At 55.6% G+C, this 57671-nt stretch carries 50 protein-coding genes and 1 rRNA gene (1 of these 51 running past the window's edge); 38 read left to right on the top strand and 13 right to left on the bottom strand.

Annotated elements, in window-relative coordinates; all coding sequences use genetic code 11:
- Positions 1-253 precede the first annotated feature (253 nt).
- The 5 genes from rrf (at position 254) to aceK (ending at position 6528) form a co-directional block, all read left to right on the top strand.
- Positions 254-369: ribosomal RNA gene (rrf, locus tag ACOTWU_RS21890) — 5S ribosomal RNA — on the top strand.
- A gap of 218 nt (positions 370-587) precedes the next feature.
- Positions 588-1517 (top strand): homoserine O-acetyltransferase MetA, encoded by a 930-nt coding sequence (metA, locus tag ACOTWU_RS21895; protein ID WP_017382604.1) that lies wholly within the window; start codon positions 588-590, stop codon positions 1515-1517.
- 270 nt (positions 1518-1787) lie between these two features.
- Positions 1788-3389 (top strand): malate synthase A, encoded by a 1602-nt coding sequence (gene aceB / locus ACOTWU_RS21900; protein WP_032646862.1) that lies wholly within the window; start codon positions 1788-1790, stop codon positions 3387-3389.
- 31 nt (positions 3390-3420) lie between these two features.
- Positions 3421-4725, top strand: a complete 1305-nt coding sequence (aceA, locus tag ACOTWU_RS21905; RefSeq protein ID WP_126499212.1) for an isocitrate lyase — start codon at positions 3421-3423, stop codon at positions 4723-4725.
- Positions 4726-4776: 51 nt separating this feature from the next.
- Complete coding sequence (aceK, locus tag ACOTWU_RS21910; RefSeq protein ID WP_090281153.1) at positions 4777-6528, top strand: bifunctional isocitrate dehydrogenase kinase/phosphatase; 1752 nt, start codon at positions 4777-4779, stop codon at positions 6526-6528.
- A 23-nt stretch (positions 6529-6551) separates the two neighbouring features.
- On the opposite strand, the gene iclR is transcribed toward aceK, so the two are convergent.
- Positions 6552-7379: a glyoxylate bypass operon transcriptional repressor IclR gene (iclR, locus tag ACOTWU_RS21915; protein WP_003860353.1), complete on the bottom strand. Its 828-nt coding sequence runs from the start codon at positions 7377-7379 to the stop codon at positions 6552-6554.
- 193 nt (positions 7380-7572) lie between these two features.
- Here iclR and metH point away from each other — a divergent pair, with 193 nt between their 5' ends.
- The 5 genes from metH (at position 7573) to rluF (ending at position 14637) form a co-directional block, all read left to right on the top strand.
- A complete protein-coding gene (metH, locus tag ACOTWU_RS21920) occupies positions 7573-11256 on the top strand; it encodes a methionine synthase (RefSeq protein ID WP_045327724.1) in 3684 nt (1227 codons plus the stop codon).
- Between the two features lie 116 nt (positions 11257-11372).
- Positions 11373-13004: a Na/Pi cotransporter family protein gene (locus tag ACOTWU_RS21925; protein ID WP_003860350.1), complete on the top strand. Its 1632-nt coding sequence runs from the start codon at positions 11373-11375 to the stop codon at positions 13002-13004.
- A gap of 95 nt (positions 13005-13099) precedes the next feature.
- Positions 13100-13393, top strand: coding sequence for a type II toxin-antitoxin system CcdA family antitoxin (locus ACOTWU_RS21930; RefSeq protein ID WP_017382609.1), 294 nt, complete (start codon positions 13100-13102; stop codon positions 13391-13393).
- Positions 13393-13710: a CcdB family protein gene (locus tag ACOTWU_RS21935; RefSeq protein WP_017382610.1), complete on the top strand. Its 318-nt coding sequence runs from the start codon at positions 13393-13395 to the stop codon at positions 13708-13710. Before ACOTWU_RS21930 ends, ACOTWU_RS21935 begins: the two co-directional genes overlap by 1 nt.
- Positions 13711-13764: 54 nt before the next feature.
- Entirely contained in the window at positions 13765-14637 is an 873-nt protein-coding gene (gene rluF, locus ACOTWU_RS21940) for a 23S rRNA pseudouridine(2604) synthase RluF (RefSeq protein WP_003860347.1), read from the top strand.
- Here rluF and ACOTWU_RS21945 read toward each other — a convergent pair whose 3' ends face one another.
- The 3 genes from ACOTWU_RS21945 to lysC form a co-directional block, all read right to left on the bottom strand.
- Positions 14638-14910, bottom strand: a complete 273-nt coding sequence (locus tag ACOTWU_RS21945) for a DUF3811 domain-containing protein (protein ID WP_017382612.1) — start codon at positions 14908-14910, stop codon at positions 14638-14640.
- 50 nt (positions 14911-14960) lie between these two features.
- Complete coding sequence (gene panS / locus ACOTWU_RS21950; RefSeq protein ID WP_015570166.1) at positions 14961-15905, bottom strand: ketopantoate/pantoate/pantothenate transporter PanS; 945 nt, start codon at positions 15903-15905, stop codon at positions 14961-14963.
- A 93-nt stretch (positions 15906-15998) separates the two neighbouring features.
- The gene (gene lysC / locus ACOTWU_RS21955) at positions 15999-17348 is read right to left on the bottom strand and encodes a lysine-sensitive aspartokinase 3 (RefSeq protein WP_006810501.1); all 1350 of its coding nucleotides are present in this window, start codon (positions 17346-17348) and stop codon (positions 15999-16001) included.
- 374 nt (positions 17349-17722) lie between these two features.
- On the opposite strand from lysC, the gene pgi reads away from it, so the two are divergent.
- From pgi to psiE, 6 genes are all read left to right on the top strand, one after another.
- Positions 17723-19372: a glucose-6-phosphate isomerase gene (gene pgi, locus ACOTWU_RS21960; protein WP_003860343.1), complete on the top strand. Its 1650-nt coding sequence runs from the start codon at positions 17723-17725 to the stop codon at positions 19370-19372.
- 366 nt (positions 19373-19738) lie between these two features.
- Positions 19739-19981: an exopolysaccharide production protein YjbE gene (yjbE, locus tag ACOTWU_RS21965; RefSeq protein WP_032620653.1), complete on the top strand. Its 243-nt coding sequence runs from the start codon at positions 19739-19741 to the stop codon at positions 19979-19981.
- A 63-nt stretch (positions 19982-20044) separates the two neighbouring features.
- Complete coding sequence (locus tag ACOTWU_RS21970; RefSeq protein ID WP_017382614.1) at positions 20045-20683, top strand: YjbF family lipoprotein; 639 nt, start codon at positions 20045-20047, stop codon at positions 20681-20683.
- Positions 20680-21417 carry a capsule biosynthesis GfcC D2 domain-containing protein gene (locus ACOTWU_RS21975; RefSeq protein ID WP_015570167.1) on the top strand — a complete coding sequence of 246 codons (738 nt, stop codon included), beginning with the start codon at positions 20680-20682 and terminating at the stop codon, positions 21415-21417. The genes ACOTWU_RS21970 and ACOTWU_RS21975 overlap by 4 nt, the downstream gene beginning before the upstream one ends.
- Positions 21417-23513 carry a YjbH domain-containing protein gene (locus ACOTWU_RS21980; RefSeq protein ID WP_126499213.1) on the top strand — a complete coding sequence of 699 codons (2097 nt, stop codon included), beginning with the start codon at positions 21417-21419 and terminating at the stop codon, positions 23511-23513. The genes ACOTWU_RS21975 and ACOTWU_RS21980 overlap by 1 nt, the downstream gene beginning before the upstream one ends.
- 178 nt (positions 23514-23691) lie before the next feature.
- Positions 23692-24102, top strand: coding sequence for a phosphate-starvation-inducible protein PsiE (gene psiE, locus ACOTWU_RS21985; protein WP_000202963.1), 411 nt, complete (start codon positions 23692-23694; stop codon positions 24100-24102).
- A gap of 98 nt (positions 24103-24200) precedes the next feature.
- Here the strand turns inward: psiE and malG are convergent, their stop codons facing one another.
- The 3 genes from malG to malE form a co-directional block, all read right to left on the bottom strand.
- A complete protein-coding gene (gene malG, locus ACOTWU_RS21990) occupies positions 24201-25091 on the bottom strand; it encodes a maltose ABC transporter permease MalG (RefSeq protein ID WP_003860332.1) in 891 nt (296 codons plus the stop codon).
- Between the two features lie 14 nt (positions 25092-25105).
- The gene (gene malF / locus ACOTWU_RS21995) at positions 25106-26650 is read right to left on the bottom strand and encodes a maltose ABC transporter permease MalF (protein WP_017694723.1); all 1545 of its coding nucleotides are present in this window, start codon (positions 26648-26650) and stop codon (positions 25106-25108) included.
- 121 nt (positions 26651-26771) lie between these two features.
- Positions 26772-27962, bottom strand: coding sequence for a maltose/maltodextrin ABC transporter substrate-binding protein MalE (gene malE / locus ACOTWU_RS22000; RefSeq protein WP_126499214.1), 1191 nt, complete (start codon positions 27960-27962; stop codon positions 26772-26774).
- Between the two features lie 371 nt (positions 27963-28333).
- Here malE and malK point away from each other — a divergent pair, with 371 nt between their 5' ends.
- The 5 genes from malK (at position 28334) to ubiA (ending at position 33395) form a co-directional block, all read left to right on the top strand.
- Positions 28334-29443 (top strand): maltose/maltodextrin ABC transporter ATP-binding protein MalK, encoded by a 1110-nt coding sequence (malK, locus tag ACOTWU_RS22005; RefSeq protein ID WP_003860329.1) that lies wholly within the window; start codon positions 28334-28336, stop codon positions 29441-29443.
- Between the two features lie 42 nt (positions 29444-29485).
- Positions 29486-30793, top strand: coding sequence for a maltoporin (locus tag ACOTWU_RS22010; protein WP_040118263.1), 1308 nt, complete (start codon positions 29486-29488; stop codon positions 30791-30793).
- Positions 30794-30907: 114 nt separating this feature from the next.
- Positions 30908-31846 carry a maltose operon protein MalM gene (malM, locus tag ACOTWU_RS22015; protein ID WP_015570172.1) on the top strand — a complete coding sequence of 313 codons (939 nt, stop codon included), beginning with the start codon at positions 30908-30910 and terminating at the stop codon, positions 31844-31846.
- Positions 31847-32018: 172 nt separating this feature from the next.
- Positions 32019-32516 (top strand): chorismate lyase, encoded by a 498-nt coding sequence (ubiC, locus tag ACOTWU_RS22020; RefSeq protein ID WP_015570175.1) that lies wholly within the window; start codon positions 32019-32021, stop codon positions 32514-32516.
- A gap of 12 nt (positions 32517-32528) precedes the next feature.
- Positions 32529-33395, top strand: coding sequence for a 4-hydroxybenzoate octaprenyltransferase (gene ubiA / locus ACOTWU_RS22025; RefSeq protein WP_015570176.1), 867 nt, complete (start codon positions 32529-32531; stop codon positions 33393-33395).
- Between the two features lie 92 nt (positions 33396-33487).
- Here the strand turns inward: ubiA and plsB are convergent, their stop codons facing one another.
- Complete coding sequence (gene plsB, locus ACOTWU_RS22030; RefSeq protein ID WP_003860322.1) at positions 33488-35908, bottom strand: glycerol-3-phosphate 1-O-acyltransferase PlsB; 2421 nt, start codon at positions 35906-35908, stop codon at positions 33488-33490.
- 154 nt (positions 35909-36062) lie between these two features.
- Here plsB and ACOTWU_RS22035 point away from each other — a divergent pair, with 154 nt between their 5' ends.
- The 4 genes from ACOTWU_RS22035 (at position 36063) to ACOTWU_RS22050 (ending at position 38878) form a co-directional block, all read left to right on the top strand.
- Complete coding sequence (locus ACOTWU_RS22035) at positions 36063-36431, top strand: diacylglycerol kinase (protein ID WP_017382619.1); 369 nt, start codon at positions 36063-36065, stop codon at positions 36429-36431.
- A gap of 108 nt (positions 36432-36539) precedes the next feature.
- Positions 36540-37148 (top strand): transcriptional repressor LexA, encoded by a 609-nt coding sequence (gene lexA, locus ACOTWU_RS22040; protein ID WP_003860318.1) that lies wholly within the window; start codon positions 36540-36542, stop codon positions 37146-37148.
- Between the two features lie 63 nt (positions 37149-37211).
- On the top strand, positions 37212-38549 hold the full coding sequence (gene dinF / locus ACOTWU_RS22045) for an MATE family efflux transporter DinF (RefSeq protein ID WP_023302925.1): 1338 nt from the start codon (positions 37212-37214) through the stop codon (positions 38547-38549).
- A 119-nt stretch (positions 38550-38668) separates the two neighbouring features.
- Entirely contained in the window at positions 38669-38878 is a 210-nt protein-coding gene (locus ACOTWU_RS22050) for a CsbD family protein (protein WP_003860314.1), read from the top strand.
- 47 nt (positions 38879-38925) lie between these two features.
- On the opposite strand, the gene zur is transcribed toward ACOTWU_RS22050, so the two are convergent.
- Positions 38926-39438: a zinc uptake transcriptional repressor Zur gene (gene zur, locus ACOTWU_RS22055; protein ID WP_006810484.1), complete on the bottom strand. Its 513-nt coding sequence runs from the start codon at positions 39436-39438 to the stop codon at positions 38926-38928.
- A 117-nt stretch (positions 39439-39555) separates the two neighbouring features.
- On the opposite strand from zur, the gene ACOTWU_RS22060 reads away from it, so the two are divergent.
- The 4 genes from ACOTWU_RS22060 (at position 39556) to pspG (ending at position 42980) form a co-directional block, all read left to right on the top strand.
- Positions 39556-40044, top strand: a complete 489-nt coding sequence (locus ACOTWU_RS22060) for a cupin domain-containing protein (RefSeq protein WP_017382621.1) — start codon at positions 39556-39558, stop codon at positions 40042-40044.
- Positions 40045-40236: 192 nt separating this feature from the next.
- Entirely contained in the window at positions 40237-41523 is a 1287-nt protein-coding gene (gene traF, locus ACOTWU_RS22065; RefSeq protein ID WP_176601513.1) for a conjugal transfer protein TraF, read from the top strand.
- An 82-nt stretch (positions 41524-41605) separates the two neighbouring features.
- The gene (dusA, locus tag ACOTWU_RS22070) at positions 41606-42601 is read left to right on the top strand and encodes a tRNA dihydrouridine(20/20a) synthase DusA (protein ID WP_126499216.1); all 996 of its coding nucleotides are present in this window, start codon (positions 41606-41608) and stop codon (positions 42599-42601) included.
- Between the two features lie 136 nt (positions 42602-42737).
- Positions 42738-42980 (top strand): envelope stress response protein PspG, encoded by a 243-nt coding sequence (gene pspG / locus ACOTWU_RS22075; RefSeq protein WP_017382623.1) that lies wholly within the window; start codon positions 42738-42740, stop codon positions 42978-42980.
- A gap of 184 nt (positions 42981-43164) precedes the next feature.
- Here the strand turns inward: pspG and ACOTWU_RS22080 are convergent, their stop codons facing one another.
- Complete coding sequence (locus ACOTWU_RS22080) at positions 43165-44148, bottom strand: quinone oxidoreductase (RefSeq protein ID WP_003860300.1); 984 nt, start codon at positions 44146-44148, stop codon at positions 43165-43167.
- Between the two features lie 60 nt (positions 44149-44208).
- On the opposite strand from ACOTWU_RS22080, the gene dnaB reads away from it, so the two are divergent.
- The 6 genes from dnaB (at position 44209) to ACOTWU_RS22110 (ending at position 49887) form a co-directional block, all read left to right on the top strand.
- Positions 44209-45621: a replicative DNA helicase gene (dnaB, locus tag ACOTWU_RS22085; protein WP_003860298.1), complete on the top strand. Its 1413-nt coding sequence runs from the start codon at positions 44209-44211 to the stop codon at positions 45619-45621.
- A gap of 16 nt (positions 45622-45637) precedes the next feature.
- Complete coding sequence (gene alr, locus ACOTWU_RS22090; RefSeq protein WP_040117089.1) at positions 45638-46717, top strand: alanine racemase; 1080 nt, start codon at positions 45638-45640, stop codon at positions 46715-46717.
- 109 nt (positions 46718-46826) lie between these two features.
- The gene (tyrB, locus tag ACOTWU_RS22095; protein WP_023295764.1) at positions 46827-48020 is read left to right on the top strand and encodes an aromatic amino acid transaminase; all 1194 of its coding nucleotides are present in this window, start codon (positions 46827-46829) and stop codon (positions 48018-48020) included.
- 268 nt (positions 48021-48288) lie between these two features.
- Complete coding sequence (gene aphA, locus ACOTWU_RS22100) at positions 48289-49002, top strand: acid phosphatase AphA (protein WP_017382626.1); 714 nt, start codon at positions 48289-48291, stop codon at positions 49000-49002.
- 112 nt (positions 49003-49114) lie between these two features.
- The gene (locus ACOTWU_RS22105; RefSeq protein WP_047718423.1) at positions 49115-49531 is read left to right on the top strand and encodes a secondary thiamine-phosphate synthase enzyme YjbQ; all 417 of its coding nucleotides are present in this window, start codon (positions 49115-49117) and stop codon (positions 49529-49531) included.
- Positions 49532-49533: 2 nt separating this feature from the next.
- Positions 49534-49887: an MmcQ/YjbR family DNA-binding protein gene (locus ACOTWU_RS22110; RefSeq protein ID WP_017382628.1), complete on the top strand. Its 354-nt coding sequence runs from the start codon at positions 49534-49536 to the stop codon at positions 49885-49887.
- A 3-nt stretch (positions 49888-49890) separates the two neighbouring features.
- Here ACOTWU_RS22110 and uvrA read toward each other — a convergent pair whose 3' ends face one another.
- A complete protein-coding gene (gene uvrA, locus ACOTWU_RS22115) occupies positions 49891-52713 on the bottom strand; it encodes an excinuclease ABC subunit UvrA (RefSeq protein ID WP_003860287.1) in 2823 nt (940 codons plus the stop codon).
- Between the two features lie 251 nt (positions 52714-52964).
- Here uvrA and ssb1 point away from each other — a divergent pair, with 251 nt between their 5' ends.
- Positions 52965-53495, top strand: a complete 531-nt coding sequence (ssb1, locus tag ACOTWU_RS22120; protein ID WP_006177466.1) for a single-stranded DNA-binding protein SSB1 — start codon at positions 52965-52967, stop codon at positions 53493-53495.
- A gap of 61 nt (positions 53496-53556) precedes the next feature.
- Here the strand turns inward: ssb1 and ACOTWU_RS22125 are convergent, their stop codons facing one another.
- Positions 53557-53838, bottom strand: a complete 282-nt coding sequence (locus ACOTWU_RS22125; protein WP_003860282.1) for a YjcB family protein — start codon at positions 53836-53838, stop codon at positions 53557-53559.
- 443 nt (positions 53839-54281) lie between these two features.
- Between ACOTWU_RS22125 and ACOTWU_RS22130 the strand changes: the two genes are divergently transcribed.
- Both ACOTWU_RS22130 and ACOTWU_RS22135 read left to right on the top strand, forming a co-directional pair.
- Positions 54282-55682: a sensor domain-containing diguanylate cyclase gene (locus ACOTWU_RS22130; RefSeq protein ID WP_032672109.1), complete on the top strand. Its 1401-nt coding sequence runs from the start codon at positions 54282-54284 to the stop codon at positions 55680-55682.
- A 264-nt stretch (positions 55683-55946) separates the two neighbouring features.
- Positions 55947-57512, top strand: coding sequence for an EAL domain-containing protein (locus ACOTWU_RS22135; protein ID WP_126499217.1), 1566 nt, complete (start codon positions 55947-55949; stop codon positions 57510-57512).
- A gap of 6 nt (positions 57513-57518) precedes the next feature.
- On the opposite strand, the gene soxS is transcribed toward ACOTWU_RS22135, so the two are convergent.
- Positions 57519-57671, bottom strand: partial view of a superoxide response transcriptional regulator SoxS gene (soxS, locus tag ACOTWU_RS22140; protein ID WP_003860277.1) — the 3' end only. 174 nt of this gene lie beyond the right edge of the window; only the last 153 of its 327 coding nucleotides appear in the window; its start codon lies beyond the right edge, outside the window; the stop codon is at positions 57519-57521.

A 57671-nucleotide genomic window follows, 5' to 3' on the forward strand; every position in this document is an offset into this window, starting at 1 on the left:
TCGGGTGTGTAAGCGCAGCGATGCGTTGAGCTAACCGATACTAATGAACCGTGAGGCTTAACCTTACAACGCCGAAGGTGTTTTGGCGAAGAGACGAAATTTTCAGCTTAGATTCAGAGTCCGAAGGATTTTGCGCTGAGACAAGGCGGCAAACGAAGGAAAGGAAGGAGCATACTGAGGTATGTGACTGACTTTACGAGAGCAGCCAACGCAGTATCAGTGCGAAAGACACTGGACAGAGCACAAGAATTTGCCTGGCGGCTTTAGCGCGGTGGTCCCACCTGACCCCATGCCGAACTCAGAAGTGAAACGCCGTAGCGCCGATGGTAGTGTGGGGTCTCCCCATGTGAGAGTAGGGAACTGCCAGGCATCAATTAAGAAGAACCCCGTACCGTAAGGTGCGGGGTTTTTTGCTTTGTACGTTCTGAAAAGTCGGGTGGTGGCCCAGCTTTACCCGCCCTACATGCTCTCCCTCCTTGAAACTTTCTCACCTTTCGCTTGCAGACTCGACATTAACCCCGTTTCTGGGTATCGTTAGCTGTCTGGATGTCTAAACGTTTATACGTATGCTGTGAGGATTTAAGGTTATGCCGATTCGGGTGCAGGACGAGCTACCAGCCGTCAATTTCTTGCGTGAAGAGAATGTCTTCGTAATGACAACTTCGCGTGCTTCTGGTCAGGAAATTCGCCCGCTGAAGGTGCTGATCCTTAATCTGATGCCAAAGAAGATCGAAACGGAGAACCAGTTCCTGCGTTTGCTCTCCAACTCTCCGCTTCAGGTTGATATCCAGCTGCTGCGCATTGACGCGCGTGAGTCACGCAACACGCCTGCTGAGCATCTGAATAACTTCTACTGTAATTTTGAAGATATTCGCGATGAGAATTTCGATGGACTGATCGTCACCGGCGCACCGCTGGGTCTGGTGGAATTTAATGACGTTGCCTACTGGCCACAGATCAGGCAGGTGCTGGAGTGGGCAAAAGATCACGTCACGTCCACCTTGTTTGTCTGTTGGGCGGTACAGGCCGCACTGAATATCCTCTATGGCATTCCCAAGCAAACCCGCAGCGACAAACTTTCTGGCGTATACGAACACCACATTCTTCACCCGCATGCGCTGCTGACGCGTGGTTTCGATGACACTTTCCTGGCCCCGCATTCTCGCTACGCCGATTTTCCGGCACAGCTGATCCGCGATTACACCGACCTGGAAATCCTGGCCGAAACGGAAGACGGCGATGCCTACCTGTTCGCCAGTAAAGACAAACGCATCGCGTTCGTTACCGGCCATCCTGAGTACGATCCGCATACCCTCGCCTCAGAGTATTTTCGTGACGTTGAAGCGGGTCTGAATCCGGATGTCCCGTACAACTATTTCCCGAAAAATGATCCGCAAAACACGCCTCGGGCAACCTGGCGTAGCCACGGAAATTTGCTGTTTACCAACTGGCTCAACTATTACGTCTACCAGATTACGCCGTACGATCTGCGCCACATGAATCCGACGCTGGAGTAATCGTCTGCATTAAACGATCCTAAAGCGTTTCAGCTATTCAGATCAGGCACCTTCGGGTGCCTTTTTTATTTCCGAAATCCAACTCAACATCGAAGAAAACTTTAATTCCATATTAATCATGCAGTTGTGATTATATATAAATTAAAATGGAAATTGTTTTTGATTTTGGAAAAATTATAGATAGTCTTAATTCTGCTGAGCGAAAACTACACAACGATCTTTCGCTCGCGTCGGGGGCGTGATTTTGGATCTTTGATGAGGAGCAGAACGATGACTCAACAGGCAACAACGGTCGATGAACTGACCTTTACCCAGCCGAATGGTGAACAAGAACAGCAAGTTTTGACGGCAGAAGCGGTAGAGTTTCTGACTGAACTGGTGACTCGCTTTACGCCACAGCGTAATAAACTGCTGGCGGCGCGCATTCATCAACAGCAGGAGATCGATAACGGCAAGTTGCCAGGGTTTATTTCGGAAACCGCTTCCATTCGTCATGGTGAATGGAAAATTCGCGGAATCCCTGAAGATTTACAGGATCGTCGCGTAGAGATCACCGGTCCGGTAGAGCGCAAAATGGTGATCAACGCCATGAATGCCAACGTCAAAGTATTTATGGCGGACTTCGAAGATTCCCTCGCGCCGGACTGGCAGAAAGTTATCGACGGGCAGATCAACCTGCGCGACGCCGTCAACGGCACCATCAGCTATACCAACGAAGCCGGTAAAATTTACCAGCTCAAACCGAATCCGGCGGTGCTGATCTGCCGCGTACGCGGTCTGCATTTGCCAGAAAAACACGTCACCTGGCGCGGAGAAGCGATTCCGGGCAGCCTGTTCGACTTTGCGCTGTACTTCTTTCACAACTATAAAAACCTGCTGGCGAAAGGCAGCGGCCCCTATTTCTATCTGCCGAAAACCCAGTCCTGGCAGGAAGCGGCGTGGTGGAGTGAAGTCTTCAGCTACGCAGAAGACCGCTTTGGCCTGCCGCGCGGCACCATTAAGGCCACGCTGCTGATTGAAACCCTGCCTGCCGTATTCCAGATGCATGAGATCCTCCATGCGCTGCGTGACCATATTGTGGGCCTGAACTGCGGCCGTTGGGATTACATCTTCAGCTACATCAAAACCCTGAAAAACCATACCGACCGGGTATTGCCGGATCGTCAGGTTGTCACCATGGATAAACCGTTCCTCAGCGCCTACTCGCGCCTGCTGATTAAGACCTGCCACAAACGCGGCGCCTTTGCGATGGGCGGCATGGCGGCGTTTATCCCGAGTAAAGACGCAGAGCGTAACAATCAGGTGCTCAACAAGGTGAAAGCCGATAAAGAGCTGGAAGCCCGTAATGGCCACGACGGGACGTGGATTGCCCATCCTGGTCTGGCCGATACGGCGATGGAAGTCTTTAACCGCGTACTCGGCGACAACAAAAACCAGCTGTTTGTCACCCGTGAAGACGATGCGCCAATCGCAGAAGAACAGTTGCTGGCGCCGTGTGCGGGCGAACGCACGGAAGAGGGAATGCGCGCCAACATTCGCGTCGCCGTGCAGTACATCGAGGCATGGATCTCAGGCAACGGCTGCGTGCCGATCTACGGCCTGATGGAAGATGCCGCCACGGCGGAAATTTCACGTACCTCCATCTGGCAGTGGATCCATCATCAAAAAACGCTCAGCAACGGCAAACCGGTAACCAAAGCCCTGTTCCGTCAGATGCTGGCCGAAGAGATGCGGGTCATCCAGGACGAACTGGGCGAGCACCGCTTCAGCAGTGGGCGTTTTGACGATGCCGCACGTCTGATGGAGCAAATCACCACCTCTGATGACTTAATCGACTTCCTGACCCTGCCGGGCTACCGCTTCCTGGCGTAATTCACCACATAACAATATGGAGCATCTGCACATGAAAACTCGTACCCAACAGATCGAAGAGTTACAAAAAGAGTGGACCCAACCGCGCTGGGAAGGCATCCGCCGTCCGTACAGCGCAGAGGAAGTGGTGAAGTTACGCGGCTCGGTTAACCCGGAATGTACGCTGGCGCAGAACGGCGCGGCGAAAATGTGGGATCTGCTGCATGGGGGGTCTAAAAAAGGCTATATCAACAGCCTCGGCGCGCTGACCGGCGGTCAGGCATTGCAGCAGGCGAAGGCCGGCATTGAAGCTATCTATCTTTCCGGCTGGCAGGTCGCGGCGGATGCTAACCTGGCCGCCAGCATGTATCCGGATCAATCTCTTTATCCGGCGAACTCGGTGCCGTCAGTGGTGGATCGGATCAACAATACCTTCCGCCGTGCGGATCAGATCCAGTGGGCCGCGGGTATCGAACCCCACGATCCGCGTTTTATCGACTATTTCCTGCCGATCGTCGCTGATGCGGAAGCCGGTTTCGGCGGCGTGCTGAACGCCTTTGAGCTGATGAAATCCATGATTGAGGCCGGTGCAGCGGCCGTTCACTTTGAAGATCAGCTGGCGTCGGTGAAGAAGTGCGGGCATATGGGCGGGAAAGTGCTGGTGCCAACCCAGGAAGCGATCCAGAAGCTGGTTGCCGCGCGTCTGGCTGCTGACGTGCTCGGCGTGCCGATGCTGGTGATTGCCCGTACCGATGCTGACGCGGCGGACCTGATCACCTCTGACTGCGACCCGTATGACAGCGAATTCATTACCGGCGAACGTACCAGCGAAGGGTTCTATCGCACACATGCCGGTATTGAACAGGCGATCAGCCGCGGCCTGGCGTATGCCCCTTACGCCGACCTGGTCTGGTGTGAAACCTCCACGCCGGATCTGGCGCTGGCGAAGCGCTTTGCCGATGCGATTCATGCGAAGTATCCGGGCAAGCTGCTGGCCTATAACTGTTCGCCGTCCTTCAACTGGCAAAAGAATCTGGACGATACGACCATCGCCAGCTTCCAGCAGCAATTGTCAGATATGGGCTACAAGTACCAGTTCATCACCCTGGCGGGTATCCACAGCATGTGGTTCAACATGTTCGACCTGGCGCACGCCTACGCGCAGGGCGAAGGCATGAAACACTATGTTGAGAAGGTGCAGCAGCCAGAATTTGCGGCGGGCAAAGAAGGATATACCTTCGTTTCGCACCAGCAGGAAGTGGGAACCGGCTACTTCGATAATGTGACCACGATTATTCAGGGCGGGGCCTCCTCCGTCACGGCATTAACGGGCTCGACGGAAGAAGCACAGTTCTAATCTTTTCCCCCTCTCCCCCCTCGGGGAGAGGGTTGGGGTGAGGGGGAATATATGTCGCGTGGTCTGGAATTACTGATTGCCCAAACTATTTTGCAGGGCTTTGATGCCCAGTATGGCCGCTTTCTGGAAGTCACCTCTGGCGCGCAACAGCGTTTTGAGCACGCCGACTGGCATGCGGTTCAGCAGGCCATGAAGCAGCGTATCCATCTTTATGATCACCACGTAGGTCTGGTGGTGGAGCAACTGCGCTGTATCACCGACGGTAAAAGCCCGGATGCGGAATTTTTACTGCGCGTGAAAGAGCACTACACCCATCTGTTACCCGACTACCCGCGCTTCGAGATTGCGGAGAGCTTTTTCAACTCCGTCTATTGCCGGTTATTTGACCACCGCTCATTATCTCCTGAGCGGTTATTTATCTTCAGCTCCCAGCCGGAGCGCCGCTTTCGTACCATTCCGCGTCCGCTGGCGAAAGATTTCTTTCCCGATCGCGGTTGGGAAAAGCTCCTGCACCGCGTCTTAACGGATTTGCCGCTGCGCCTGCCTTGGGAGAATAAACCCCGGGATATCGGCTATATCCACGCATATCTCAGTGAAACCTTCGGTGAGGCGGTGCTCAGCCGCAGCCATTTGCAGGTTGCCAACGAGCTTTTCTACCGGAATAAGGCCGCCTGGCTGGTGGGCAAACTGGTTACGCCGACAGCTATCGTGCCGTTTCTGCTACCCATTCACCGTACCGACGACGGCGAACTGTTTGTCGATACCTGCCTGACTACCAGCGCTGAGGCCAGTATCGTATTTGGCTTCGCCCGCTCCTATTTCATGGTCTATGCCCCACTGCCTGCCGCCCTGGTGGAGTGGCTGCGCGAGATCCTGCCGGGCAAAACCACCGCCGAGCTGTATATGGCGATTGGCTGTCAGAAGCATGCCAAAACGGAAAGCTATCGGGAATATCTGCGTTATGTCACCACGGCTGATGAGCAGTTTATCGAAGCGCCAGGCATTCGCGGCATGGTGATGCTGGTTTTCACACTGCCGGGCTTCGACCGGGTGTTTAAGGTGATTAAGGATAAATTCGCCCCGCAGAAGGAGATGAGCGCCGCGCACGTTCGTGCCTGCTATCAACTGGTTAAAGAACACGACCGCGTCGGGCGCATGGCGGATACCCAGGAGTTTGAAAACTTTGTGCTGGATAAGCAGCAGATCGATCCGGCGCTGATGTCGCTGCTAATGCAGGAAGCGCCGACGAAAATTACCGATCTTGGCGATAAGATTGCGATTAGCCATCTCTATATCGAGCGCCGGATGGTGCCGCTAAATATCTGGCTGGAGCAATCCGAAGGCCAGGCTTTACGAGACGCCATTGAAGAGTACGGCAATGCGATTCGCCAGCTCGCCGCCGCCAATATTTTTCCCGGCGACATGCTGTTTAAAAACTTCGGCGTCACCCGTCACGGGCGGGTGGTGTTCTACGATTACGATGAAATTTGCTACATGACCGAGGTGAACTTCCGCGATATCCCGCCGCCGCGCTACCCGGAAGATGAACTGTCCAGCGAGCCGTGGTACAGCGTATCGCCGGGCGATGTGTTTCCGGAGGAGTTTCGCCACTGGCTTTGTGCCGACCCGCGCATCGGGCCGCTATTCGAAGAGATGCATGCCGATCTGTTCCGCGCCAGCTACTGGCGCGGGCTGCAAACGCGGATAAAAAATGGGCACGTGGAAGATGTCTACGCTTACCGCCGCAAGCAGCGGTTTTGCATCCGCTTTTCTCCCTCTCCCTGTGGGAGAGGGCCGGGGTGAGGGCATCAGGCGGCAATGCACGTTTAACGAATCCCACCATACGCCAGCGTCACCTCTTTCGCGGCCTTAATCACCATCGCGCCCAGCTCGGTGACGCGGTCGTCGGTCATACGTGAAATCGGCCCGGAGATGGAGATAGCGGCAAACGGCTCGCGGTGCTCGTCAAAAATGCAGGACGCGAGGCAGCGCAGCCCGAGGGCATGTTCTTCGTCATCAAACGAATAGCCGCGCTTGCGGGTCAGAGCCAGATCTTCTTTCAGATGCACCGGCGACACCAGCGTGGCGTGGGTATAGGCGTGCAGTCCTTTACGGTGCAGCAGCCCCGTTACCTGCTCTTCGCTCAGCTGCGAGAGAAACGCTTTCCCTGCGCCAGAGGCGTGCATCGGCAGCTTGCCGCCAATCGGCGCGGACATGCGCATCAGCTGTGTACACTGCACCTGGTCGATGATAATCGCCTGGTGATCGCTCTGATCCAGCACGGCCAGGTTTACCGTCTCGCCGGACTCCTCCATCAGCTTGCGCAGAATCGGGTGGACAATCGCCAGCAGGTTGCGGCTTTGCAGGAAGCTGCTGCCGACAATAAATGCATGCGCCCCCACCGCCCAGTGTCCCAGCTCGCCCACCTGACGCACGAAGCCCAGCTGCTGCATGGTGGTCAGCAGACGGTGCGTGGTGGAGTTCGGCAGGCCAGCCTGCTGCGCCAGCTCTGTCAGGGCCACGCTACCATGCGATTCGGCTATCCATTCCAGCAGCTTCAGGCCGCGCGTCAGGGATTGAACCTGTCCGCCAGGTTGTGCAGCGGTGGTTGCAGCAGGTTTTCTGCCGCGTTTAGCGGGAACGGTCGTAACCATGACGAACTCCTTTTTCTGTATCGTGGAAATCATTTTCGTTTTATTTGGTGGTTTTGCAACCGCTTTCCTGACTGATCGGAGGAGTGATAGTGAACATGTCTCATGTTACCGCTGTGTGACTTTTCGACCCTGCGAGATTATGCCAGTATGGAACGCAGCCTTTTGGCCATGTTGAGCGTTGTCGGGAGCAAGTGTGAGCAGCAAAGTAGAGCAACTGCGTGCGCAGTTAAATGAACGAATTCTGGTGCTGGACGGCGGCATGGGCACCATGATCCAGGGCTATCGTCTGAGTGAAGACGATTTCCGCGGCGAGCGCTTTGCCGACTGGCCTTGTGACCTGAAAGGGAACAATGACCTGCTGGTGTTAAGCAAACCGTCTGTCATCAGGGATATCCACAACGCTTACTTCGAAGCGGGTGCGGATATTGTTGAAACCAACACCTTCAACTCGACAACCATCGCCATGGCGGATTACCAGATGGAATCCCTGTCGGCGGAGATCAACTTTGAAGCGGCGAAGCTGGCGCGCGCCTGCGCCGACGAATGGACGGCCCGTACGCCGGACAAGCCGCGCTACGTAGCCGGGGTGCTGGGCCCAACCAACCGCACCGCGTCGATTTCTCCGGACGTCAACGACCCGGCGTTTCGGAACATCACCTTTGACCAGCTGGTTACCGCCTACCGCGAGTCGACCAAAGCGCTGGTGGAAGGCGGTTCCGATCTGATCCTGATTGAAACCGTATTCGACACCCTCAACGCTAAAGCCGCGATTTACGCGGTGAAAGAGGAGTTCGAGGCGCTGGGCGTCGACCTGCCGATCATGATTTCCGGCACCATCACCGACGCCTCGGGGCGCACGCTTTCCGGCCAGACAACCGAAGCGTTTTATAACTCCCTGCGCCACGCCGAAGCGCTCTCCTTCGGCCTGAACTGCGCGCTGGGGCCGGACGAGCTGCGCCAGTACGTGCAGGAGCTTTCGCGCATCGCAGAGTGCTACGTCACCGCCCACCCGAACGCCGGTCTGCCGAACGCGTTTGGTGAGTACGATCTTGATGCCGACACCATGGCGGCGCAAATCCGCGAATGGGCCGAATCTGGTTTCCTCAACATCGTCGGCGGCTGCTGCGGCACCACGCCTGAGCATATCGCCGCCATGAGCCGCGCCGTCGCCGGGCTTCCACCGCGCAAGCTACCCGAGCTTCCGGTAGCCTGTCGTCTGTCCGGCCTGGAGCCGTTGACCATCGGCGACGACAGCCTGTTTGTGAACGTGGGTGAACGTACTAACGTTACCGGTTCTGCGAAGTTCAAGCGCCTGATCAAAGAAGAGAAGTACAGCGAAGCGCTGGACGTTGCCCGCCAGCAGGTAGAAAGCGGCGCGCAGATCATCGATATCAACATGGACGAGGGGATGCTTGATGCCGAAGCGGCAATGGTGCGTTTCCTCAACCTGATTGCCGGTGAGCCGGATATCGCCCGCGTGCCGATCATGATTGACTCTTCCAAATGGGAAGTCATCGAAAAAGGGCTGAAGTGCATTCAGGGCAAAGGCATCGTTAACTCCATCTCGATGAAAGAGGGCGTCGATACCTTTATCCACCACGCGAAGCTGGTCCGTCGCTACGGAGCCGCCGTGGTGGTGATGGCCTTCGATGAAGTGGGCCAGGCCGATACCCGCGAGCGCAAGATTGAGATTTGCCGCCGCGCGTACAAAATTTTGACCGAAGAGGTGGGCTTCCCGCCTGAAGACATCATCTTCGACCCGAACATCTTCGCCGTCGCGACCGGCATCGAAGAGCACAACAACTACGCCCAGGACTTTATCGGCGCGTGTGAAGACATTAAACGCGAGCTACCGCATGCGCTGATCTCCGGTGGCGTGTCAAACGTGTCGTTCTCGTTCCGCGGCAACGACCCGGTGCGTGAGGCGATCCACGCCGTGTTCCTTTACTACGCCATCCGCAACGGGATGGACATGGGGATCGTCAACGCTGGCCAGCTGGCAATTTACGACGATCTGCCAGCCGAGCTGCGCGACGCCGTAGAAGACGTGATCCTCAATCGTCGTGACGACGCCACCGAACGCATGCTGGATCTGGCGGAAAAATACCGCGGCAGTAAATCTGACGAATCAGCCAACGTTCAACAGGCCGAATGGCGCTCCTGGGATGTGAATAAGCGTCTGGAATACTCGCTGGTAAAAGGCATTACCGAGTTTATCGAGCAGGATACCGAGGAAGCGCGTCAGCAGGCCGCCCGTCCGATTGAAGTGATCGAAGGGCCGCTGATGGACGGTATGAACGTGGTCGGCGATCTGTTCGGCGAGGGCAAAATGTTCCTGCCGCAGGTGGTGAAATCCGCCCGCGTCATGAAGCAGGCGGTGGCGTATCTGGAACCCTTTATCGAAGCCAGCAAAGAGAAGGGCTCCAGTAACGGTAAAATGGTCATCGCCACCGTGAAGGGCGACGTACACGACATCGGCAAAAACATCGTTGGCGTGGTGTTGCAGTGTAATAACTACGAAATTATCGATCTTGGCGTGATGGTCCCGGCGGATAAAATCCTCAGGACCGCGCGCGAAGTGAATGCGGATCTGATTGGTCTTTCCGGGCTGATTACGCCTTCGCTTGACGAAATGGTCAACGTGGCAAAAGAGATGGAGCGCCAGGGCTTTACCATTCCGCTGCTGATTGGCGGGGCAACCACCTCGAAAGCCCACACGGCGGTGAAAATCGAGCAGAACTACAGTGGGCCGACGGTGTATGTTCAAAACGCCTCGCGCACCGTGGGCGTGGTCTCCGCGCTGCTGTCCGACACCCAGCGCGATGACTTTGTCGCCCGCACCCGCAAAGAGTATGAAACCGTCCGCATTCAGCATGGACGTAAGAAACCGCGCACGCCGCCGGTTTCGCTTCAGGCGGCGCGCGATAACGATCTGGCGTTCGACTGGTCCAGCTATACGCCGCCGGTCGCACACCGTCTGGGCGTGCAGGACGTGACGGCCAGCATCGAAACGCTGCGTAACTACATCGACTGGACGCCGTTCTTCATGACCTGGTCGCTGGCGGGCAAATATCCGCGCATTCTTGAAGATGAGGTGGTGGGCGAAGAGGCGAAGCGCCTGTTTAAAGATGCTAACGACATGCTCGACAGGCTGAGCGCAGAGAAAGCCCTCAACCCGCGCGGCGTGGTGGGGCTGTTCCCGGCGAACCGCGTGGGCGACGATGTGGAAATCTACCGCGATGAAACCCGCACCCACGTGCTGGCCGTGAGCCACCACCTGCGCCAGCAAACCGAGAAAGTAGGCTTTGCCAACTACTGCCTGGCGGATTTCGTCGCACCGAAACTCTCCGGTAAAGCCGACTATATCGGCGCCTTTGCCGTAACCGGTGGTCTGGAAGAAGACGCGCTGGCGGATGCGTACGACGCGCAGCACGATGATTACAACAAAATCATGGTGAAAGCGATCGCCGACCGTCTGGCGGAAGCCTTCGCTGAATATCTGCATGAACGCGTACGTAAGGTGCACTGGGGCTACGCGGCGAATGAGAATCTCAGCAACGAGGAGCTGATCCGCGAAAATTACCAGGGCATTCGTCCGGCGCCGGGGTATCCGGCCTGCCCGGAACACACCGAGAAGGGCACTATCTGGAAGTTGCTGGACGTCGAAGCGCATACCGGCATGAAGCTCACCGAGTCGTTCGCCATGTGGCCGGGCGCGTCCGTTTCCGGCTGGTACTTCAGCCATCCGGACAGCAAGTACTTCGCCGTGGCACAGCTTCAGCGCGATCAGATTGAGGATTACGCCCTGCGTAAAGGCATGAGCGTGTCAGAGGTGGAACGCTGGCTGGCGCCGAATTTGGGCTACGACGCAGACTAACGTCACTTTTCCTTACAACAAACAGGGCACCGCTATGGTGCCTTGTCTCTTTCTTACGTTTAAACCCTTATACTGAACCTCAGGAAAACGAATAACGATAAGGAGGAATACCTACCGTGTTGACGTTGTTACACCTGCTCTCCGCAGTCGCACTGCTGGTATGGGGCACCCATATCGTTCGTACCGGCGTGATGCGCGTGTTTGGCGCACGTTTACGTACCGTTCTCAGCGGCAGCGTTGAGAAGAAGCCGCTCGCCTTCTGCGCGGGTATTGGCGTCACGGCGCTGGTGCAAAGCAGCAACGCCACCACCATGCTCGTCACCTCGTTCGTGGCGCAGGATCTGGTGGCGCTCGCCCCGGCGCTGGTGATTGTCCTTGGCGCCGACGTCGGTACCGCGCTGATGGCGCGTATCCTGACGTTCGATCTCTCCTGGCTGTCGCCACTGCTGATTTTTATCGGCGTCATTTTTTTCCTCGGCCGTAAGCAAAGCCGTGCCGGGCAGCTTGGCCGCGTCGGTATTGGCCTCGGGCTGATCCTGCTGGCACTGGAGCTGATTGTGCAGGCTGTCACGCCGATCACCCAGGCCAACGGTGTGCAGGTCATCTTCGCCTCGTTAACCGGCGATATTATGCTGGATGCGCTGATCGGCGCGGTATTCGCCATCGTCAGCTACTCCAGCCTGGCAGCGGTCCTGCTGACGGCGACCTTAACCGCCGCAGGGGTAATTTCCTTCCCGGTGGCGCTGTGCCTGGTGATCGGTGCCAACCTCGGCTCTGGCCTGCTGGCGATGCTCAACAACAGCGCCGCCAACGCTGCCGCCCGCCGGGTGGCGCTGGGGAGTTTACTGTTTAAGCTGGTGGGTAGCCTGATCATTCTGCCGTTTGTGCACCCGCTGGCGAACCTGATGGATAATCTCTCTCTGCCGAAAGCGGAGCTGGTGATCTACTTCCACGTCTTCTACAACCTGGTGCGCTGTCTGGCGATGGTGCCGTTTGCCGCGCCGATGGCCCGCTTCTGCGAGCGGCTTATTCGTGATGAACCGGAGCTGGACGCGCGCCTTAAACCGAAGCATCTGGACACCTCGGTGCTGGATACTCCTGCGCTGGCAATCGCCAATGCCGCCCGCGAAACGCTGCGCATGGGCGACGCGATGGAAACCATGCTGGAAGGGCTGCAAAAGGTGATGCACGGCGAGCCGCGCGAAGAAAAAGAGCTGCGCAGGCTGGCGGACGATATCAACGTGCTGTATACCGCCATCAAGCTCTATCTGGCGCGGATCCCCCAGGACGAGCTGGCGGAAGAGGAGTCGCGCCGCTGGGCGGAAATCATCGAGATGTCGCTTAACCTGGAGCAGGCTTCGGATATTGTCGAGCGTATGGGCAGTGAAATCGCAGACAAATCCCTGGCCGCACGCCGGGCGTTTTCTGTTGAAGGGCTGAAAGAGCTGGAAGCGCTGCACGAACAGCTGGTCAGCAACCTGAAGCTGGCGATGTCGGTCTTCTTCTCCAGCGACGTGCCAAGCGCGCGCCGCCTGCGCCGCAATAAGCATCGTTTCCGCATCCTTAATCGCCGCTACTCACACGCCCACGTTGAGCGTCTGCACCAGCAGAACGTGCAGAGTATCGAGACCAGCTCACTCCACCTGGGGCTGCTGGGGGATATGAAGCGTCTCAACTCGTTGTTCTGTGCGGTGGCCTATAGCGTGATGGAGCAGCCGGATGAAGACGATGAGCGGGATGAGTATTAATCTCTGAAAGCGCCTCGCAAAACCCTTTTGTGAGGCGTGACACCTTCTAAAGAGCAATTCATTCTTAAGGCCTTACATTTTTAAGGGAATAGAAAATGCTCGTTTATTACGCTACACTTCGCCAATTCATGCGCATTCCAATGGGGGTTATCATGCGCACTACTAATGGCATTAAAAAATCAGTCAATGTTTCGTTAGCACCAGAAATTCTTGAAGAAGCGCGACGTCTTAAGCTCAATCTCTCTGCTGTACTCACGGCCGCTCTACAGGAGCAGTTTCGTGCGCATCAGCGCGCAGAGTGGTTAGCAGAAAATAAAGCGTCTATAGAGGCCATTAACCAGTGGGTTGATGAAAACGGCTCCTTTAGTGACTTTCAGAGGTCATTCTGATGGAGCAATATTTTGCTTATGCGAATGAAGGTAATGGGAAAAAAGCATATCCATGGCTTATTAACATGCAGCATCCTGTTGCTAATGTGATGAAACATGTACTGGTTGCTCCCGCCGTTGAATTAAGCCAGTTGGGCGGCATTCGTCCGCCTGCGAAAGTGTGCCCTGTCGTTGAAATCGCGGGTAAGTCCTGCGTTGTCATGATGCATATGCTGTCAGGCATCTCTTCAAAAGAGTTAGGTGAACGCGTTGCCGATCTTACTAACAGCAGTGCTTCATTGCGGGATGCACTCGATTTTCTGATCAGCGGTTACTAGGACTTTTTTGTCAGGCGCAAGGTAAGGTATATTTCGCCCTTCACAGGAGAAACTATGCTGCCAACTCAATCAACCCGATTAAACAAATACATTAGCGAGAGCGGGATCTGCTCACGTCGCGAGGCTGACCGTTACATTGAACAGGGTAACGTGTTTCTTAACGGCAAACGCGCCACCATTGGCGATCAGGTAGTGCCTGGCGATGTGGTGAAAGTGAATGGTCAGGTCATCGAACCGCGTGATGCCGAAGACCTGGTGTTTATCGCGTTGAACAAGCCGGTTGGGATTGTCAGCACTACGGAAGATGGCGAGCGGGACAACATCGTTGATTTCGTGAACCACAGCAGCCGTATTTTCCCGATTGGCCGTCTGGATAAAGACTCTCAGGGGCTGATTTTCCTTACCAACCACGGTGACCTGGTCAACAAAATTCTGCGTGCCGGTAACGACCACGAGAAAGAGTACATTGTTACGGTGAACAAGCCGGTCACGGACGAGTTCATCCGGGGAATGGGCGCAGGCGTGCCGATTCTGGGCACCGTGACGAAGAAGTGTAAAGTCAGAAAAGAGGCGCCGTTTGCGTTTCGTATCACGCTGGTGCAGGGCCTGAACCGCCAGATCCGCCGCATGTGCGAGTACTTCGGTTATGAAGTGACGAAGCTGGAACGCACGCGCATCATGAACGTCAGCCTGTCCGGGATCCCGCTGGGCGAGTGGCGTGACTTAACGGATGACGAGCTGATCGAGCTGTTCAAACTTATCGAGAACTCCTCGTCCGAAGCGAAGCCGAAAGCTAAAGCCAAACCGAAAACGCAGGCGATTAAGCGTCCGGTGGTGAAGGCACCGCAGGCGGAAGAGAAAGGGCGGGGCAAGCCGGGCAACGGAAAACGCTTTACCCAGCCGGGGCGCAAAAAGAAAGGGCGCTGATTAGCGCCTTCCACGGGTTGATGTGCTGGCGGACCAGGAAAAAGTCGCCTCTGCATCGGGTTTATAAGCCTGCTCTTTTTTCAGCTTGCGGGCTTTTTTCGCCGCGGCATCACGTTGCGCCATCAGTTTATCGATGTACTCTTTTTTAACCTGATTGGTTTCGGCGTTCGTCAGCGTGCGGCCATGCGCGATGCGGGCGCGGTCGAGAAGCGTTTTCAGTTCGCGCTGCTCGGCTTCGGTCATGTCTTTCTGGGTCAAACGTGGTGTAGCCATTGCTGAAGCCTCCTGATGGGGAGGCTTCAGTGTAAAGCAAGCCGGGTCAATTAACCCTGTTTCACCGCATCTTTTTTCGGTTGGTCATCAATCGGCTTACCGGACCAGTATCCTGCTAACAGCGAACCGGACAGGTTGTGCCAGACGGAGAACAGCGCCCCCGGTAGCGCTGCCAGCGGTGAGAAGTAAATTTTACCCAGCGCCGCCGCCAGGCCGGAGTTCTGCATCCCCACTTCGATCGCCAGCGTGCGGCAGGTGGATTCGTCAAAGCCAAACAGCTTTCCGCCCCAGTAACCGCCCAGCAGACCAATAGTGTTATGCAGCACAACCGCGACGATCACCACAAAGCCCACCGAAGCAATGTGCGATGCGGAACCGGCTACCACGGCGCTGATAATGGCCAGTATGCAGACCATCGAAAACGCGGGCAGATACGGCTCAACCGCTTTCACTACCCGCGGGAAGAGATGGTGGATCACCAGCCCCAGCGCAATCGGGATCACCACGATTTGCAGGATGCTGAGCAGCATGCCCATCACGTCCACCTGGATATGCGCGTCCACATACAGGCGGGTTAACAGCGGCGTGGCAATCACGCCCACCAGCGTGGAAACCGACGAGATGGTGACGGAGAGCGCCACGTCGCCTTTCGCCAGATAGATCATGACGTTAGATGCCGTGCCGCTGGCGACGCTCCCCACCAGCACCATCCCTGCGGAAAGGTCGGGCGGCATCTTAAAGGCCATCGCCAGCAGCCAGGCCGCGAGCGGCATCACCAGGTAGTGCAGGAAAATCCCTGCGGCAACCGGCGCCGGGCGAGACAGCACGCGTTTGAAATCGTCAATTTTCAGATGCACGCCCATGCCGAACATAATCAGCATCAGCAGCGTGGTGACCCACGGACCAATGCCCGTGAACGTGGCAGGAGTGTAATACGCGAGTACAGAGAGCAGCAGCGCCCATAACGGGAACAGCCGGGTGATAGCGGAGAGCATAGTGAATTCCTTGCAGTATTGTCGTGTTGTTTTGTTATAAAACAGCCGGGTCTGTGCCCGGCTTATTGATATTGTTTATCGTGCTAACGAATTTTATTCAAACAAATTCTGATGAAGTTTCTGCACGACCTGCTCGGCCTGATCGGCAGGGACCAGGAAGCAGAGGTTGTAGCTGGACGCGCCGTAGCAAATCATGCGGATATTGAACGGGTCGAGCACGCCGAACACCTCTTTGCCCACGCCACAGGCGCGCGACAGCTTATTACCGATGATGGCCACCAGCGCCAGATCTTCTTCCACCTCCACGCGGCACAACTCGGAAAGCTCAATCAGCAGCGACTGCGTCAGCAGGGTGTCGCCGGTAGAGGTGGAGCCGGTGGTGTCGAGCGTCAGCGCGATGCTGACTTCTGACGTGGTGATCAGGTCCACGGAGATATTGTGGCGCGCCAGGATGCCAAACACTTCCGCCAGAAATCCACGGGAGTGCAGCATATTATGGCTGTGCAGGGTAACCAGCGTCTGCTTACGACGCAGGGCCAGCGCGCGGAACAGCGGCGGGTTCTCGGTTTTCTTGCAGACCAGCGTCCCGCCCGCCTTTGGATCTTTACTGGAGCCAACGAAGACCGGAATGTCGCTGCGCACGGCGGGCAGCAGCGTGGCCGGGTGCAGCACTTTCGCGCCGAAAGTCGCCATTTCAGCCGCTTCTTCAAAGGCGATCACGTCAATACGTTTTGCCGCAGAGACCACGCGCGGGTCGGTGGTGTAGATACCCGGCACGTCCGTCCAGATATCCACGCGGGTGGCGTGCAGGGCTTCACCCAGCAGGGCGGCGGTGTAGTCGCTACCGCCACGGCCCAGCGTGGTTGTGCGCCCTTTGGCTTCGCTGCCGATAAAGCCCTGGGTGATCACTATGCCTTCATCCAGGCGCGGGGCAAGCTGCTGGTTAGTCAGCTCAGCCAGGGCTTCCACGTCCGGCTCGGCGCGGCCAAAGCGGTCGCTGGTGCGCATCACTTTACGCACGTCGAACCACTGCGCCTGAATATTGCGCTCGCGCATGATCTCAACGAACAGCAGTGTGGACATCAGTTCGCCGTGGCTGACCAGTTCATCGGTCAGTGCGCTGGAGGTGGCCAGCGACGCGGCTTCTGCCAGGGTGGTGATATTTTCCAGCAGGCGTTCCACTTCCTCACGAATGACGTTCGGGTTTTGCAGACGCTCGAGAATGTCGAACTGAATTTTGCGCAGTGCATCCAGCTTCACGAAACGCTCGGTCGCTTCCAGTCCTTCAGACAGGGAAACCAGCAGGTTCGTCACGCCGGCTGAGGCGGAAAGCACCACCAGGCGGGTATTCGGATCGGCCAGCACCACATCGGCGCTGCGGTTCATGGCATCGTAGTCTGCCACACTGGTGCCGCCAAACTTGGCGACCACAAAACTCGTCATAACAACCTCGTGTCAGGGAATGAATAGAGCGACCTTGGCACAAGAATGAAGCGAGAACAGGTGCAGGCGCAAAATACGGCCCTATAAATAAAATGCGGGGGAGGTCCTGTCAATGCTGGGATTATGCGGATTTTTCATGGGGGGGTACCCCTCAGAAACAGGACTTATAACAGGCCCATATTTTATGCTCCTTTTTCCCCCTTTTTGACCAACATTTCGCCACGCCGGAAGGGCGCGACAGCAGCTATACTTTTCGGGTCTTTTCACCTGCGTTTGATGCAGACCAGGGCAATGGCATAAAAACCATCACAATTTTTATTTGCAGGCGCTACAATCGACCGCAGTCACAATTCTCAAATCAGAAGAGTATTGCTATGAAAAACATCAACCCAACGCAGACCGCTGCATGGCAGGCACTACAGAAACATTTTGATGAAATGAAAGACGTCACTATCGCGGATCTGTTCGCGAAAGATGCCGATCGTTTCAGCAAGTTTTCCGCCACCTTCGATGACCTGATGCTGGTGGATTTCTCCAAGAACCGTATCACCGAAGAGACGCTGGCGAAGCTGCAAGATCTGGCGAAAGAGACTGAGCTGGCAGATGCCATCAAATCCATGTTCTCCGGTGAGAAAATCAACCGCACCGAAGACCGTGCCGTCCTGCACGTGGCCCTGCGTAACCGTAGCAATACGCCAATTATCGTAGACGGCAAAGATGTGATGCCGGAAGTGAACGCGGTGCTGGAAAAGATGAAAACCTTCTCTGAAGCGATCATCTCAGGTAGCTGGAAAGGCTACACCGGCAAAGCGATCACCGACGTCGTAAACATCGGTATCGGCGGCTCTGACCTCGGCCCGTTCATGGTGACCGAGGCGCTGCGCCCGTACAAAAACCACCTCAACATGCACTTCGTGTCCAACGTCGATGGGACTCACATCGCTGAAGTGCTGAAAAAGGTGAACCCGGAAACCACGCTGTTCCTGGTGGCGTCTAAAACCTTCACCACTCAGGAAACCATGACCAACGCCCACAGCGCGCGCGACTGGTTCCTGAAAACCGCGGGCGACGAAAAGCACGTGGCGAAACACTTTGCGGCGCTGTCCACCAACGGTAAAGCGGTGGGTGAGTTCGGTATTGATACCGCGAACATGTTTGAGTTCTGGGACTGGGTGGGCGGCCGCTACTCACTGTGGTCTGCGATCGGTCTGTCCATCATCCTGTCCGTGGGCTTCGACAACTTCGTTGAACTGCTCTCCGGCGCGCACGCGATGGACAAACACTTCTCCACCACCGCGCCTGAGAAAAACCTGCCGGTGCTGCTGGCGCTGATCGGGATCTGGTACAACAACTTCTTCGGCGCTGAAACCGAAGCGATTCTGCCGTACGACCAGTACATGCACCGCTTTGCGGCCTACTTCCAGCAGGGCAACATGGAATCCAACGGCAAGTACGTTGACCGTAACGGCAACGCGGTGGATTACCAGACTGGCCCAATCATCTGGGGCGAGCCGGGCACCAACGGCCAGCACGCGTTCTACCAGCTGATCCACCAGGGTACCAAAATGGTACCGTGCGATTTCATCGCCCCGGCGATTACGCACAACCCACTGTCCGACCACCATCCGAAGCTGCTGTCTAACTTCTTCGCCCAGACCGAAGCGCTGGCGTTCGGTAAATCCCGCGAGGTGGTTGAGCAGGAATACCGTGACCAGGGTAAAGATCCGGCTACGCTGGAGCACGTTGTGCCGTTTAAAGTATTCGAAGGCAACCGTCCAACTAACTCCATTCTGCTGCGCGAAATCACGCCGTTCAGCCTGGGTGCGCTGATTGCCCTCTACGAGCACAAAATCTTCACTCAGGGCGCTATTCTGAACATCTTCACCTTTGACCAGTGGGGCGTTGAGCTGGGCAAACAGCTGGCAAACCGCATTCTGCCAGAGCTGGGTGACGATAAAGCGATCGACAGCCACGACAGCTCCACTAATGGTCTGATTAACCGTTATAAAGCCTGGCGTGCGTAATAAATATGTCATGAACAATGCCGGCGATATGCCGGCATTTTTTTATCGGATAATTCCTGATGTCTGTTAGTTATCTCAAATTCTGAATCTGAGTTTAATCCGAAAAAGACGGTAACCCCGTTAATTGCTGAGGTTTATTTTAAGAAAATACGGAGTGATGCTTTAATGTTCTTATATTATAAATGTTTGATTTATAGTGATTATATATTTCCTTGATTCTATTTTCCTTCCATTTTTAACCATTAGTCTGAAAACCTCATCCCTATTTACCCCCACGGTAAACCCACTGCTTTAGTTGTGTATACTCGAATCCGCCTGAATTTCTTTTCGGGCAAATCTCCATTCATTCATTGAAGGGAAATTGTTATGAAGAAAGTACTGTATGGCATTTTTGCCATATCTACGCTTGCGGCGACGTCTGTCTATGCAGCTCCGGTCCAGGTCGGGGAAGCAGCAGGGTCGGCAGCGACGTCTGCGTCTGCGGGGAGTTCTACCGCAGCCAGCACCAGCGCCGTAAGTTCAGCCGTGGGTGTCGCGCTGGCGGCAACCGGTGGCGGTGATGGCTCCAATACCGGAACCACGACCACTACGACGACCAGCACCCAGTAATAACGGGTGTTTTAATCATAACCACACTTCGGTGTGGTTATTTCGCCCCTTCGGAGAAGAGTCGTGAAGCGACCTGCAATCATCCTGATTTGCCTGCTGTTGCAGGCGTGCTCAGCTACCACCAAAGGGCTGGGCCACTCACTGTGGGACAGCATGTTCGGCACGCCGGGCGTGCATCTGACCGATGACGAACTTCAGAACATGCCGTATGCCAGCCAGTACATGCAGCTAAACGATGGTCCGCAACTGTTTGTGGTGCTCGCTTTCGATGAAAACGGGCAGCAGAAATGGGTGACGCAGGATCAGGCCACCATCGTGACACAGCATTCCCGCATCGTGAAAACGTTGCTCGGCGGCGACAACCTGCTTGAGGTGAACAACCTGGCTGAAGATCCGCTCATCAAGCCGAATCAGATCGTCGATGGCGCAAGCTGGACGCGCACGATGGGCTGGACCGAGCATAAACAGGTGCGCTACGCCACGGCCCGCTCCACCTTCCGCTGGGACGGTACGGACAGTGTCAAAGTGGGCAGCGACGAAACGCAGGTGCGCGTGCTGGATGAAGAAGTGACAACCGATCAGGCCACCTGGCATAACCGCTTCTGGGTGGACGAAGAGGGGCAAATCCGCCAGTCCTTACAGTATCTCGGTGCCGGTTTCTTCCCGGTGAAGGCCACCCTGATCAAGGCGGCGAAATCATGAAAATGTTCATCCACATTGCGCTTCTCGCCAGCCTGACCTCGCCGCTGGCGTGGTCTGCGGGAACGGTACAGGTCTACACCCCGGACAGCGAAAAACCTAAAACCTTAACCAATGCCGGGCATCTGCTCGATCTGGTGGGGCAGCCGAGGCTGGCGAAAAGCTGGTGGACCGGGGCGGTGATCAGCGAGCGTCAGGCGACGATCGTAGCGGAACAAAAACATCAGGCGCTGCTCGCCCGACTGAGCGGGCTGGCACAACAGGAAGATACCGACGATGCCGCGGCCATTACTAGCCTGCGTCAACAGCTTCAGGCGGTTAAGGTGACGGGGCGCCAGAAGGTGAATCTGGATCCGGATGAGGTGCGCGTTGCGGAAAACGGCAATCCGTCGCTGGAAGGGGACTATACCCTGTGGCTTCCGGCTCAGCCTTCCACCGTCACCGTGATGGGGCTTCTCAGCAGCCCTGGCAAAAAGCCATTTACGCCGGGCCGGGACGTGGCGAGCTATCTCGACGAGCAAAGTCTGCTCAGCGGAGCGGATAACAGCTATGCCTGGGTGGTCTATCCGGACGGGCATACGCAGAAAGCGCCGGTGGCTTACTGGAATAAACGCCATATCGAACCTATGCCAGGCAGCATCATTTTTGTCGGTTTTGCCGACCATTTCTGGACGAAAGCGTATGACGGGCTTAATGCCGATATCCTTCGCTCCCTGATACAGCGGATACCGGAATAATGAAAAAAACCTATCTCTACAGCATGCTTGCACTGTGCGTGAGTGCCGCCTGTCATGCAGAAACGTATCCGGCACCCATCGGCCCGTCGCAGTCCGATTTTGGCGGCGTGGGCTTACTGCAAACCCCAACCGCGCGTATGGCCCGCGAGGGGGAAATCAGCCTTAACTATCGCGATAACGATCAGTACCGTTACTACTCTGCGTCCGTGCAGCTGTTCCCCTGGCTGGAGACCACGCTGCGCTACACCGACGTGCGTACAAAACAGTACAGCAGCGTGGACGCCTTCTCCGGCGACCAGACTTATAAAGACAAAGCTTTCGACGTGAAGCTGCGCCTGTGGGAAGAGAGCTACTGGATGCCGCAGGTCTCCGTTGGTGCGAAGGATATCGGCGGGACCGGCCTGTTTGACGCGGAATACATCGTGGCCAGCAAAGCCTGGGGACCGTTTGATTTCTCACTCGGTCTGGGATGGGGCTATCTCGGCACCAGCGGCAACGTCAAAAATCCGTTCTGTACCTACAGCGATAAATACTGCTACCGCGATAACAGCTACCAGAAAGCGGGCTCCATCAACGGGGACCAGATGTTCCACGGCCCGGCCTCGCTGTTTGGTGGCGTGGAGTATCAAACACCGTGGCAGCCGTTACGTCTGAAGCTGGAGTACGAAGGAAACGACTACTCGCAGGACTTCGCCGGGAAAATTGAGCAAAAGAGCAAGTTTAACGTCGGCGCCATTTACCGCGTCACCGACTGGGCCGACGTTAACCTCAGCTATGAGCGCGGTAATACCCTGATGTTTGGCTTTACCCTGCGCACTAACTTTAACGACATGCGGCCGCACTACAATGACAACCCGCGGCCAAAATATCAGCCGGAGCCGCAGGATGCGATCATTCAGCACTCCGTGGTAGCGAACCAGCTGACGCTGCTGAAATATAACGCGGGCCTGGCGGATCCAAAGATCCAGACCAAAGGCGATACGCTGTACGTCATCGGCGAGCAGGTAAAATACCGCGACTCCCGCGAAGGGATCGAGCGCGCCAACCGGATCGTCATGAACGATCTGCCGGAGGGGATCCGCACGATCCGCGTGACGGAGAACCGCCTCAACCTGCCGCAGGTCACAACCGAAACCGATGTTGCCAGCCTTAAGCGTCATCTTGAAGGCGAACCGCTGGGACATGAAACCGAGCTGGTACAAAAACGCGTTGAGCCGGTGGTGCCAGAGAGCACCGAGCAGGGCTGGTATATCGATAAATCCCGCTTCGATTTCCATATCGATCCGGTGCTGAACCAGTCCGTGGGTGGGCCGGAAAACTTCTACATGTATCAGCTGGGGGCGATGGCGACGGCGGATCTGTGGGTGACCGACCACCTGTTGACCACCGGTAGTCTGTTCGGCAACATTGCTAACAACTACGACAAATTTAACTACACCAACCCGCCGAACGATTCAAAACTGCCGCGCGTGCGTACCCGCGTTCGCGAATATGTGCAGAACGATATCTACGTGAATAACCTCCAGGCCAACTACTTCCAGTACTTCGGCAACGGCTTCTACGGCCAGGTTTACGGTGGCTATCTGGAAACCATGTTCGGCGGCGCCGGGGCAGAAGTGCTTTATCGTCCTGTCGACAGCAACTGGGCGTTTGGGGTTGATGCCAACTACGTGAAACAGCGTGACTGGCGCAGCGCGCAGGACATGATGAAGTTCACCGACTACAGCGTCAAAACCGGCCACCTGACCGCCTACTGGACGCCGTCGTTCGCGCAGGACGTGCTGGTGAAAGCCAGCGTCGGCCAGTATCTGGCGGGTGATAAGGGCGGTACGCTGGATATCTCCAAACACTTCGACAGCGGCGTGGTGGTGGGCGGCTATGCCACCATCACCAACGTTTCGCCAGACGAGTACGGGGAAGGGGACTTCACCAAAGGGGTGTACGTGTCGATTCCGCTGGATCTGTTCTCATCAGGCCCAACCCGCAGCCGTGCGGCAGTGGGCTGGACGCCGCTGACGCGCGACGGCGGTCAGCAGCTTGGACGTAAATTCCAGCTGTATGATATGACCAGCGATAAGAACATTAACTTCCGCTGATGCTTATTTGCCCGGTGGCGCTGCGCTTACCGGGCCTACGAGAGTGTTTTTGTAGGCCGGGCAAACGCAGTGCCGCCCGGCAAGAATGTTCATCTGGACAAAACATAAACAAAAAATATAGATCCCCGTCACATTTTTGCGTTATACAGGAACCTCGCCCTGGAGAATGAGGTGCTGTATGACATCCCTGACGCGTCCGCGCGTTGAGTTTATCTCAACGATACTCCAGACCGTGCTGAACCTCGGTCTGCTGAGCCTTGGCCTGATCCTGGTCGTTTTTCTGGGTAAAGAGACGGTGCATCTGGCGGATGTGCTGTTCGCCCCTGAGCAAACCAGCAAATACGCGCTGGTGGAAGGCCTGGTGGTCTACTTTCTCTACTTTGAATTTATCGCCCTGATTGTGAAGTACTTTCAGTCCGGCTTTCACTTCCCGCTGCGCTATTTTGTCTACATTGGCATCACCGCCATTGTGCGGCTGATCATCGTCGATCATAAATCCCCGCTCGACGTGCTGATCTACTCGGCGGCGATCCTGCTGCTGGTGATCACCCTCTGGCTGTGCAACTCGAAGCGGCTGAAACGCGAATAAAAAAAAATGGCGGCCCGGAGGCCGCCGAATAACAGTCACAAGTTGGTTCAATACAATACGTCTAAAGTTGAGGGTTGCAGTGGCATAACAAATGAAACTTAACCTTTCACACCGCCCGCCGTCAGGCCGTTGACCAGCCAGCGCTGGGCCAGCAGGAACACCACGGTAATCGGGATGGCAGAGAGGACGGCCGCCGCGGCAAAGTCGCCCCACAGGTAGTTTTGCGGGTTGAGGTACTGCTGCATACCGACGGCAAGGGTGTAGCTGTTCACATCGCGCAGTAGCAGTGAGGCGACCGGGACTTCGGTGATGGCGGCGATAAACGACAGGATAAACACCACCGCCAGAATCGGCACCGACAGCGGCAGCAGCACCAGACGGAACGCCTGCCACGGTGTCGCCCCATCCAGCGCCGCCGCTTCTTCCAGCGAGCCGTCGATGGTTTCGAAATAGCCCTTGATAGTCCACACATGAAGGGCGATGCCGCCAAGATAGGCGAAGATCACGCCGCCGTGAGTGTTCAGGCCGATGAACGGCACATACTGCCCAAGACGGTCAAACAGGGCATACAACGCCACCAGCGACAGCACGGCCGGGAACATCTGGAAAATCAGCATCCCTTTCAGCAGCGTCGCTTTGCCCGGGAAACGCATACGGGCGAAGGCGTAAGCGCAGGTGGTGGAGAGCGTCACGATGCCGATCGCAGTGATGGTCGCCACCTTTACCGAGTTCCATAGCCACAGCAGCACCGGGAACGGCGGCGGCGTGACGCGGCCATCCGCATGTTCCACGCTGAAGCCCAGCGCGAGCTTCCAGTGCTCCCAGGAGATTTCGTCCGGGATCAGGCTCCCGGTGGCGAAGTTCCCCGAGCGCAGGGAGATGGCGATAACCATCAGCAGCGGGAACATGATCGCCGCGATGAAAATCAGCAGGCCTAAGTGCGTCGCGAGGAGGCGCAGTTTCTGAGATTTGGGTTGTACCATTGCCATGTTCAGTGCCCTCCTTAGTCAAATTTCATACGTGTGGCTTTCAGGTTCACAATCGCCAGGGCGCCCACCAGCAGGAAGATCAGGGTGGCAATCGCCGCCGCCAGGCCGAAGTCCTGACCGCCGCCGCCCTCGAAGGCGATGCGGTAGGTGTAGCTCACGAGCAGGTCGGTATAGCCTGCCGGCGTGGTGGTGCCGAGACGGTCCGGGCCACCGTTGGTCAACAGCTGAATCAGCACAAAGTTGTTAAAGTTAAAGGCGAAGCTGGCGATCATCAGCGGCGTCAGCGGCTTAATGAGCAGCGGCAGGGTAATTTTGAAGAAGTTCTGGAACGGACCCGCGCCGTCCATCGCCGAGGCTTCGTACAGGTCGTCCGGGATAGCCTTCAGCAGCCCCATGCACAGGATCATCATGTACGGATAACCGAGCCAGGTGTTGACGATGATAATCATCGAGCGAGCGGTGGTCGGGTCGCTGAACCAGGCCGGTTTGATGCCGAACAGCGCGCTCAGCATCATGTTGATTTCACCGAAGCTCTGGTTAAACAGCCCTTTGAAAATCAGAATCGAGATAAACGACGGCACGGCGTAGGGCAGAATCAGCAGCACGCGGTAAATCGCTTTGCCTTTCAGGGACTCCCACTGCACGAGGCAGGCCAGCACCATGCCCACGGCCACGGTCAGGATCACGGTCAGCACCGAGAAGACCACCGTCCAGACGAAGATGGCGAAGAACGGTTTCTGGATGCCTTCGTCGGTAAATACGCGGGTGAAGTTGTCCCAGCCGATGGTGACGGTATAGCCCGGGCTGAGTTTGTCGTCGCCCCAGCTGCCGTCGGCATTCACCGACTGATAGAAACCGATATCGTTGTTCGGACGGTACTTCACGCCGCTCTGGTTATTGGTCAGCGTGCCGTCATCCGCCAGAGTATAAAGCGGCTGCGTGCCGGAGAACTGGCGCAGCGAGCTCATGGTCACTTTGCTTTCGTCTGGCAGCACGGCGGTGAGCTGGGTCAGCGCCTGACGATTCTGGGTAATGATACGCAGGTTCGCACGTTCACCTTCCGGCAGGGCCGCAGCCTCTTTTAAGGCCAGCTTCTGCTCGCCGCCAAATTTGAACGCGTCGGAAAGATAGGTTTTGCCGCTCTCACCGTCAGTGAGCGCTAACTTCCACTCGTCACCCGTGGGATACAGGCCGAAGTTAAAGGTTTTACCCGCCTGGTAAGAACGATCCAGAAGCACCTGGGTGGCACGCTCCTGCGCGAGCTGGTTGGTGCTGCTGTAGTTGGTAAAGGCAATCGCGATGGTGCAGATCAGCGGAAAGAGGACAAACAGCCCCATCCCGGCAACGCCCGGGTAGACATAGCGCCAGGCGTACGCTTTACGGTTGGCGAAAATATACAGGCCAACCGAGCTTAAAATCAGCGTCATGATGGCAAACAGGTATTCCCCTTGCACGTACATTAAAACAACAAGGTAACCCACCAGCAGACACAGCAGACCTATCACTGACCACTTCAGTGCGTCGCTTTGCCACCAGTGTTTCTTTTTAATGACATCCATGGGGTTCTTCCTCTACAACGGTGGAAACTTATCGTCAGGTGGCGCTGCGCTTACCTGACCTACGGATCGTGCCGTAGTCGTAGGGCGGGTAAGCGCACGCGCCACCCGCCGTTTTTCAGAATTACTTAGTAATACGGCCCTGAGCATCTTTCAGTGCGGCATCGACAGTCTGGCGACCGCTTGCAGCGTTGATGACCGCGGTACGGGTGGCGTACCAGAACGCAGCCATCTGTGGGATGTTCGGCATGATTTCGCCTTTCTGGGCGTTATCCATGGTGGCCGCAATACGCGGATCTTTCGCCAGCTGATCCTGGAAGGATTTCAGCGCAACGGCGCCCAGCGGCTTGTCCTTGTTCACTTCATCCAGACCCTGATCGGTCAGCAGGTAGTTTTCGAGGAACTCTTTCGCCAGCTCTTTGTTCGGGCTGGCGGCGTTGATGCCCGCGCTCAGCACGCCCACGAACGGTTTAGATGGCTTGCCGTTGAAGGTTGGCAGCAGGGTCACGCCGTAGTTGATTTTGCTCTTGTCGATGTTGGTCCAGGCCCACGGACCATTGATGGTCATCGCGGTTTCGCCTTTGTTGAACGCCGCTTCCGCGATGGAGTAGTCGGTATCCGCATTCATGTGTTTGTTCTTGATGAGGTCAACCAGGAAGGTCAGACCCGCTTTCGCACCTGCGTTGTCCACGCCCACGTCTTTCACGTCATATTTGCCGTTTTCAAACTTGAACGCGTAACCGCCGTCGGCAGCAATCAGCGGCCAGGTGAAGTACGGCTCTTGCAGGTTGAACATCAGGGCGGATTTACCTTTCGCCTTCAGCTCTTTATCCAGAGCAGGGATCTCTTCCCAGGTCTTCGGCGGGTTTGGCGCCAGGTCTTTGTTGTAAATCAGAGACAGCGCTTCAACCGCGATTGGGTAAGCGATCAGCTTGCCGTTATAGCGAACGGCGTCCCAGGTGAACGGGAACAGTTTGTCCTGGAAGGCTTTGTCTGGCGTAACTTCTGCCAGCAAGCCAGACTGCGCGTAGCCCCCGAAACGGTCATGCGCCCAGAAGATAATGTCCGGACCATCGCCAGTTGCCGCAACCTGCGGGAACTTCTCTTCCAGTTTGTCCGGGTGTTCTACGGTGACTTTGATACCGGTGTCTTTCTCGAATTTTTTGCCCACTTCGGCCAGACCGTTATAGCCCTTGTCGCCGTTAATCCAGATAACCAGCTTACCTTCTTCAATTTTGGCGAGAGCCGGTGCGGAAATCATCATTGCTGCGAGGGCGGACAATGCGAAAACGCGTGCGCCAGTCTTGATCTTCATATCTGCCATCCTTTATTGGTGATGTGCTCGTGGATACATAAGGTGGTTCAACGTGACTCAGTCTCCTTATTTGACATCCTCTTTCCATCCTCCCAGTCCCTACGCCCCACCCCCTGTTTGTGTGATCCCTGTAACATAAATTTAAGTTATGAGTGCTGGCGCACATAAAAACCCACTGAATTTTGCAGGCCGCTTCACGATTTTCGCCTCAGCCCCTCCGCTGCGGTCGCAGAGCCTGCTCTCTCATCCTCCCGCCTCCTCCCCCATAAAAAAGCCGGGGGGTGGAGGATTCACGAAAGTAATGGAACACGCATAGTGAACTTATCTTGAATGTTTCTGTCGGTGACAGGTTGTAACGAAGGGAGAAGGGCATGGCGAGCGTACAGCTGCGTAATGTAACGAAAGCCTGGGGCGACGTAGTGGTGTCAAAAGACATCAATCTGGACATCCACGAAGGTGAGTTTGTGGTGTTCGTGGGTCCATCAGGCTGTGGTAAATCGACTCTGCTGCGTATGATTGCCGGTCTTGAAACCATCACCAGTGGCGATTTATTTATTGGTGATACCCGAATGAACGACATCCCGCCAGCCGAACGCGGCGTGGGCATGGTGTTCCAGTCTTATGCCCTTTATCCGCATCTTTCCGTTGCCGAGAACATGTCCTTTGGCCTGAAGCTGGCCGGCGCGAAAAAAGAGACCATTAACCAGCGCGTCACCCAGGTGGCGGAAGTGCTCCAGCTGGCACATCTGCTGGAGCGTAAACCGAAGGCGCTCTCCGGTGGTCAGCGTCAGCGTGTGGCGATCGGCCGTACGCTGGTGGCCGAGCCGCGCGTGTTCCTGCTCGATGAACCGCTTTCTAACCTGGATGCCGCCCTGCGCGTCCAGATGCGTATCGAAATCTCCCGTCTGCACAAACGCCTTGGACGCACGATGATTTACGTCACCCACGATCAGGTCGAAGCGATGACGCTGGCCGACAAAATCGTGGTGCTGGACGCCGGTCGCGTGGCGCAGGTGGGCAAACCGCTGGAGCTGTATCACTACCCGGCAGACCGCTTTGTTGCGGGCTTCATTGGCTCGCCAAAGATGAACTTCCTGCCCGTAAAAGTGACCGCGACGGCAATCGAACAGGTACAGGTGGAGCTGCCAAACCGTCAGCAAGTCTGGCTGCCGGTCGACAGCGCCAACGTACAGGTGGGGGCCAATATGTCCCTCGGTATCCGCCCTGAGCATTTACTGCCGAGCCACATCGCTGATGTGACGCTGGAAGGTGAAGTTCAGGTCGTCGAACAGCTTGGTCACGAAACACAGATTCATATCCAGATCCCCGCCATCCGTCAGAACCTGGTCTACCGCCAGAATGACGTGGTGTTGGTAGAAGAGGGTGCCACATTCGCTATCGGTTTGCCGCCAGAGCGCTGCCATCTGTTCCGTGAGGATGGCACTGCATGTCGTCGGTTGCACAAAGAGCCAGGCGTTTAAGCATTCCAATTACAAAGAAAAGCAATGATCTCAGGAGATAGAATAATGATTACTCTGCGCAAAGTCCCTCTGGCTGTCGCCATTGCGGCAGGCATCCTGTCTGCCCAGGCGGGCGCCGTAGACTTTAAAGGTTATGCTCGTTCCGGCATTGGCTGGACCGGAAGTGGCGGTGAACAACAATGTTTCCAGGCAACAGGCGCACAAAGTAAATACCGTCTCGGTAACGAATGTGAAACCTACGCCGAACTGAAACTGGGCCAGGAAGTATGGAAAGAAGGCGACAAAAGCTTCTATTTCGACACCAACGTAGCGTACTCCGTTTCTCAACAGAATGACTGGGAATCCACCAGCCCGGCCTTCCGTGAAGCTAACGTGCAGGGTAAAAACCTGATTGAATGGCTGCCAGGCTCTACCATCTGGGCCGGTAAACGCTTCTATCAGCGTCATGACGTACACATGATCGACTTCTACTACTGGGATATCTCTGGTCCTGGTGCCGGTATTGAAAACATCGATCTGGGCTTTGGTAAACTCTCTCTGGCAGCGACCCGTTCTTCTGAGTCCGGCGGTTCTGCAACCTTCGCCGATCGTGATGCGAACGGCGACCGTATTTATGACAACGTGGTACCAAACGATGTCTTCGACGTCCGTTTAGCCGGTCTGGAAACCAACCCGGGCGGTACGCTGGAGCTGGGCGTTGACTACGGTCATACCAACATTCCTGACGACTACTACCTGCAACCTGGCGCCTCTAAAGATGGCTGGCTGTTCACCGCTGAACACACCCAGAGCATGATGAAAGGCTTCAACAAGTTCGTACTGCAATACGGTACGGATTCCATGACCTCTAACGGTAAAGGTATTCCACAGGGCGGCAGCATCGATAACGACGGCTCTATGTGGCGCGTGCTGGACCACGGTGCAATCACCCTGGCAGACCGTTGGGACCTGATGTACGTCGGTATGTACCAGAACATCGATCGTGACAACAACAACGGTACCGAGTGGTGGACCGTGGGTGTTCGTCCAATGTTCAAATGGACGCCGATCATGAGCACCTTGCTGGAAGTGGGCTACGACAGCGTCAAATCTCAGAAAACTGACGACAAAAACAGCCAGTACAAAATCACCCTGGCACAGCAATGGCAGGCAGGCGACAGCATCTGGTCCCGTCCGGCTATCCGCGTCTTCGCAACCTACGCGAAGTGGGATGAGAAATGGGGCTACGCGAACAACGGCGATACGGGCTACACCTCTGGCGTAGCGTATAGCGACACTTCCGCGAAAACCTTCAGCCGTGGCGACAACGATGAGTGGACCTTCGGCGCCCAGATGGAAATCTGGTGGTAATTCGTCAAGCCTGACGTAATGACCTGAAAAGAGGGGCGCAAGCCCCTCTCTCCTTAGGGTGCTGCGCGCTATTGCCTGGCCACCGCAGTGCTCACGCTATCAGAGGTAATAACAATGAAAATGAAGAAAAGTCTCGTCGCGCTGTGCCTCTCTGCGGGGCTGTTGGCCTGTGCGCCTGCGGTCACCTTTGCAGATGTGAATTTTGTTCCTCAAAATACCAGCGCTGCGCCAGCTATTCCGGCTGCGGCACTACAGCAACTGGTGTGGACGCCAGTTGATCAATCGAAAACACAAACTACCCAGCTTTCAGCGGGGGGCCAGTCACTGAACGTGCCGGGTATCAGCGGTCCGGTCGCGGCTTTCAGCGTGCCGGCGAATATCGGCGAGCTGACCCTGACGTTGACCAGTGAAGTCAATAAACAGACCAGCGTCTTCGCGCCTAACGTGCTGATCCTCGATCAGAACATGACGCCATCCGCGTTCTTCCCAAGTGACTATTTCAGCTATCAGGAGCCTGGCGTCATGAGTGCCGATCGGCTGGAAGGCGTTATGCGCCTGACTCCAGCCCTGGGTCAGCAGAAGATTTATGTCCTGGTGTTCACGACTGAAAAAGATCTGCAACAGACAACGAAGCTTGTTGACCCGGCAAAAGCCTATGCGAAAGGCACGGGGAACTCTGTCCCGGATATTCCGGACCCGCTTGCCCGTCATACCACCGATGGTCTGATCAAGCTGAAAGTCTCCACCAACAGTGCCTCCAGCGTACTCGTAGGCCCGCTGTTTGGCTCATCTGGCCCGGGTCCGGTAACGGTGGGTAATACTGCCGCGCCTGTGTACGCCGCGCCAGCCGCAGCACCGGCCGCAGCCCCGGCCCCGGCGAAAAAAGCCGAGCCCGTGCTTAACGATACTGAAACTTACTTTAACAACGCCATCAAGCAGGCGGTTAAAAACGGCGATGTCGATAAAGCGCTGAAACTGCTTGATGAAGCCGAGCGTTTAGGTTCAACCACTGCCCGTTCCACCTTTATCAGCAGTGTAAAAGGCAAGGGGTAACCGTCTCCCCACAGTGCTGATTTTGTTAGTCGTTTAGTGCGCCTGAGTGGGCGCACTTTTTTTGGCTAAGTTGCACCATTGTTGCGATAGTGATCGCTAAATTTGGTTTGTCCGTCCTCATTTTGCCAATCTGCGATACAATGCCTTTACGTTATGTATCGGAGAGTCTGGCATGTCACACCCCGCGCTAACGCAGCTGCGTGCGCTACGCTATTTCGACCAAATACCCGCGCTTGACCCGGAGCAACTGGACTGGCTGCTGCTGGAAGATTCCATGACAAAACGTTTTGAGCAACAGGGTAAAACGGTCACGGTGACGATGATTCAGGAAGGGTTTGTCTCGCCTGCGGAGATTGCCAGCGAGCTGCCGCTGCTGCCGCAAGAAGAACGCTACTGGCTACGTGAAATTTTACTGTGTGCAGATGGCGAGCCGTGGCTTGCCGGGCGGACGGTGGTTCCTGAGTCTACACTTTCCGGGCCGGAGCTGGCATTGCAACGCCTCGGCAAAACGCCCCTGGGGCGCTATCTGTTCACCTCGTCTGAACTGACCCGTGATTTTATTGAAATTGGTTGCGATGCCGATTTGTGGGGGCGCCGTTCCCGCCTTCGTTTGAGTGGCAAGCCGTTAATACTGACGGAACTCTTTTTGCCTGCATCGCCGTTGTACTAAGAGGGAGAAAAAATGGAGTGGAGTCTGACGCAGAATAAGCTGCTGGCCTATCACCGCCTGATGCGTACTGATAAACCCATTGGCGCGCTGCTGCTGCTGTGGCCGACCTTATGGGCGCTGTGGGTTGCCACGCCGGGCGTGCCGCCGCTGTGGATCCTGGCGGTGTTTGTGGCGGGCGTCTGGCTGATGCGCGCTGCGGGCTGTGTGGTTAACGACTATGCTGACCGGAAATTTGATGGACATGTTAAGCGCACCGCGAATCGTCCTCTGCCGAGCGGTCAGGTGACCGGGAAAGAGGCGCGCATTCTGTTCGTGGTGCTGGTGCTGCTCTCATTCATGCTGGTATTAACCCTTAACACCATGACCATTCTGCTGTCAGTTGCTGCTCTGGCGCTGGCCTGGGTTTACCCGTTCATGAAGCGATACACCCATCTGCCGCAGGTGGTATTGGGTGCGGCATTTGGCTGGTCGATTCCCATGGCGTTTGCCGCGGTCAGCGAGTCCGTTCCGCTCAGCTGCTGGCTGATGTTCCTGGCGAATATTCTCTGGGCCGTTGCGTACGATACCCAATACGCGATGGTCGATCGCGATGACGATCTCAAGATTGGCATCAAATCGACGGCGATCCTGTTTGGTCGTCACGACAAACTTATCATCGGCATATTGCAGGTGGCGGTGCTGGCGCTGATGGTGGCGATTGGTCGCCTGAACGGGCTGAACTGGGAGTTTTACTGGTCCGTACTGGTGGCGGGGCTGCTGTTTGCGTATCAGCAGAAGCTGATCGCGAAGCGCGAGCGTGAAGCCTGCTTTAAAGCGTTTCTGAATAATAATTACGTCGGGCTGGTGCTGTTTCTGGGCCTGGCGATGAGTTACTGGTGATAAAAAAGCCGGGTGGCGGCTTCGCCTTACCCGGCCTACGATTTAGCGGAACATATAGGCCGGGTAAGCGTTAGCGCCACCCGGCTTTAGCATCACTCGCCCTGCGTCGAACTCTCAATCGTCAAACGCACATCCGCGGTAATCAGCTCTGCCAGCATCTGGTAAACCTTCATCGTCTCTTCCGGCTCGGCATCGCCCGTATCGCTAATGTACCCTTCGTCGCGCAGCGTCAGCACCAGGGAGCTGAATACCGCTTTGTCGAAGAATTCCGGGGCGTTAATGCCATGCAGAACGGAGAGGCGCTGGGCCAGCGTCCTGCTCTCTTTTTCCAGCGTACCGCGGTTGATTGACGGGTTTGCACTCAACAACCAGAAGGTAATGGCGTAGCGCTGCAACGTCTCACGCGCACCGGAAGCCAGAAGCTGCAAGGTACGGGAACGTGACGGATTGATATGCAGTTCGTCATCGCTGATGGTAATCAGCCCCTGACGATGCATCTCTGCCGTCATTTTATCGAGCTCAGCCGCCAGTTCATCCTTACTCCAGCGCAGGAACAGCTCCGCTTTCAGCATTGGGTAGATGGCCTGAATATGGCGCAGCAGCTCCTGACGCGAAATACGGCGGTGCTGGGTAATAATGGCCGCCATCAGCGACGGCAGCATCAGCATGTGCGTGATGTTATTGCGGTAGTAGGTCATCAGCACGGCCTGCTCGCGCGGCAGAATGATGATGTCACCAATCGTATCTTTCTCGACTTCGAACTTGTTCATCTGCAACGCGTGATCGATCAGCTCGCTGGCGGTGGCAGACGGCACGGTCGAATCAACGGAATACGGCACGTTGCGCATGATATCCAGGTAGCAATCAATCTGCTCGGTCAGCTGCTCACGGGTCAGTGAACGCTGGCGGGAGGCCAGAAGCGCAGTACAACACAGGTTCATGGCGTTTGCCGCACCAGCATTGTTGATGCGTACCATCAGCTCGGATGCAATGCCGTTGACCGTTGGCGTCAGCCAGGCCGGACGTACCGCTTCGATAGGATCGATAGACTCGCGCCACTCCGGAACATGATGGTTCAGATATGTCATCAGCGGCAGGGGCTCGCCAAAGTTCACGTAGCCCTGGCCGAGGTTACGCAGTTTACTCAGCCCACGCAGCATCTGCGGCAGACTCTCTTTCTCTTTGGTCGCACCGCGCAGCTCTTTCGCATAGGTGCCCACCTCCATCACGTGTTCATAGCCGATGTAAATAGGCACCAGCGTGATAGGACGCGTACCGCCACGCAGCATGGCCTGAATGGTCATCGACAGCGTGCCGGTCTTCGGATCGAGCAGACGACCGGTACGCGAGCGACCACCTTCAACAAAGTACTCCACGGAATAACCGCGGCTGAACAGCTCGCCCAGATACTCCCTGAAGACGGTGGAGTAGAGCTTGTTACCTTTGAAGGTACGACGAATGAAGAACGCACCCAGACGGCGGAATATCGGGCCTGCTGGCCAGAAGTTCAGGTTGATACCGGCAGCAATATGCGGCGGCACCAGCCCCTGGTGATAGAGCACGTAAGAGAGCAACAGGTAGTCCATGTGGCTGCGGTGGCAGGGCACATAGACAATTTCGTGGCCGTCGTGCGCTAACTGACGCACGCGCTCGGCGTTGTGGACGTTAATCCCCTGATAGAGGCGGTTCCACGTGAAGCCGAGGATACGGTCAGAGAGGCGAATCATCTCGTAGGAGAAGTTTGCGGCGATCTCTTCCATCAGCGCGATTGCGTTCTGCTGCGCTTTCTCGTGCGAAATTTTCTTGCTGCGCGCTTCGTCTTCTACGGCACGGGCAATCGCTTTGGAAGCCAGCAGCTTGTTGAACAGATCCTGACGCGCCGGGAGACGTGGCCCAACGGCCGCCAGACGCTGACGTGCAAAGTGCATACGCGCAACGCGCGCCAGCTTTTGCGCAATGATTTTGTCAGTGCCGTGTTCATCCGCCATGCGGCGCAGTGAAACGGAAGGCGAGAAGCGGACAAAGCTGTCGCGTCCCAGCCAGGAGACGGCGAAGAACTTCTGAATGCCGTTGAGCATACGCAGCGGCGGGTTCTCTTCCCCTTTTTCGCGCCCCGGACGGCGGCCAAACATCACCGACACCGGCACCATCTGCACGTCCAGATCGGGGTTGCTGCGGTGCAGATCGAGGTAATCATGGAACAGCTTAATGGACTCTTCTTTCGGCGTGTAATAGGTGAACACGCGCGGTCCGCCATGGATGAACACGTAGCGCGGCAGCAGCGTACCGTCGACTTCCAGCGGTTCAAGCGGGTCAGGTAAATCGTGCGCCAGACATTGAGCGCGAAGCGTCAGCAGGTCTGCCTTCGAGTTATAAGGCAAAACGTACATAATAGGGCGCGACGTATCGAGCCCTAATTCCAGCGCAGGTTCTGCTGGGATAGACTTACTTTTTACCAGGACGCTTAATGGTAAATTAAGTAATTTGTAGTAAATTCGTGGCCAGCCGGACATAAACGATGTAAAGCCTCTGGTTAATAATGCAATTGCGGCGCAAGGATAACAGAAAGCGCGCAAAATTTCTGTTGTTACCCGTCATACTTCAGGTTGCAGCAAAACGCGCTGCGGCTTTAGTTACAGACGCTATTTATCATAAAAGGTTCTTTTAATGGCCAATAATACCACTGGGTTAACTCGAATCATTAAAGCTGCCGGTTATTCATGGAAAGGTTTCCGCGCGGCATGGGTTAATGAAGCCGCTTTCCGCCAGGAGGCGGTTGCTGCAATCGTTGCCGTTGTCATCGCCTGCTTCCTTGATGTTGATGCTATCACCCGCGTACTGCTCATCGGATCTGTCCTTCTGGTGATGATAGTGGAAATTCTTAATAGCGCTATTGAGGCCGTTGTTGACCGAATCGGGTCGGAATTCCATGAACTGTCTGGCCGGGCGAAAGACATGGGTTCCGCTGCCGTACTGCTGGCGATTATCACTGCGGCGATCACCTGGGTCACGCTGCTTTGGTCGCATTTCCGATGAGCCTCGAGGAATAATTAAGTCCCTGGTTTTTTGTGCAGTTTTTGGTTCCAAAATCGCCTTTGACTGTATATACTCACAGCATAACTGTATATACACCCAGGGGGCGGTATGAAAGCGTTAACGACCAGGCAGCAAGAGGTGTTTGATCTCATTCGGGATCATATCGGCCAGACGGGTATGCCACCCACGCGTGCAGAAATTGCGCAGCGTCTGGGCTTCCGTTCTCCTAATGCTGCCGAAGAGCACCTTAAAGCGCTGGCGCGTAAGGGCGTGATTGAGATTGTTTCCGGCGCCTCACGCGGCATTCGTCTGCTGGTGGAAGAAGAGAGCGGTATTCCGCTGGTGGGTCGCGTAGCGGCAGGTGAACCTCTGCTGGCGCAGCAGCACATCGAAGGGCACTATCAGGTTGACCCAGGCATGTTCAAGCCAAGCGCCGATTTCCTGCTGCGCGTTAGCGGAATGTCCATGAAAGATATCGGTATTCTGGATGGCGATCTGCTGGCGGTACACAAAACGCAGGACGTGCGTAACGGGCAAGTCGTGGTGGCGCGCATTGATGATGAAGTGACGGTTAAACGCCTGAAAAAACAAGGCAATACCGTGCAGCTTCTGCCTGAAAATAATGAATTCTCCCCGATTGTGGTGGATCTCCGCGAACAGAGCTTCTCTATTGAAGGGCTGGCGGTCGGCGTTATCCGCAACGGTGAATGGCTGTAATCTCTTCCTGACAGGCTGTAGTTCCTCTACAGCCTGGCCTGTTTTCTGATTCCGGTAATTTCCATGGCATTGCTAACTTCTGCCGATAAGGCGTTGTGGCGTCTTGCGCTACCAATGATTTTTTCCAATATTACCGTTCCTCTGCTGGGGCTGGTGGATACGGCGGTTATCGGGCATCTCGATTCGCCGATTTATCTCGGCGGCGTCGCGATCGGCGCAACGGCGACCAGCTTCCTCTTTATGCTGCTGCTTTTTCTGCGCATGAGTACGACAGGCCTGACGGCCCAGGCGTATGGTGCAAAAGATCCCCTGCGTCTGGCGCGTGCGCTGGTTCAGCCGCTCATTCTGGCATTCGGTGCCGGCGCGTTAATCGTTCTGTTGCGTACGCCGCTGATTGATCTTGCGCTCCATATTGTAGGTGGCAGCGATGCCGTACTGGAACAGGCCCGGCGGTTCCTCGAAATTCGCTGGCTCAGCGCGCCCGCTTCACTGGCAAACCTGGTCCTGCTGGGCTGGCTGCTGGGCGTGCAGTACGCCCGCGCGCCGGTGATCCTGCTGGTGGTGGGCAACCTGCTTAACATTGTGCTCGATCTCTGGCTGGTGATGGGGCTGCACATGAACGTCCGGGGCGCGGCGCTGGCCACGGCGATTGCCGAGTACGGTACGCTGCTGATCGGTTTGGGGATGGTCTGGCGCGTGCTGGCGATGCGCGGCATCACCCTGGATCTGCTGAAATCGGCCTGGCGCGGCAACATTCGTAAGCTGCTGGCGCTTAATCGCGACATCATGCTCCGTTCGCTTCTGCTGCAACTCTGCTTTGGTGCATTAACCGTTTTTGGTGCGCGTCTTGGGCCTGAGATCGTTGCCGTCAACGCAGTGCTTATGACATTACTGACCTTTACCGCTTACGCGCTGGATGGTTTTGCTTACGCCGTGGAGGCGCATTCAGGGCAGGCCTATGGCGCGCGTGAAAGCGGCCAGTTACGTGAAGTCTGGCGTGCTGCCTGTCGTCAGGCGGGCCTGGTGGCGCTGGTCTTTGCTCTGGTATACGCCTGTTTTGGTGGGCATATTGTCGCGTTACTCACCTCGTTGCCCGCGCTACGTGAGCTGGCCGATCGCTACATCCTCTGGCAGGTAGTATTACCGGTGGTGGGCGTGTGGTGCTATTTGCTGGACGGCATGTTTATTGGTGCGACGCGAGGGGCGGAGATGCGCAACAGCATGGCCGTCGCGGCGGCGGGGTTCGGCCTGACGCTGCTAACCCTGCCGTATCTCGGCAATCATGGCCTGTGGCTGGCGCTGGCGGTGTTTCTCTCACTGCGTGGCCTTTCGCTGGCCGTTATCTGGCATCGTCACTGGCGAAACAATACCTGGTTTCCAGCCCCGCACGATATATCGTAACGGTTAAAGATTCCGAATATAAAAACAACTGCCGAATCCTTAACTACAATAATAATCACGTCCAGCAGAAAAGAACGAAGCGGACGATACTCATAGACGCTTAACACGAGGACACGATTATGAATAAAGACGAAATCGGCGGCAACTGGAAGCAATTCAAAGGTAAAGCGAAAGAACAGTGGGGTAAGCTGACAGATGACGATATGACCGTCATTGAAGGTAAGCGCGATCAGCTGGTAGGCAAAATCCAGGAGCGCTACGGTTACGAAAAAGATCAGGCGGAAAATGAAGTCAAAGACTGGGAAACCCGTAACGACTACCGCTGGTAACCGGCACTATCCCCAAGGGCGGCCCTGAGCCGCCTTTTTCTTTGGCTTTAACGCGGCTTTTTCTTCACCAGGATAGAGTGATCGTGCTGACAGGCATCCTGATGGCGGCATGACTCCACTTCCACGCAGGCAGAACATAAGCCGTGGGCTTCAATCACGTTATGGCGCAGCGCAAAGCCCATTCTGGCTGCCAGCGTATGCATAATATCTTCCACACCTTCCGCACACTCTTCCTTCACCACACCACAGCGATCGCAGATAAACATGGCGGACGTGTGAGTTGGCTGGTCAAAAAGATGGCACAGCACATAGCTGTTTGTTGATTCCACTTTATGCACAAACCCTTGCTCCAGCAGAAAATCCAGCGCCCGATAAACGGTCGGCGGTTTTGCCTGCGGCTCGCTTTCACGCAGCAGATCGAGCAGATCGTAGGCGCTGATGGCACCCTGTTGCAGGCTCATCAGACGCAGTACCTCAAGGCGCTGCGGGGTCAGGCGCACATTGCGTTGCGCGCACAGCTTTTCAGCTTGCGCTAACAGCTCTTTTGTGGACTTGTCCATCGGGCACCTCGGATATGGTAAGGGGTGAAAACATTCACTTTATCATGTTCTGCTAAAAACACCGAGATCCGCCAGGCTGTGCTATACCTGACGCATCGCAAATCAGGAGATCGCAAAATGAAAAGACCTGACTGTATTCGGCACTGGCGGGACGTGGAAGGCGCTGATGACGCAACGTATCCTGACAGCAACGAACGTTTTTCTGTTGGCGCGCCGCTGGCCCGCAGGCTGGGTCTCGGCCGCATTGGTATTCACCATGAACGGCTGCCACCCGGACGCCGTACGTCTTATCCGCATGCGGAAAGCGACGAAGAGGAGTTTGTTTACGTTCTGGAGGGTTACCCTGAGGCCTGGATCAATGGCTATTTATGGAAGCTCGAACCCGGAGACAGCGTGGGATTTCCAGCCGGGACGGGCGTGTGTCACACCTTTATCAACAATACCGATGAAGAGGTGCGCTTACTGGTGGTGGGTGAGGCCAATAAAAAACATAACCGCATCTACTATCCGCTCAATCCGGTGTATGCCGCGACGCGCGAAGACCGCTGGGTCGACCATCCGCCTCAGTTTTTTGGGCCGCACGATGGAAAACCTGGGCGAAAATAATTTCCTCTTCTATAAATATTGATGGTCGTCACATATTACAACAGGCCGGGATGGAATTTAACTTAAGGAAATAGCGGGTCTTTTTGCACTTATTCACAGCAATAGTTCGTTCCTGTTTGGGTGATAACAGACAGGGTTAACTAATAACAAACTATTTACGAGCACACTGTGAAAAAACATTTTAAATTTTCGATGGTTAGCATCGCTGTCTCCTTTTTTATGGCAAATCAGGCGGGAGCAGCCAATACCTGGACGGAAGCGCGTAGCGACGCAATGGGCGGAACGGGTGTCGCGGCAGGGAGCTATGGCAGCGGGGCGTTAATCAACCCCGCGTTACTGGCAAAATCTAAGCCCGAGGATGATGTGACGGTTATTTTGCCGTCCGTTGGCGTACAGGTGACCGATGAAGACAATCTTCAGGACGAGATTGATACCATTAATGACAAAATCAATCATTACAAGGATGTGGTTGATAGTCTGACCCCCATTGAAGTTATCACCAATCCATTAGGTTCGATCAATCAGTTCCAGGGCGCAGCGAAAGATCTCGCTGATGAACTGGACTACCTGAAAGGCAAGACCGCACACGCCACCGCAGGGGCGGGGATTGCCGTCAGTATCCCTAACGATGTTCTTTCCGTGGCCTTTATGGCAAAAGGCTATGCCCATGGCCGGGTCAGCTCTTCAATCGATCAGCAGGACATTGATTATCTGCGCGGTATACAACGAAGCGATGCGGTGGCTGCCGGTGTGGCGCTGGATGCCGCGCTAAACGGCACCGATCAGATCACCAAAAACCTTAACTCTACGGCGTCTGGTCGGGCGGCGATTGTATCCGACTACGGTATTGCGGTGGCCCGTCAGTTCGATCTTGGCGGCGTTCCGGTTTCCGTTGGCGTCACGCCGAAGCTGCAAAAAACCTGGCTCTATAACTACACCACTTCAATCTACGATTACGACAGTAATAAGTGGAACGACAGCCGCTACCGTACCGACGACACTGGCTTCAACGTCGATGCCGGTATTGCTGCTGATTTCGGTGAAAACTGGACGGTCGGCGTGAGCGGGCAAAACCTGATGTCGCGCGATATCGATACCAAAGATATCCGCATCCGCAACGGGCGTACGGGAGAGGTGGTGAGTTATAAAGACACTTATCAGATCCGTCCGCTGGTCACTGCCGGGGCCGCCTGGCACAACGATCTGGTCACGCTGACCGCAGACGGCGATCTGACCGAAACCAAGGGCTTTAAAAGCGAAGACACCTCCCAGTACGTTGGCGTTGGTGCCGAAGTCACGCCACTGAGCTGGCTGGCAGTACGCGCCGGTTATCGTGCGGATATGAAAGGGAACGACAGCAACGTCTTTACCGGCGGTGTCGGTTTCGCGCCGTTCAACTCCGTCCACGTTGACCTGATGGGGCTTTATGGCGAAGACGAGACCTGGGGCGCAGGGGCACAGTTGAGCATGACGTTCTAAAGTACACCGGAGGCGCTGCGCCTCCGGCTTTTCTTTGTGCTATAGTAGCGCCCCTTTTCCACCAGATGCTTAAAACTTCGCCATGTCGTCAGAATTCCAGACCGCTTTCCCTGCACACCGTTTCTCCATTGCGCCAATGCTCGACTGGACGGACAGACACTGCCGCTATTTCCTGCGTCAGCTCTCCCGCCATACGCTGCTGTACAGCGAAATGGTCACTACCGGCGCAATTATTCACGGCAAGGGCGATTATCTGGCGTACAGCGAAGAGGAGCATCCGGTTGCGCTGCAACTGGGTGGCAGCGATCCGGCTGCGCTGGCGCAGTGCGCGAAGCTGGCTGAAGAACGCGGCTATGACGAGATTAACCTCAACGTCGGTTGCCCGTCTGACCGAGTGCAAAACGGTATGTTCGGCGCGTGTCTGATGGGTAATGCACATCTGGTGGCGGACTGTATCAAAGCGATGCGCGACGTCGTCTCTATCCCGGTTACGGTCAAAACCCGTATCGGCATAGACGACCAGGACAGCTACGAGTTTCTGTGTGATTTCATCAACACCGTATCAGGGAAGGGTGAATGCGAGATGTTTATCATCCACGCCCGTAAAGCCTGGCTCTCTGGCCTCAGCCCGAAAGAAAACCGCGAGATCCCGCCGCTGGACTACCCGCGTGTGTACCAGCTAAAACGCGACTTCCCGCACCTGACCATGTCGATCAACGGCGGTATTACGTCGCTGGACGAGGCCAAAGCGCATCTCGAACATATGGATGGCGTGATGGTCGGACGCGAGGCGTATCAGAATCCGGGCATTCTGGCGACGGTTGACCGGGAAATCTTTGGCGTTGACGGTGCTGACACCGATCCCGTGGCAGTAGTGCGCGCCATGTATCCGTACATTGAGCGCGAGCTGAGTCATGGTACGTATCTGGGCCATATTACCCGCCATATGCTTGGCCTGTTCCAGGGCATTCCTGGCGCGCGCCAGTGGCGTCGTTATCTCAGCGAGAACGCGCATAAGGCCGGTGCGGATATTGAGGTCCTGGAACACGCGCTGCGTCTGGTTGCGGATAAACGTTAAATTTCGCTAAAAGATGGTCAAATACGCCACGCCCTGCAAGACATTGCGGGGCGTTTTGCTTTCAGAACAACGACTTATTTTTGGCATGTTTCTTGTAACGATCGCAGCATCATTCGGGAACTCGTGGGAGAGCACCATGCTGGAACTACTTTTTGTGATTGGCTTCTTTATCATGCTGATGGTCACGGGCGTATCGCTGCTCGGTATCCTGGCCGCGCTCGTCGTGGCCACGGTGGTGATGTTTGTTGGCGGTTTATTTGCCCTGACGATTAAACTCTTGCCGTGGTTACTTCTGGCGATTGCGGTGGTATGGGCGATACGGGCGATTAAATCACCAAAACTGCCCACTTATCAGCGTAATAACCGCTTCCGTTACTAAGGTATTGAGGTGTACGTCACATACCTGCAACTTTTCCGGCAGCAATCCTTAGAACAGAATAGGATTTACTTATCGAATCTGTCACTATGGCTGCCGCTAAAGAATTCATCGAGCTGTACCCTACATACAGCCGAACTAAAAAAAGAAAGGGCTTCCCACGGGAAGCCCAATTTCTTTTTATGGCTCAGGGAATTAACAGACTTGATCCCTGCGTTGCCCGGCTCTCCAGCACCTCATGCGCGCGCTGCGCATCGGTCAGCGGATATTTCTGCGCCTCTGCCACATCCACTTTAATTACCCCACTGGCGATCAGCGAGAACAGCTCGTTGCTGGCTTCCTCAAGTTCTTCCCGGTTGGTGATGTAACCTTGCAGGGAAGGGCGAGTGACATATAGCGACCCTTTCTGATTCAGAATGCCCAGGTTGACGCCGGTGACTGCCCCGGAGGCGTTTCCGAAGCTCACCATCAGCCCGCGACGTTGCAGGCAGTCCAGCGAAGATTCCCAGGTGTCTTTCCCCACCGAGTCATACACCACGCGGACCTTTTTGCCGCCAGTGATCTCTTTCAGCCGCTCAACTATGCTCTCTTCCCGGTAGTTGATCACCTGCCATGCGCCCGCGTCCAGCGCGCGCTGCGCTTTTTGCGCGCTGCCAGTGGTGCCGATCAGCTTCGCGCCCAGGGCTTTCGCCCACTGGCAGGCAATCAGCCCCACGCCACCTGCGGCTGCGTGAAACAGGAATTGCTCGTCAGGCTTAATTTCGTAGGTTTTGCGCAGCAGATAATAGACCGTCAGCCCTTTCAGGAATGAGGCGGCAGCCTGCTCGAAGCCGATCGCATTTGGCAGAAGCGCCGCTTTCTCGGCCGGAACGTTATGGATGGAGCTGTAAGCGCCCAGCGCCGACTGCGCGTACACCACGCGATCGCCTTCCTTAATGTGCTTAACCGCGCTGCCCACTTTGCTGACGATACCGGCCGCCTCGGTGCCCAGTCCGCTCGGCATCGACGGAGGCGGATAGAGGCCGCCGCGAATATAGGTATCGATGTAGTTAATGCCGATCGCTTTGTTTTCCACCTGGATTTCGTTCTCGCCAGGCGCAGCGGGGGTAAATTCCACCGCTTTGAGTACGTCAGGGCCACCATGCTTGTGAAATTCAATACGTGTTGCCATGCTTCCTCCAGAATGTGGTAATCTTTCGACCCACTCTTTATCTCGGTAACTCCATTCACTATGGCAGGAAACAAACCCTTCAACAAACAGACTGAACCTCGTGAGCGTGATTATCAGGTCGCCGGGTTAAAAGTCCCGCCGCACTCGATTGAAGCGGAACAGTCGGTGTTGGGCGGTTTAATGCTGGATAACGAACGCTGGGACGACGTCGCCGAGCGTGTTGTCGCGGAAGACTTCTATACCCGCCCGCACCGCCATATCTTTACGGAAATGGCGCGTTTGCAGGAGTCGGGCAGCCCTATCGACCTGATTACGCTCGCAGAATCGCTGGAGCGTCTGGGACAGCTCGACAGCGTCGGCGGATTTGCCTATCTGGCAGAACTGTCAAAAAACACGCCAAGTGCCGCGAACATCAGCGCTTACGCTGATATCGTTCGTGAACGTGCCGTTGTCCGCGAGATGATCTCGGTGGCGAATGAGATCGCCGAGGCCGGTTTCGATCCCCAGGGGCGCACCAGCGAAGATCTGCTCGACCTGGCGGAATCCCGCGTCTTTAAAATCGCCGAAAGCCGTGCGAACAAAGACGAAGGCCCGAAAAATATCGCCGATGTGCTCGACGCCACGGTTGCGCGTATTGAGCAGCTTTTCCAGCAGCCGCACGATGGCGTGACGGGGGTGAACACCGGTTATGACGATCTCAACAAGAAAACGGCAGGTCTTCAGCCATCGGATTTGATTATCGTCGCGGCGCGTCCGTCGATGGGTAAAACGACATTTGCGATGAACCTCGTCGAAAACGCGGCGATGTTGCAGGATAAGCCGGTGCTTATCTTCAGTCTTGAGATGCCCTCTGAACAGATCATGATGCGTTCTCTGGCGTCCCTGTCGCGCGTGGATCAGACCCGCATCCGTACCGGTCAGCTGGACGATGAGGACTGGGCGCGGATCTCCGGCACCATGGGGATTTTGCTGGAAAAACGGAACATCTATATCGATGACTCCTCCGGCCTGACGCCGACGGAAGTGCGCTCCCGCGCGCGCCGTATCGCCCGTGAACACGGTGGCATCGGCCTCATCATGATCGACTACCTTCAGCTGATGCGCGTTCCGTCGCTTTCCGACAACCGTACGCTGGAGATTGCCGAGATTTCCCGCTCGCTCAAGGCGTTAGCCAAAGAGCTGCACGTGCCGGTGGTGGCGCTATCGCAGCTTAACCGCTCTCTGGAACAACGTGCAGACAAGCGCCCGGTCAACTCCGACCTGCGTGAATCCGGCTCCATCGAGCAGGATGCCGACTTAATCATGTTCATCTACCGTGATGAGGTTTATCACGAGAACAGCGATCTGAAAGGGATCGCCGAAATTATTATTGGTAAGCAACGTAACGGCCCCATCGGTACGGTACGTCTGACCTTTAACGGCCAGTGGTCGCGTTTCGACAACTATGCCGGTCCTCAATATGATGATGAGTAATTTCTAAGGAATTCAAATGCAAGCGGCAACTGTTGTTATTAACCGCCGCGCTCTGCGACACAACCTGCAACGTCTGCGAGAACTGGCGCCCGCCAGTCAGCTCGTTGCAGTCGTGAAAGCGAACGCTTACGGACACGGTCTTCTTGAGACCGCGCGAACGCTCCCCGATGCCGACGCTTTTGGCGTCGCCCGTCTCGAAGAAGCTCTCCACCTGCGCGCAGGTGGAATTACGCAACCGATACTGCTCCTGGAAGGCTTTTTTGAAGCCTCGGACCTGCCGACCATTGCCGATCAGCACCTGCACACGGCGGTGCATAACGAAGAACAGCTGGCCGCGCTGGAAACGGCTGAACTGAGCGAGCCGGTCACCGTCTGGATGAAGCTCGACACGGGCATGCACCGTCTGGGCGTGCGGCCGGAAAGCGCGGAGGCGTTTTATCAGCGTCTGAGTCAGTGCAAAAATGTGCGTCAGCCAGTGAATATCGTCAGCCACTTTGCCCGCGCCGATGAGCCTGAATGCGGCGCAACAGAACAGCAGCTTGATATCTTCAACACCTTCTGCGAAGGCAAATCGGGGATGCGCTCCATTGCGGCGTCCGGCGGGATCCTGCTATGGCCGCAGTCGCACTTCGACTGGGCGCGTCCGGGCATCATTCTTTATGGCGTTTCGCCGCTGGAGAACAAACCCTGGGGGCCGGACTTTGGCTTTAAGCCGGTTATGTCGCTGGTTTCAAAGCTGATTGCCGTGCGTGAGCACAAAGCGGGAGAGCCGGTGGGTTACGGCGGCACCTGGACCAGCGAGCACGACACGCGTCTTGGCGTGGTGGCGATGGGCTACGGCGACGGCTATCCCCGCGCCGCGCCAACAGGGACGCCGGTGCTGGTCAATGGACGCGAAGTCAAGATTGTCGGTCGCGTGGCGATGGACATGATTTGTGTTGATCTTGGGCCCGACGCGCAGGATAAAGCGGGGGACGATGCGGTGATGTGGGGGGAAGGCCTGCCGGTAGAGCGTATTGCTGAAATAACAAAAGTGAGTGCTTACGAACTTATCACGCGCCTTACCTCAAGGGTCGCGATGAAATACGTCGACTAAGCATGAGCGGGATGCGATGCATCCCGCTTCTGTTAACATCCCCTCGATCTTCTTCCGCTTCCGGTTTATTGTTGAATGCCCTGCCTCATAATAATCCGGAGAACATCGCGTGTTTCAGAAAGTAGACGCCTACGCCGGCGACCCTATCCTCTCCTTGATGGAGCGTTTCAAAGAAGATCCTCGCAGCGACAAAGTGAACCTCAGCATTGGTCTTTACTACAACGAAGACGGCATCATTCCTCAGTTGAAAGCCGTTGCCGAAGCTGAAGCGCGTCTGAACGCAACCCCGCACGGTGCTTCGCTTTATCTGCCGATGGAAGGATTAAACACCTACCGCAACACTATCGCGCCGCTGCTGTTTGGTGCGGACCACGCGGTGCTCGCGCAAAAGCGCGTGGCGACTATCCAGACGCTGGGTGGCTCGGGTGCGCTAAAGGTAGGCGCAGATTTCCTGAAAAAGTACTTCCCGGATTCCGGCGTGTGGGTCAGCGACCCGACGTGGGAAAACCACGTTGCGATCTTCGAGGGCGCGGGCTTTAAGGTGGCGACCTATCCGTGGTTCGACAGCGAAACCAACGGCGTGCGCGTTGATGCGCTGCTGGAAAAACTGAACACCCTGCCGGAGCGCAGTATCGTATTGCTGCATCCGTGCTGCCATAACCCGACCGGTGCGGACCTCACCGATGCCCAGTGGGATGCGGTGATCGAGATACTGAAGGCGCGTAACCTGATCCCGTTCCTCGACATCGCCTATCAGGGCTTTGGCGCGGGCATGGAGGAAGACGCCTACGCCATTCGCGCGATTGCCAGCGCGGGGCTTCCCGCTCTGGTCAGCAACTCGTTCTCAAAAATCTTCTCCCTGTACGGCGAGCGCGTTGGCGGCCTGTCCGTGGTGTGTGAAGACGCCGAAGCCGCGGGACGCGTACTCGGTCAGCTGAAAGCGACGGTCCGCCGTATCTACTCCAGCCCGCCGAACTTTGGTGCGCAGGTGGTGGCGACAGTTCTCGGTGACGAAACGCTGAAAGCGTCCTGGCTTGCGGAAGTGGAAGCGATGCGTAAGCGCATCCTGTCGATGCGTCAGGAGCTGGTTAACGTCCTGAAAGAGGCCGTGCCTGGGCATAACTTTGATTATCTTCTCAAGCAACGCGGGATGTTCAGCTACACCGGACTGAGCGCAGCGCAGGTCGATCGCCTGCGCGAAGAGTTCGGTGTCTACCTGATCGCCAGCGGCCGTATGTGCGTGGCGGGTCTGAATGCCAGCAACGTCCAGCGCGTGGCGCAGGCGTTTGCATCCGTAATGTAAGCATTCACTTACTTGCATACTGTATGTAGGCCGGGTAAGGCGTAGCCGCCACCCGGCTTTTTTGTTCGCGCCGGTGCCAGTCATTGCCCGGTGGCGCTTCGCTTCCCGGACCTACACGTTTCTTCTGCGCTTTGTGATCGTCTTCTTTTTATTCAGCTCCATAAGTAAAAACTCCTTTCCTTCCCCTACCGCTGGGGTTATGGTCGGATAGTTTTTTGACCATCCGCTCAAAATAAAAAGATAACAAACTGAATATTCAGGGGAAAATATGCGCAAGATCACACTGGCGCTCAGCGCCGCCTGCTTATTGTTCTCGCTTAATAGCGCCGTTGTTGCACGGGCTTCTGCACCCACGCCGCTTTACACCGGCACTACCGCCGCCATTCTTGCCGAACAGGCTCCCATTCACTGGGTTTCAGTGGCACAAATCGAAAATAGCCTGACGGGTCGCCCGCCGATAGCCGTGGGCTTCGATATTGACGATACCGTTCTCTTCTCCAGCCCCGGTTTCTGGCGCGGTAAAAAAACGTACTCCCCGGACAGCGAAGCCTATCTGAAAAACCCGGAATTCTGGGAAAAGATGAACAACGGCTGGGATGAGTTCAGTATCCCGAAAGAGGTTGCCCGCGCGCTGATCGCCATGCACGTAAAGCGCGGCGACAGCATTTACTTCGTGACCGGACGTAGCCAGACCAAAACCGAAACCGTCTCGAAAACGCTACAGGATGATTTCCTGATCCCGGCGGCCAGCATGAACCCGGTCATTTTTGCCGGGGACCAGGAAGGGCAAAACACCAAAACCCAGTGGCTGGAAAAGAAAAATATCAAAGTGTTCTACGGGGATTCAGATAACGACATCACCGCGGCGCAAGACGTGGGAGCCAGAGGCATCAGGGTGTTACGCGCCTCGAACTCCACCTACCGACCGCTGCCGATGGCCGGAAAATTTGGTGAAGAGGTGATCGTTAACTCTGAATACTGACGCATTAACGGCGGGGTGAATGCTTTTTTAAGCAAATCTCGCCGCGCGGGTTTTACCTTTCGCTTTCTTGCTGCACACTTAGAAAGATTCACCTTTCATAATGGAGCAGCACATGTGGTATCAACAGACCCTGACCTTAAGCGCAAAACCACGCGGATTTCACCTTGTGACGGACGAAGTCATCGGGCAAATCCGCGACCTGTCGCGCGTCAAAACGGGTTTGCTGCATCTGCTGCTTCAGCACACGTCTGCTTCTCTCACGCTCAATGAAAATTGCGATCCCACCGTCCGGTCCGACATGGAGCACCATTTTCTGAAGAGCGTCCCGGACAACGCGCCTTATGAGCATGACTATGAGGGGGCGGACGATATGCCTTCGCATATTAAATCCTCCCTGCTGGGCGTATCGTTGATGCTGCCGGTCCACAACGGACGGCTACTGCTGGGAACGTGGCAGGGGATCTGGCTGGGAGAACATCGCATTCACGGTGGTTCGCGTAAAATTATCGCAACGCTACAAGGGGAATAAAGATGACAATTTCGGAGATACTTCAGTACTGCATGAGTAAGCCGGGTGCGGAACAAAGCGTTCACAGCGACTGGAAAGCCACGCAGATCAAAGTGGGTGATGTGCTGTTCGCGATGGTGAAAGAGGTGGATGCGCGGCCTGCGGCATCACTGAAAACCAGTCCGGAACTGGCCGACTTACTGCGCCAGCAGCACGATGATGTCAGGCCAAGTAAGCATCTGAATAAAGCGCACTGGAGTACGGTGTTTCTCGACGGCTCGCTGCCAGATTCGCAAATTTACTACCTGGTGGATGCGTCGTATCTACAGGCGGTTGAACTGCTGCCGGAAACGATCCGACAGCAGCTCTCTGTGTGACGATTACAGCAACGGTTTGAGGAAGCGCGCGGTGTGCGAGGCTTCGCACTCTGCAACGGTCTCTGGCGTACCGGAGACGAGGATTTCACCGCCGCCGCTGCCGCCTTCCGGGCCGAGATCGACAATCCAGTCAGCGGTTTTAATCACGTCCAGGTTGTGCTCAATCACCACGATGGTGTTGCCCTGATCGCGCAGCTGGTGCAGCACGTCCAGCAGCTGCTGGATATCCGCAAAGTGCAGGCCGGTGGTCGGCTCATCCAGAATATACAGCGTCTGACCGGTACCGCGTTTGGACAGCTCACGCGCCAGCTTCACGCGCTGCGCTTCACCGCCGGACAGCGTTGTCGCTGACTGCCCCAGACGAATATAGGTCAGACCCACATCCATCAGGGTTTGCAGCTTACGCGCCAGCGCAGGGACGGCGTCAAAGAACTCGCGCGCCTCTTCGATGGTCATATCCAGCACTTCGTGGATGGTCTTGCCTTTGTACTTAATCTCCAGCGTTTCGCGGTTATAACGCTTACCTTTGCACTGGTCGCACGGCACGTAGATATCCGGCAGGAAGTGCATCTCAACCTTGATTACGCCGTCGCCCTGGCACGCTTCACAGCGGCCGCCGCGCACGTTAAAGCTGAAACGGCCTGGCGTATAGCCGCGTGAACGCGCTTCCGGCACGCCGGCAAAGAGTTCACGTACGGGCGTAAAGACGCCGGTATAGGTCGCCGGGTTGGAACGCGGCGTACGGCCAATCGGGCTCTGATCGATGTCGATAACCTTGTCGAAATGCTCCAGCCCCTGAATGTCGCGGTACGGCGCAGGCTCGGCCAGCGTCGCGCCGTTCAGCGCCGTCTGCGCAATCGGGAACAGCGTATCGTTGATCAGCGTCGATTTACCGGAACCGGACACGCCGGTGATGCAGGTAAACAGCCCGACAGGCAGCGTCAGGGTCACGTCCTTCAGGTTGTTGCCGCGCGCGCCGGTCAGCTTCAGCACTTTTTCCGGGTTCGCCGCCACGCGCTGTTTCGGCACTTCAATTTTGCGCTTGCCGCTCATGTACTGGCCGGTCAGCGATTCAGGCACCGCCATGATGTCTTTCAGCGTCCCTTCCGCGACCACCTGGCCGCCGTGTACGCCTGCGCCCGGGCCGATGTCGATCACGTGGTCCGCGGCGCGGATCGCATCTTCGTCGTGCTCGACCACGATTACCGTGTTGCCGAGGTTACGCAGGTGAACCAGCGTGCCGAGCAGGCGTTCGTTGTCGCGCTGGTGCAGGCCGATAGACGGCTCATCCAGCACGTACATCACGCCGACTAAGCCCGCGCCAATCTGGCTCGCCAGACGGATACGCTGGGCTTCACCGCCGGACAGCGTTTCAGCCGAGCGGGAAAGCGTCAGGTAGTTCAGACCGACGTTCACGAGGAACTTGAGGCGATCGCCGATCTCTTTCAGCACTTTTTCAGCGATTTTCGCGCGCTGACCGGAGAGCTTCAGGTTGTTGAAGAAGTCCATCGCGTGGCCGATGCTCATGTCTGAGATGGTCGGCAGCGCCGTGTTTTCGACAAACACGTGACGCGCTTCGCGACGCAGACGTGTACCCTCGCAGGTGGCGCAGGAGCGGTTGCTGATGAACTTCGCCAGCTCCTCACGCACCGCGCTGGATTCGGTCTCTTTGTAGCGGCGCTCCATGTTGTGCAACACCCCTTCGAACGGGTGGCGACGCACGGAAGTGTCACCGCGATCGTTCATGTACTTGAACTCAATATTCTCTTTGCCGGAACCGAACAGGATCACTTTATGTACGTTCGCGCTCAGGCTGGCCCACGGGGCTTCAACGTCGAACTTATAGTGCTCAGCCAGCGATTTCAGCATCTGGAAGTAGTAAAAATTACGCTTATCCCAGCCGCGAATAGCGCCACCCGCCAGCGACAGTTCCGGGTTTTGGATCACACGGTCCGGGTCGAAATACTGCTGAACGCCCAGGCCGTCACAGGTCGGGCACGCGCCCGCCGGGTTGTTGAACGAGAACAGGCGCGGTTCCAGCTCGCGCATGCTGTAGCCGCAAATCGGACAGGCGAAGTTGGCGGAGAAGAGCAGCTCTTCCGCTTTTGCATCGTCCATGTCTGACACCACCGCCGTGCCACCCGACAGTTCCAGCGCCGTTTCAAAGGATTCCGCCAGACGCGTCGCCAGATCTTCACGTACCTTAAAGCGGTCAATCACCACTTCGATGGTGTGTTTCTTTTGCAGCTCCAGCTTTGGCGGATCGGACAGGTCACACACTTCGCCGTCGATACGGGCGCGGATATAGCCCTGGCTTGCCAGGTTTTCCAGCGTTTTAGTGTGTTCGCCCTTACGCTCTTTAATGATTGGCGCCAGCAGCATCAGGCGTTTGCCTTCCGGCTGCGACAGCACGTTATCCACCATCTGGCTCACGGTTTGTGCCGCCAGCGGGACATCGTGGTCCGGGCAGCGCGGCTCGCCCACGCGCGCATACAGCAGACGCAGGTAGTCATGGATTTCGGTAATGGTACCGACCGTGGAGCGCGGGTTATGCGATGTGGATTTCTGCTCAATGGAGATAGCAGGGGACAACCCTTCAATGTGGTCGACATCCGGTTTTTCCATCAGCGACAGGAACTGACGCGCGTACGCCGAGAGCGATTCAACGTAACGACGCTGTCCTTCGGCATACAAAGTGTCGAAAGCCAGTGAGGATTTGCCAGACCCCGAAAGCCCGGTCACGACGATGAGTTTGTCGCGAGGGATTATGAGGTTGATATTCTTGAGATTATGGGTGCGGGCGCCCCGAACTTCGATCTTATCCATTCACCTTTCCCGGTTGGAACACGGATTGCCTGATTTGTTTGAAGGACAAACGGCTGTCAGAAACGGCTAATTATGACACAAAATGACCTGTTTGAATATACAGTATTGGAATGCATTTTCTGATTCACTGTGTAACAATGTCGAGTTCGCGGGAGAACTCTTGAACGTGCTACGCAACTATCAAAGTGCAGCATGGAAATGGTACACTCGCGCGTTTACACTATTAAGAAACGTATTCAGGAGACACGAACATGGCCAGCAGAGGCGTAAACAAGGTGATTCTCGTCGGTAATCTGGGCCAGGACCCGGAAGTACGCTACATGCCGAGTGGTGGCGCAGTTGCCAACATTACGCTGGCTACTTCCGAATCCTGGCGTGATAAAGCGACCGGAGAAATGAAAGAGCAGACCGAATGGCACCGCGTTGTGCTGTTTGGCAAACTGGCCGAAGTGGCCGGTGAGTATCTGCGTAAAGGTTCTCAGGTCTATATCGAAGGCCAGCTGCGTACCCGCAAATGGACCGACCAATCCGGCGCTGAGAAGTACACCACGGAAGTGGTGGTGAATGTGGGCGGCACCATGCAAATGCTGGGTGGTCGTCAGGGCGGTGGCGCACCGGCAGGTGGCGGTCAGAATCAGCAGCAGGGTGGTTGGGGTCAGCCTCAGCAGCCTCAGGGCGGCAACCAGTTCAGCGGCGGCGCGCAGTCCCGTCCGCAGCAGCAGTCTGCTCCGGCACCGTCTAACGAACCGCCAATGGATTTCGACGACGATATCCCGTTCTGATATCCAGACGCGTGAAAAACAAAAAACCCAGACAATGTCTGGGTTTTTTTATAACAGGCTATCAGGTAATCACCATCGGCCAGTCTGGCGGAGTGTGGCTCATGGCTTCAACCATCACCACTTTAATGTTTTCCCAGACGGCGGCAATGTCTACCAGCGTAATGCCAAGCAAACCTGTCGCGAACCAGCATGCGGCGCCCAACCCTAACAGGGTGCTAATCACAGCAAGACCTGCGTAGTCGGACTTTCGAAACTGAATGTTTAACGTGCTGGCCAGGAACATCAAAACCGCGCTCAACAACGGCCAGCGCAGGAGCACCATGCTGGTGGTAATGGTTGCCATAAAACCCATCCTCGACAAAACAGACGAACTGGAATGAAACAATGTTTCTCGTTACATAAGATGTGTGAACTATATCACATTTGCTGTTTTATTCGCCAGTATCCGCGTGAGGTAAAAGTGGGATTATTGCCGGGGAAAATATATCGTCGTCGCTCAGAACGACGTCTGGTCGGAATTTTTATTTTTATTTCATCCAGATAGTAAAACCTTTGCAAAACGCCATCGGCTGTATAGCGTTTACAGCAGTATATCTATGGATTATGCTTGTCTGGAACAATAAATGTACCCGCAAAAATAATTCATCGCATTGAATTAATTGACTTTTTTGGATTTTGTATTCTTTGTTTTACACTCGGCATGCTCTTTGATTTCGTGGTCTTATTCTTTTATTCAGATATGAATTATTGCGGTTGCTCTCTCGATTAATGACCTGCGAAAAGATAATGAAAGAAAAAAGACGCGAGATTATTAACGACAGCATGCAGGCGCTGCATGCCCTGGCGAAGCTGATGCCGCAACTCAACGCGCAGTGTTCGCCGGTTGAAATGCTGGAAATTATCAACAGCGCACTGGGGGCAAATCTCTCATGGGTCAGTGTCGAATCCGCAGACGGGCCGCGCGTGGTTTGTGCCGGCGACGTGACGTGTCACGCCTTTAACGTGGCGGATTTTCTTGCCAGCACCCTGTTGCAGCGGCATCAGCGCGCCTGGCGGGTGATCTACTGGAAAGAGCATATTGGCCGGGCGGTATTTTCCCCTCAGCACCCAGGCTATGCGCGGCTGCAAAGCGGCGTGCTGTGTAAATTCTCAGCGCATGGCAGACAGTGCAGTGGTTATTTCTTTTTGGCTTTTAATGAAAAACTGACCTCGTTGCCGATATTGAAAAATATCGTGGTGGTATTGGTTGAGAAGCTAAAAGATTATTTTGATGACATCATCGTGCGGGAAAAAACGGCGCAGGAAATGCAGCGCGTCGTCACGCAATATAAAACCTTATTTGAGCGTGCTCCGGTATTAATGAATGCCTTTGACAGGCATAACCGGTGTGTATTGTGGAATGCCGAATGCGAAAAAGTCTTTGGCTGGAGTATGACTGAAATCGGCGAGCATCCCGATCCGCTGGCCCTGTTTTACCCGGATCCTGAGGAGCGACAGCGCGTGCAGGAGTCGGTTCGTTTCGCACCACTTAAGGATATGTACGAATGGCACCCGGTGCGTAAAGACGGGACGCAGTTAACCATTCTCTGGTCAAACATCCTTTTGCCGGATAACTCCATTCTCAACATTGGCCTGGATATCACCGAACGTAAAAAAGCAGAACAGCAGCTGACCGTCAAAGCCACCACGGACGATCTGACGGGCTGTCTGAATCGCTCGACAATCTTACAGCGTCTCAAAATAGCGCTGGCAGCCAGTTCGCCGCAGGATGTCAGTAGCCACTTCTGTCTCCTGATGTTCGATCTCGATTATTTCAAGCAGATCAACGATCGGTGGGGACATCAGGTTGGCGATGCGGCATTGATCCACTTTTGCGACCGTATTCGCGAGGTGAGCCCGGCAGGGTCGGCGCTGGGACGGGTGGGGGGCGAAGAGTTTGTTCTTCTGCTGGCGCACACGGATGGTATGGCCGCTACGTTGCTCTCTTCCCGGCTGCGTGCCGCGCTGATCTCAAAACCGCTGCGTGTGGGCGATAAAACGCTGGTACTCTCTTTCAGCGCCGGGGTGGTTGAAGTCTGTCAGGGGCAACGGGATACTTCTGCCATACTGATGCGTGCCGATAAGGCATTATATGACGCCAAGCGTACGGGAAGAGGAAAAACGGTCCTGGCGTCTGATTATTTATAAATCAGCATAAGAACAAAGAGCAGGCTATTTCAGCCAGCGAATTTTCCACACCTGTCGCGGGTAATTATTTTCCTTATCAGAAACGAAATGAATACTTTTAGTTTGGCTTACGGGAAAATATTATCGGCATCACGAATTTTAGGATTTTTAATACCAAAAGTCAGTTGCTAACTTCCCATGATTCATGCAACGTAATCACCTGTTTATCAAAGCAGCCGGCTTCATTGCTACAGGCGTACAACATGCAGGGATACAGAGCGGGAAATGAATCGTAGCGCGCTGCGCAACATGCTCAAAGTGGTCGGGATTATCATGGTAGTTATGCTGCCGGTGATGCTTGCGCTATGGTTTGCCCAGCTTAGAGCCGTGTCGGAAATCAGCGCCCAGCTGCGCACGTTTGCTGAACTTGCTTTAAACAAAACTGAACGGGTTATTCAACAGGTTGATCTGGCCCGGGAAGACGCGGAAAAATATCAGGGAAAAGTGTGTACGCCGGAGCATCGTCAATATATGTTGAACGTTTCCCGCGGTCGTCTTTTTGTTGCCGATTTAATTTATGCTGAAGGCCAGTCGTTTCTCTGCTCGACCCTTTTTACGCCGGATCATCCTTACACCATTCCCGCTGCCAATTACACACGTAAACCCGACGTTGCTATCTATTATTTTCGCGATACGCCATTTTTTGATGGTTATAAAATGATATATATGCAGCGCGGAAATTATGTCGCAGTGGTCAACCCGCTTTCGTACAGTGAGGTGATGTCAGACGATCGTTCCCTGTCGTGGGGGGTGTATGACACCATCAGCAATGCATTCTTTTCTGTAAGCCAGAAAGCTAATATTTCTTTATTGCATTCGATGCTTCGACATCAGGAAACGACTTTTCAGAAAGATGACCGTTTTTATACGATCGTGAAATCCGGGCAGCGGCCGATTGCGGCCATCGTTTCAACCTCCAGCGCCCGTTTTTATAAAATGCTTTTTCATCAGGCTACCCTGACGCTACCGCTGGGGATAATTTGCAGCATTATTATTCTGCTGGTGTGGTCGCGTACACACCGTGAATTCAATTCGCCTGGCCGACTTCTGCACCGGGCGCTCAATAAACGCCAGCTGTGCGTCCATTATCAGCCCATTATTGATATTAAAAATAACCAGTGCGTGGGGGCAGAGGCGTTGTTGCGCTGGCCTGGATTCAACGGTCAGGTTATGAGCCCGGCGGAATTTATTCCCCTGGCAGAAAAAGAGGGGATGATTGAGCGCATTACGGATTACGTCGTGGAGGAGGTGTTCAGCGATCTGGGCCATTTTCTTGCCGCTCATCCCGATCTGTATGTCTCGATTAACCTGTCGGCGTCGGATTTTCACTCTTCGCGTCTTATCGCCCTGATCTCCGACAAAGTCCGCTTTTACTCGGTTCGCGCGCAGCAAATCAAAATTGAGGTGACGGAGCGGGGGTTTATTGACGTGCCAAAAACTACGCCGGTCATTCAGGCGTTTCGCCAGGCGGGGTATGAAGTGGCGATTGATGATTTCGGAACCGGCTACTCTAACCTGCATAACCTCTATTCGCTGAACGTCGATATCCTGAAAATCGACAAATCCTTTATCGATACCTTAACCACCAACAGCACCAGCCACCTGATTGCCGAGCACATCATTGAGATGGCGCAAAGCCTGCGGCTGAAAACCATTGCGGAAGGGGTCGAGACGGGGGAGCAGGTGAGCTGGTTACTGAAGCGTGGCGTGCAGTATTGTCAGGGATGGCACTTCGCGAAAGCGATGCCGCCCCAGGCATTTATGGCCTGGCAGCAGCAACCCTTGCGTTAACACGCATTAATTGAGCTGATGGCGGTAGTCGCTCGGCGTACGGTCAAACTCGCGGCGGAAGACGCGGGAAAAGGTCTGCTGCGACACATAGCCCAGATCCATTGCGATATCAAAAATGGGCCGCTGCGTGGAGCGTAACGCCTGCGCCGCCAGCAGGAG

Source organism: Enterobacter cloacae complex sp. GYL001, from assembly GCF_049237125.1.
Classification (GTDB): Bacteria; Pseudomonadota; Gammaproteobacteria; order Enterobacterales; family Enterobacteriaceae; genus Enterobacter; species Enterobacter hormaechei_C.

Excerpts from the sequence above, each read along its gene's own strand:
- metA (WP_017382604.1), top strand. The coding sequence starts at position 588 with ATGCCGATTCGGGTGCAGGACGAGCTACCAGCCGTCAATTTCTTGCGT.
- aceB (WP_032646862.1), top strand. The coding sequence starts at position 1,788 with ATGACTCAACAGGCAACAACGGTCGATGAACTGACCTTTACCCAGCCG.
- aceA (WP_126499212.1), top strand. The coding sequence starts at position 3,421 with ATGAAAACTCGTACCCAACAGATCGAAGAGTTACAAAAAGAGTGGACC.
- aceK (WP_090281153.1), top strand. The coding sequence starts at position 4,777 with ATGTCGCGTGGTCTGGAATTACTGATTGCCCAAACTATTTTGCAGGGC.
- iclR (WP_003860353.1), bottom strand. The coding sequence starts at position 7,379 with ATGGTTACGACCGTTCCCGCTAAACGCGGCAGAAAACCTGCTGCAACC.
- ACOTWU_RS21930 (WP_017382609.1), top strand. The coding sequence starts at position 13,100 with ATGCTCGTTTATTACGCTACACTTCGCCAATTCATGCGCATTCCAATG.
- ACOTWU_RS21935 (WP_017382610.1), top strand. The coding sequence starts at position 13,393 with ATGGAGCAATATTTTGCTTATGCGAATGAAGGTAATGGGAAAAAAGCA.
- rluF (WP_003860347.1), top strand. The coding sequence starts at position 13,765 with ATGCTGCCAACTCAATCAACCCGATTAAACAAATACATTAGCGAGAGC.
- ACOTWU_RS21945 (WP_017382612.1), bottom strand. The coding sequence starts at position 14,910 with ATGGCTACACCACGTTTGACCCAGAAAGACATGACCGAAGCCGAGCAG.
- panS (WP_015570166.1), bottom strand. The coding sequence starts at position 15,905 with ATGCTCTCCGCTATCACCCGGCTGTTCCCGTTATGGGCGCTGCTGCTC.
- lysC (WP_006810501.1), bottom strand. The coding sequence starts at position 17,348 with ATGACGAGTTTTGTGGTCGCCAAGTTTGGCGGCACCAGTGTGGCAGAC.
- pgi (WP_003860343.1), top strand. The coding sequence starts at position 17,723 with ATGAAAAACATCAACCCAACGCAGACCGCTGCATGGCAGGCACTACAG.
- yjbE (WP_032620653.1), top strand. The coding sequence starts at position 19,739 with ATGAAGAAAGTACTGTATGGCATTTTTGCCATATCTACGCTTGCGGCG.
- ACOTWU_RS21975 (WP_015570167.1), top strand. The coding sequence starts at position 20,680 with ATGAAAATGTTCATCCACATTGCGCTTCTCGCCAGCCTGACCTCGCCG.
- ACOTWU_RS21980 (WP_126499213.1), top strand. The coding sequence starts at position 21,417 with ATGAAAAAAACCTATCTCTACAGCATGCTTGCACTGTGCGTGAGTGCC.
- psiE (WP_000202963.1), top strand. The coding sequence starts at position 23,692 with ATGACATCCCTGACGCGTCCGCGCGTTGAGTTTATCTCAACGATACTC.
- malG (WP_003860332.1), bottom strand. The coding sequence starts at position 25,091 with ATGGCAATGGTACAACCCAAATCTCAGAAACTGCGCCTCCTCGCGACG.
- malF (WP_017694723.1), bottom strand. The coding sequence starts at position 26,650 with ATGGATGTCATTAAAAAGAAACACTGGTGGCAAAGCGACGCACTGAAG.
- malE (WP_126499214.1), bottom strand. The coding sequence starts at position 27,962 with ATGAAGATCAAGACTGGCGCACGCGTTTTCGCATTGTCCGCCCTCGCA.
- malK (WP_003860329.1), top strand. The coding sequence starts at position 28,334 with ATGGCGAGCGTACAGCTGCGTAATGTAACGAAAGCCTGGGGCGACGTA.
- malM (WP_015570172.1), top strand. The coding sequence starts at position 30,908 with ATGAAAATGAAGAAAAGTCTCGTCGCGCTGTGCCTCTCTGCGGGGCTG.
- ubiC (WP_015570175.1), top strand. The coding sequence starts at position 32,019 with ATGTCACACCCCGCGCTAACGCAGCTGCGTGCGCTACGCTATTTCGAC.
- ubiA (WP_015570176.1), top strand. The coding sequence starts at position 32,529 with ATGGAGTGGAGTCTGACGCAGAATAAGCTGCTGGCCTATCACCGCCTG.
- plsB (WP_003860322.1), bottom strand. The coding sequence starts at position 35,908 with ATGTCCGGCTGGCCACGAATTTACTACAAATTACTTAATTTACCATTA.
- ACOTWU_RS22035 (WP_017382619.1), top strand. The coding sequence starts at position 36,063 with ATGGCCAATAATACCACTGGGTTAACTCGAATCATTAAAGCTGCCGGT.
- lexA (WP_003860318.1), top strand. The coding sequence starts at position 36,540 with ATGAAAGCGTTAACGACCAGGCAGCAAGAGGTGTTTGATCTCATTCGG.
- dinF (WP_023302925.1), top strand. The coding sequence starts at position 37,212 with ATGGCATTGCTAACTTCTGCCGATAAGGCGTTGTGGCGTCTTGCGCTA.
- ACOTWU_RS22050 (WP_003860314.1), top strand. The coding sequence starts at position 38,669 with ATGAATAAAGACGAAATCGGCGGCAACTGGAAGCAATTCAAAGGTAAA.
- zur (WP_006810484.1), bottom strand. The coding sequence starts at position 39,438 with ATGGACAAGTCCACAAAAGAGCTGTTAGCGCAAGCTGAAAAGCTGTGC.
- ACOTWU_RS22060 (WP_017382621.1), top strand. The coding sequence starts at position 39,556 with ATGAAAAGACCTGACTGTATTCGGCACTGGCGGGACGTGGAAGGCGCT.
- traF (WP_176601513.1), top strand. The coding sequence starts at position 40,237 with ATGGTTAGCATCGCTGTCTCCTTTTTTATGGCAAATCAGGCGGGAGCA.
- dusA (WP_126499216.1), top strand. The coding sequence starts at position 41,606 with ATGTCGTCAGAATTCCAGACCGCTTTCCCTGCACACCGTTTCTCCATT.
- pspG (WP_017382623.1), top strand. The coding sequence starts at position 42,738 with ATGCTGGAACTACTTTTTGTGATTGGCTTCTTTATCATGCTGATGGTC.
- ACOTWU_RS22080 (WP_003860300.1), bottom strand. The coding sequence starts at position 44,148 with ATGGCAACACGTATTGAATTTCACAAGCATGGTGGCCCTGACGTACTC.
- dnaB (WP_003860298.1), top strand. The coding sequence starts at position 44,209 with ATGGCAGGAAACAAACCCTTCAACAAACAGACTGAACCTCGTGAGCGT.
- alr (WP_040117089.1), top strand. The coding sequence starts at position 45,638 with ATGCAAGCGGCAACTGTTGTTATTAACCGCCGCGCTCTGCGACACAAC.
- aphA (WP_017382626.1), top strand. The coding sequence starts at position 48,289 with ATGCGCAAGATCACACTGGCGCTCAGCGCCGCCTGCTTATTGTTCTCG.
- ACOTWU_RS22105 (WP_047718423.1), top strand. The coding sequence starts at position 49,115 with ATGTGGTATCAACAGACCCTGACCTTAAGCGCAAAACCACGCGGATTT.
- ACOTWU_RS22110 (WP_017382628.1), top strand. The coding sequence starts at position 49,534 with ATGACAATTTCGGAGATACTTCAGTACTGCATGAGTAAGCCGGGTGCG.
- uvrA (WP_003860287.1), bottom strand. The coding sequence starts at position 52,713 with ATGGATAAGATCGAAGTTCGGGGCGCCCGCACCCATAATCTCAAGAAT.
- ssb1 (WP_006177466.1), top strand. The coding sequence starts at position 52,965 with ATGGCCAGCAGAGGCGTAAACAAGGTGATTCTCGTCGGTAATCTGGGC.
- ACOTWU_RS22125 (WP_003860282.1), bottom strand. The coding sequence starts at position 53,838 with ATGGCAACCATTACCACCAGCATGGTGCTCCTGCGCTGGCCGTTGTTG.
- ACOTWU_RS22130 (WP_032672109.1), top strand. The coding sequence starts at position 54,282 with ATGAAAGAAAAAAGACGCGAGATTATTAACGACAGCATGCAGGCGCTG.
- ACOTWU_RS22135 (WP_126499217.1), top strand. The coding sequence starts at position 55,947 with ATGAATCGTAGCGCGCTGCGCAACATGCTCAAAGTGGTCGGGATTATC.